At 61.1% G+C, this 48,330-nt stretch carries 39 protein-coding genes, 1 tRNA gene and 2 rRNA genes (2 of these 42 cut by a window edge); 25 read left to right on the top strand and 17 right to left on the bottom strand.

Annotation, left to right across the window (positions count from 1 at the left end; all coding sequences use genetic code 11):
• From KBW81_RS14065 to KBW81_RS14050, 4 genes are all read left to right on the top strand, one after another.
• Window positions 1-1,892: ribosomal RNA gene (locus tag KBW81_RS14065) — 23S ribosomal RNA — on the top strand; it begins 949 nt to the left of the window's first position.
• Between the two features lie 153 nt (window positions 1,893-2,045).
• Window positions 2,046-2,160: ribosomal RNA gene (rrf, locus tag KBW81_RS14060) — 5S ribosomal RNA — on the top strand.
• A gap of 84 nt (window positions 2,161-2,244) precedes the next feature.
• Window positions 2,245-2,321, top strand: a tRNA-Met gene (locus KBW81_RS14055).
• A 375-nt stretch (window positions 2,322-2,696) separates the two neighbouring features.
• The gene (locus KBW81_RS14050; RefSeq protein WP_090185399.1) at window positions 2,697-5,210 is read left to right on the top strand and encodes a cation:proton antiporter; all 2,514 of its coding nucleotides are present in this window, start codon (window positions 2,697-2,699) and stop codon (window positions 5,208-5,210) included.
• Window positions 5,211-5,259: 49 nt separating this feature from the next.
• Here the strand turns inward: KBW81_RS14050 and KBW81_RS14045 are convergent, their stop codons facing one another.
• The 3 genes from KBW81_RS14045 to KBW81_RS14035 form a co-directional block, all read right to left on the bottom strand.
• Window positions 5,260-6,030 carry an ATP-binding cassette domain-containing protein gene (locus tag KBW81_RS14045; RefSeq protein WP_090185402.1) on the bottom strand — a complete coding sequence of 257 codons (771 nt, stop codon included), beginning with the start codon at window positions 6,028-6,030 and terminating at the stop codon, window positions 5,260-5,262.
• Entirely contained in the window at window positions 6,030-7,097 is a 1,068-nt protein-coding gene (locus tag KBW81_RS14040; protein WP_090185405.1) for an ABC transporter permease, read from the bottom strand. The genes KBW81_RS14045 and KBW81_RS14040 overlap by 1 nt, the downstream gene beginning before the upstream one ends.
• Before the next feature lie 123 nt (window positions 7,098-7,220).
• The gene (locus tag KBW81_RS14035; RefSeq protein ID WP_254247600.1) at window positions 7,221-8,240 is read right to left on the bottom strand and encodes a substrate-binding domain-containing protein; all 1,020 of its coding nucleotides are present in this window, start codon (window positions 8,238-8,240) and stop codon (window positions 7,221-7,223) included.
• A 180-nt stretch (window positions 8,241-8,420) separates the two neighbouring features.
• On the opposite strand from KBW81_RS14035, the gene KBW81_RS14030 reads away from it, so the two are divergent.
• From KBW81_RS14030 to KBW81_RS14010, 5 genes are all read left to right on the top strand, one after another.
• Entirely contained in the window at window positions 8,421-9,620 is a 1,200-nt protein-coding gene (locus KBW81_RS14030; protein WP_254247599.1) for an ROK family transcriptional regulator, read from the top strand.
• A 138-nt stretch (window positions 9,621-9,758) separates the two neighbouring features.
• Entirely contained in the window at window positions 9,759-11,348 is a 1,590-nt protein-coding gene (locus KBW81_RS14025; protein ID WP_254247598.1) for an OpgD/OpgG family glucan biosynthesis protein, read from the top strand.
• Window positions 11,345-11,503, top strand: coding sequence for a hypothetical protein (locus KBW81_RS14020; RefSeq protein ID WP_175499139.1), 159 nt, complete (start codon window positions 11,345-11,347; stop codon window positions 11,501-11,503). The genes KBW81_RS14025 and KBW81_RS14020 overlap by 4 nt, the downstream gene beginning before the upstream one ends.
• A 1-nt stretch (window position 11,504) precedes the next feature.
• Entirely contained in the window at window positions 11,505-13,274 is a 1,770-nt protein-coding gene (gene mdoH, locus KBW81_RS14015) for a glucans biosynthesis glucosyltransferase MdoH (protein ID WP_090185416.1), read from the top strand.
• Window positions 13,249-14,466, top strand: a complete 1,218-nt coding sequence (locus KBW81_RS14010; protein ID WP_254247597.1) for an OpgC family protein — start codon at window positions 13,249-13,251, stop codon at window positions 14,464-14,466. Before mdoH ends, KBW81_RS14010 begins: the two co-directional genes overlap by 26 nt.
• Window positions 14,467-14,480: 14 nt before the next feature.
• On the opposite strand, the gene KBW81_RS14005 is transcribed toward KBW81_RS14010, so the two are convergent.
• The 3 genes from KBW81_RS14005 to KBW81_RS13995 are packed head-to-tail and all read right to left on the bottom strand — an operon-like array spanning window position 14,481 to window position 16,677.
• Window positions 14,481-14,912 carry an RbsD/FucU family protein gene (locus tag KBW81_RS14005; RefSeq protein ID WP_254247596.1) on the bottom strand — a complete coding sequence of 144 codons (432 nt, stop codon included), beginning with the start codon at window positions 14,910-14,912 and terminating at the stop codon, window positions 14,481-14,483.
• On the bottom strand, window positions 14,902-15,951 hold the full coding sequence (locus KBW81_RS14000; RefSeq protein ID WP_254249070.1) for an aldo/keto reductase: 1,050 nt from the start codon (window positions 15,949-15,951) through the stop codon (window positions 14,902-14,904). The genes KBW81_RS14005 and KBW81_RS14000 overlap by 11 nt, the downstream gene beginning before the upstream one ends.
• Window positions 15,952-15,963: 12 nt before the next feature.
• Window positions 15,964-16,677: a GntR family transcriptional regulator gene (locus tag KBW81_RS13995; RefSeq protein ID WP_254247595.1), complete on the bottom strand. Its 714-nt coding sequence runs from the start codon at window positions 16,675-16,677 to the stop codon at window positions 15,964-15,966.
• Between the two features lie 88 nt (window positions 16,678-16,765).
• Between KBW81_RS13995 and KBW81_RS13990 the strand changes: the two genes are divergently transcribed.
• The 14 genes from KBW81_RS13990 (at window position 16,766) to KBW81_RS13925 (ending at window position 31,905) form a co-directional block, all read left to right on the top strand.
• Window positions 16,766-18,289 carry a UxaA family hydrolase gene (locus KBW81_RS13990; RefSeq protein WP_254247594.1) on the top strand — a complete coding sequence of 508 codons (1,524 nt, stop codon included), beginning with the start codon at window positions 16,766-16,768 and terminating at the stop codon, window positions 18,287-18,289.
• 48 nt (window positions 18,290-18,337) lie between these two features.
• Window positions 18,338-19,861: a sugar ABC transporter ATP-binding protein gene (locus KBW81_RS13985; RefSeq protein ID WP_254247593.1), complete on the top strand. Its 1,524-nt coding sequence runs from the start codon at window positions 18,338-18,340 to the stop codon at window positions 19,859-19,861.
• Window positions 19,861-20,868, top strand: coding sequence for an ABC transporter permease (locus KBW81_RS13980; RefSeq protein WP_090185430.1), 1,008 nt, complete (start codon window positions 19,861-19,863; stop codon window positions 20,866-20,868). The genes KBW81_RS13985 and KBW81_RS13980 overlap by 1 nt, the downstream gene beginning before the upstream one ends.
• 68 nt (window positions 20,869-20,936) lie before the next feature.
• Window positions 20,937-21,881, top strand: a complete 945-nt coding sequence (locus KBW81_RS13975) for an ABC transporter substrate-binding protein (RefSeq protein WP_254247592.1) — start codon at window positions 20,937-20,939, stop codon at window positions 21,879-21,881.
• Window positions 21,882-21,953: 72 nt separating this feature from the next.
• Entirely contained in the window at window positions 21,954-22,811 is an 858-nt protein-coding gene (locus tag KBW81_RS13970; protein WP_254247591.1) for a fumarylacetoacetate hydrolase family protein, read from the top strand.
• 422 nt (window positions 22,812-23,233) lie between these two features.
• Window positions 23,234-24,526 carry an urea ABC transporter substrate-binding protein gene (urtA, locus tag KBW81_RS13965; protein ID WP_254247590.1) on the top strand — a complete coding sequence of 431 codons (1,293 nt, stop codon included), beginning with the start codon at window positions 23,234-23,236 and terminating at the stop codon, window positions 24,524-24,526.
• A 63-nt stretch (window positions 24,527-24,589) separates the two neighbouring features.
• Window positions 24,590-26,524 (top strand): urea ABC transporter permease subunit UrtB, encoded by a 1,935-nt coding sequence (gene urtB, locus KBW81_RS13960; protein WP_254247589.1) that lies wholly within the window; start codon window positions 24,590-24,592, stop codon window positions 26,522-26,524.
• A 112-nt stretch (window positions 26,525-26,636) separates the two neighbouring features.
• Window positions 26,637-27,803 (top strand): urea ABC transporter permease subunit UrtC, encoded by a 1,167-nt coding sequence (gene urtC, locus KBW81_RS13955; protein WP_254247588.1) that lies wholly within the window; start codon window positions 26,637-26,639, stop codon window positions 27,801-27,803.
• Window positions 27,800-28,549 carry an urea ABC transporter ATP-binding protein UrtD gene (urtD, locus tag KBW81_RS13950; RefSeq protein ID WP_090185444.1) on the top strand — a complete coding sequence of 250 codons (750 nt, stop codon included), beginning with the start codon at window positions 27,800-27,802 and terminating at the stop codon, window positions 28,547-28,549. Before urtC ends, urtD begins: the two co-directional genes overlap by 4 nt.
• Entirely contained in the window at window positions 28,542-29,237 is a 696-nt protein-coding gene (gene urtE, locus KBW81_RS13945; RefSeq protein ID WP_090185445.1) for an urea ABC transporter ATP-binding subunit UrtE, read from the top strand. Before urtD ends, urtE begins: the two co-directional genes overlap by 8 nt.
• Window positions 29,238-29,340: 103 nt before the next feature.
• On the top strand, window positions 29,341-30,090 hold the full coding sequence (locus tag KBW81_RS13940) for an energy-coupling factor ABC transporter ATP-binding protein (RefSeq protein ID WP_254247587.1): 750 nt from the start codon (window positions 29,341-29,343) through the stop codon (window positions 30,088-30,090).
• Complete coding sequence (locus KBW81_RS13935; RefSeq protein WP_254247586.1) at window positions 30,065-30,667, top strand: energy-coupling factor transporter transmembrane component T family protein; 603 nt, start codon at window positions 30,065-30,067, stop codon at window positions 30,665-30,667. Before KBW81_RS13940 ends, KBW81_RS13935 begins: the two co-directional genes overlap by 26 nt.
• A gap of 12 nt (window positions 30,668-30,679) precedes the next feature.
• Window positions 30,680-31,225 carry a biotin transporter BioY gene (locus KBW81_RS13930; RefSeq protein WP_090185452.1) on the top strand — a complete coding sequence of 182 codons (546 nt, stop codon included), beginning with the start codon at window positions 30,680-30,682 and terminating at the stop codon, window positions 31,223-31,225.
• Window positions 31,222-31,905, top strand: coding sequence for a nitroreductase (locus tag KBW81_RS13925; RefSeq protein WP_254247585.1), 684 nt, complete (start codon window positions 31,222-31,224; stop codon window positions 31,903-31,905). Before KBW81_RS13930 ends, KBW81_RS13925 begins: the two co-directional genes overlap by 4 nt.
• Here KBW81_RS13925 and KBW81_RS13920 read toward each other — a convergent pair.
• The 4 genes from KBW81_RS13920 to KBW81_RS13905 form a co-directional block, all read right to left on the bottom strand.
• Window positions 31,902-33,002 (bottom strand): thiolase family protein, encoded by a 1,101-nt coding sequence (locus KBW81_RS13920; protein ID WP_254247584.1) that lies wholly within the window; start codon window positions 33,000-33,002, stop codon window positions 31,902-31,904. The genes KBW81_RS13925 and KBW81_RS13920 overlap by 4 nt on opposite strands.
• Window positions 32,999-34,117, bottom strand: a complete 1,119-nt coding sequence (locus KBW81_RS13915; protein ID WP_254247583.1) for a class I adenylate-forming enzyme family protein — start codon at window positions 34,115-34,117, stop codon at window positions 32,999-33,001. The genes KBW81_RS13920 and KBW81_RS13915 overlap by 4 nt, the downstream gene beginning before the upstream one ends.
• Before the next feature lie 70 nt (window positions 34,118-34,187).
• Entirely contained in the window at window positions 34,188-34,985 is a 798-nt protein-coding gene (locus KBW81_RS13910; protein WP_254247582.1) for a metallophosphoesterase family protein, read from the bottom strand.
• The gene (locus tag KBW81_RS13905; RefSeq protein ID WP_254247581.1) at window positions 34,985-35,899 is read right to left on the bottom strand and encodes a diacylglycerol/lipid kinase family protein; all 915 of its coding nucleotides are present in this window, start codon (window positions 35,897-35,899) and stop codon (window positions 34,985-34,987) included. The genes KBW81_RS13910 and KBW81_RS13905 overlap by 1 nt, the downstream gene beginning before the upstream one ends.
• A gap of 201 nt (window positions 35,900-36,100) precedes the next feature.
• Here KBW81_RS13905 and KBW81_RS13900 point away from each other — a divergent pair, with 201 nt between their 5' ends.
• The gene (locus tag KBW81_RS13900; RefSeq protein ID WP_254247580.1) at window positions 36,101-36,658 is read left to right on the top strand and encodes a L,D-transpeptidase; all 558 of its coding nucleotides are present in this window, start codon (window positions 36,101-36,103) and stop codon (window positions 36,656-36,658) included.
• A 57-nt stretch (window positions 36,659-36,715) separates the two neighbouring features.
• Here KBW81_RS13900 and KBW81_RS13895 read toward each other — a convergent pair whose 3' ends face one another.
• From KBW81_RS13895 to KBW81_RS13885, 3 genes are read right to left on the bottom strand one after another with little or no spacing between them, the layout of a single operon-like run.
• Window positions 36,716-37,840 carry a C45 family autoproteolytic acyltransferase/hydolase gene (locus tag KBW81_RS13895; protein ID WP_254247579.1) on the bottom strand — a complete coding sequence of 375 codons (1,125 nt, stop codon included), beginning with the start codon at window positions 37,838-37,840 and terminating at the stop codon, window positions 36,716-36,718.
• Window positions 37,837-38,865, bottom strand: coding sequence for an extracellular catalytic domain type 1 short-chain-length polyhydroxyalkanoate depolymerase (locus tag KBW81_RS13890; protein ID WP_254247578.1), 1,029 nt, complete (start codon window positions 38,863-38,865; stop codon window positions 37,837-37,839). The genes KBW81_RS13895 and KBW81_RS13890 overlap by 4 nt, the downstream gene beginning before the upstream one ends.
• 39 nt (window positions 38,866-38,904) lie before the next feature.
• Entirely contained in the window at window positions 38,905-39,321 is a 417-nt protein-coding gene (locus KBW81_RS13885) for a CopG family transcriptional regulator (protein ID WP_254247577.1), read from the bottom strand.
• 163 nt (window positions 39,322-39,484) lie between these two features.
• Between KBW81_RS13885 and KBW81_RS13880 the strand changes: the two genes are divergently transcribed.
• Entirely contained in the window at window positions 39,485-40,774 is a 1,290-nt protein-coding gene (locus KBW81_RS13880) for a PQQ-dependent sugar dehydrogenase (RefSeq protein ID WP_254247576.1), read from the top strand.
• Between the two features lie 4 nt (window positions 40,775-40,778).
• Here the strand turns inward: KBW81_RS13880 and KBW81_RS13875 are convergent, their stop codons facing one another.
• From KBW81_RS13875 to KBW81_RS13860, 4 genes are all read right to left on the bottom strand, one after another.
• The gene (locus tag KBW81_RS13875; RefSeq protein ID WP_254247575.1) at window positions 40,779-41,663 is read right to left on the bottom strand and encodes a transglutaminase family protein; all 885 of its coding nucleotides are present in this window, start codon (window positions 41,661-41,663) and stop codon (window positions 40,779-40,781) included.
• Window positions 41,660-44,077, bottom strand: coding sequence for a circularly permuted type 2 ATP-grasp protein (locus tag KBW81_RS13870; RefSeq protein ID WP_254247574.1), 2,418 nt, complete (start codon window positions 44,075-44,077; stop codon window positions 41,660-41,662). Before KBW81_RS13870 ends, KBW81_RS13875 begins: the two co-directional genes overlap by 4 nt.
• On the bottom strand, window positions 44,035-47,364 hold the full coding sequence (locus KBW81_RS13865; RefSeq protein WP_254247573.1) for a transglutaminase family protein: 3,330 nt from the start codon (window positions 47,362-47,364) through the stop codon (window positions 44,035-44,037). The genes KBW81_RS13870 and KBW81_RS13865 overlap by 43 nt, the downstream gene beginning before the upstream one ends.
• Window positions 47,365-47,459: 95 nt before the next feature.
• On the bottom strand, window positions 47,460-48,330 hold the 3' portion of the coding sequence (locus KBW81_RS13860; RefSeq protein WP_254247572.1) for a zinc-binding metallopeptidase family protein. The gene runs 137 nt beyond the window's last position; only the last 871 of its 1,008 coding nucleotides appear in the window; its start codon lies beyond the right edge, outside the window; its stop codon occupies window positions 47,460-47,462.

Here is a 48,330-nt window from a genome sequence, read left to right as displayed (position 1 = left end):
TACCGAGGAGTACTAGACGGCAGACACACATCGGGTGCTAACGTCCGGTGTGAAAAGGGAAACAACCCTGACCTACGACTAAGGCCCCTAATTCATGGCTAAGTGGGAAAGCAGGTGGGACGACCAAAACAACCAGGAGGTTGGCTTAGAAGCAGCCATCCTTTAAAGATAGCGTAACAGCTCACTGGTCTAAATAAGTTGTCCTGCGGCGAAGATGTAACGGGGCTCAAGCCATGAGCCGAAGTCTAGGGTGTATAGCAATATACGCGGTAGCAGAGCGTAGTGTGACATAGTTCCTTGTCTCTTTAGCAGTTTAGGCTGCTTTGGAGACGTGGAGCTTTCTGTGAAGCCCCCCTGTGAGGGATGGGGTGGAGAGATCACTAGTGAGAATGATGACATGAGTAGCGACAAAGGGAGTGAGAGACTCCCTCGCCGAAAGTCCAAGGGTTCCTGCTTAAAGCTAATCTGAGCAGGGTAAGCCGACCCCTAAGGCGAGGCCGAAAGGCGTAGTCGATGGGAACCAGGTTAATATTCCTGGGCCGTGGAGTGGTGACGGATCTGAGACGTAGTTCATCCTTATCGGATTGAATGGGCTGCTAACAGGTTCCTGGAAATAGCCCTCCTTTAAGATCGTACCCTAAACCGACACAGGTGGACTGGTAGAGAATACCAAGGCGCTTGAGAGAACCACATTTAAGGAACTCGGCAAAATACCTCCGTAAGTTCGCGAGAAGGAGGCCCGTTCAGAACGCAAGTTTTGGGCGGGGGCACAAACCAGGGGGTGGCGACTGTTTACTAAAAACACAGGGCTCTGCGAAGTCGTAAGACGACGTATAGGGTCTGACGCCTGCCCGGTGCCTGAAGGTTAAAAGGAGGAGTGCAAGCTCCGAATTGAAGCCCAGGTAAACGGCGGCCGTAACTATAACGGTCCTAAGGTAGCGAAATTCCTTGTCGGGTAAGTTCCGACCTGCACGAATGGCGTAACGACTTCCCCGCTGTCTCAAATGTGGACTCAGCGAAATTGAATTGCCTGTCAAGATGCAGGCTACCCGCGGTTAGACGGAAAGACCCCATGCACCTTTACTACAACTTTACATTGGCATCAGGTACAGCATGCGCAGGATAGGTGGTAGGCTTTGAAGCCGGGACTCTGGTCTCGGTGGAGCCTCCCTTGAGATACCACCCTTGCTCTGCTTGATGTCTAACCGCGGTCCGTTATCCGGATCCGGGACCCTGTATGGTGGGTAGTTTGACTGGGGCGGTCGCCTCCCAAATTGTAACGGAGGCGCGCGAAGGTTGGCTCAGAGCGGTCGGAAATCGCTCGTTGAGTGCAATGGCAGAAGCCAGCCTGACTGCAAGACTGACAAGTCGAGCAGAGACGAAAGTCGGCCATAGTGATCCGGTGGTCCCGAGTGGAAGGGCCATCGCTCAACGGATAAAAGGTACGCTGGGGATAACAGGCTGATGGTGCCCAAGAGTCCATATCGACGGCACCGTTTGGCACCTCGATGTCGGCTCATCTCATCCTGGGGCTGGAGCAGGTCCCAAGGGTACGGCTGTTCGCCGTTTAAAGAGGTACGTGAGCTGGGTTTAGAACGTCGTGAGACAGTTCGGTCCCTATCTTCCGTGGGTGTAGGATACTTGAGAGGAGTTGCCCCTAGTACGAGAGGACCGGGGTGAACGATCCACTGGTGGACCTGTTGTCGTGCCAACGGCAGTGCAGGGTAGCTATGATCGGACAGGATAACCGCTGAAGGCATCTAAGCGGGAAGCCCCCCTCAAAACAAGGTATCCCTGAGGACCGAGGTAGACCACCTCGTCGATAGGCCAGAGATGTAAGCGCAGCAATGTGTTCAGTTGACTGGTACTAATGGTCCAATAGGCTTGATTTGATCCAGTAGAAGCAAGACTTCCACTGACCAAATCAAAATACATACACACCACAACATCAGTTGTGCTGACTTGAACGACGGTTTGCGTGAAAACGCAGGCCGCTGATGTGAAAACGCGGGGGATAAAATCCCCCGCGGTCTGTGTTTTTTTGGTGTGGTGATCATAGCGTGAGCAAAACACCCGATCCCATCCCGAACTCGGCAGTTAAGTGCCACCGCGCTGATGGTACTGCGTCTTAAGACGTGGGAGAGTAAGTCATTGCCACACCTAATAAACACAGACACGTATCTCTCAACGATATAAAACAAACAAATACAGCGACATATGGACAAAAATAACGTCCAATAATGGCGCGGGATGGAGCAGCCCGGTAGCTCGTCAGGCTCATAACCTGAAGGTCGTAGGTTCAAATCCTACTCCCGCAACCAAATATACCCAGCAGTAACAACAAGCTACACGCCACCTTCGGGTGGCCGTTTGCGTTCGCGTTTTGCGCGTGGAAGCGCATCCTGTGCTTCGTCGTCCGTTCATACCGCAATTGTGGCCAGCATCGCCTGCAGGGCTTAGTTCCCCTCAATCACAGCGCCCTGGTCGGACAGGAGCGACTAGGGCCGCGCGACGTGGAAAGAAGGCCTCTCACCGTCTTCCCCACGTCAGTCAAAAACAAAAAGCCATTCTTTTACCCGAAGGTTACCACGGCCAGCCCATGTGGCGGACCAAAACCCCATATCTCTAAGCCCTCATTAAGCACCAATATGCGCAAGAGGCGTTACAACAACTGCCGAACTTGCTATCGGCAGATCATGGATATTGTTCTGATCACCGCGGTCATCGCATCGCTTTTCCTTGTTATCGGCGCGGCAGAGCCATTGGCCGCCCGCCTGCGTCTGCCCTACAGCGTGATCCTTGCGCTGCTTGGCATTCTGATCGCATCAGGCGCGCTGTTTTTCCTGCGCACTGACCTGACCGATGCGCTGAACCCGGTGGCAGAGGCGATCCTTGGGCTGCCGATCCGGTCCAATGTCTTCCTATATGTCTTTTTGCCGACGCTTTTGTTTCAGGCGACGTTAGGCATGAACTTGCGCCGTATGGTCGATGACTGGGTTCCCATTCTTGTTATGGCTGTCGTGGCAGTGGTCGTGGCGACGTTGTCGGTCGGCTATGCGTTGTCGTGGGTCAGCACCTTGCCCTTGGCGGCCTGCCTGTTGATCGGTGCCATCGTCTCGACCACCGACCCGTCGGCGGTTGTCTCTATCTTTCGCTCTATCTCGGCCCCGCGGCGGTTGGCGCGCTTGATCGAAGGCGAAAGCCTGTTGAACGACGCCGCCGCTATTGCGCTGTTCGGCCTGTTCATGGGCTTCGTGATGCTGGGCGTGCCGGACCCCGAACTTGGCGATGCTTTGGCGCAGTTTCCCGTGTTGATCGGCGGTGGTGCGTTGACCGGTTGGCTGGCGGGGCGCGTGGCGGTTTGGATCATGGCGCTGTTCGGCCGGCACGAGCTTGCGCTGATCTCTGTCTCCGTTTCATTGCCTTATTTGGCCTATGTGGGGGCGGAACAGATGGTTGGTGCCTCCGGTGTGATTGCAGTGGTCGTCGCGGGACTAACGGTAAATTTGACGGGGCCAGGTCGTTTGCCGCCGCAAGCTTGGGCGAACCTGCGGGATGTCTGGGACCTGCTCGCGCATTGGGCTGGCGCGCTGATCTTTATTCTGGCCGCCTTGCTGATCCCGCGCCTGTTAGAGGGTGTCACGCTAAGTGATTTCGCCTTGATCGGCGTTGTTGTCGTTGCGGCCATTGCATCGCGTGCGGTTGTGTTGTTCGGCCTACTGCCCTTGCTGACGCTGCTGCGCCTGTCGCCGCGGGTTGATCGGCCGTATCGCACTGCGATCTTGTGGGGCGGGTTGCGCGGGGCCGTCACGCTGGCGCTGGCTCTGGCCGTCACCGAAAGCTTTCGCGTCCCCGTTGAGGTAAAGCGCCTTGTCGGTATCCTTGCCACCGGATTTACCCTGTTCACGTTGATCGTGCAGGGTACCACGCTGCGGTCTGTCATCGGTTGGCTGAAGCTCGACCGTTTGTCACCGATAGACGAAGCGCTTTCGCGGCAGGTCGTTGCCGTGGGACTTCAGACCGTCCGAGAGGAGCTGGCCCGCACGACCGAAGCCTATGCGCTGACCAAGGAAACCGTCCGGTCTGAGGCGAAGACCTTTGGCGAGCGGCTCGATGCAGCGGTCGATGCGGCAGAGGACGCTGACGACATTCTAGACCGGGACCGCATCACGCTGGGCTTGATCGCGCTTGCTGGCTTTGAGCGGGACACCATCCTTGCGCGGGTCAAAGAACGCACGATTTCGTCCCGGATGGCGGATCAAATCCTGTCTGACGCCGACCAGCTGATCGAGGCTGCGCGTGCAGGCGGTCGCAGCAGCTATCAAAAGGCGGCACGCCGCTCTATCGCTTATGGCCGCGCGTTTCGGACGGCTGTTGTGTTGCATAACCGGCTCGGGCTGTCGCGGTGGCTGGTGCGGATGACGGCTGATCGGTTTGAACGGCTATTGTCGCAGCAGCTGATCTTGCGCGATATTGACGCCTTTATTGACGGCCGTATCCGCCGCATTCATGGCCGCCGTGTTGCTGACCTGCTGCACGAGCTGATCGCCCGCCGCGCCGAAGGCGTCACCAAAGCGCTGGAGGGTCTGCGCCTGCAATATCCCGGCTACGCCGAAGAGCTAGAGCGCCGTTTCATCCGCCGCACAGCCTTGCGCTTGGAAGAGCGGGAATACGCGATCATGCGCGATGACGGGCTGATCGGGGCAGAGGTCTATGCCACCTTGATCGAAAAACTGTCAGGTCGCCGCGCAGAGGCAGAGGCGCGCCCGCGCCTTGATATCGCTGTGCAGCGGGTCGATCTGATCCGCCAATTTCCGATTTTCGCTGATCTTGATGATCGGGCGCTCAAGGCGCTTGGCCGCTCGCTCAAGACAATTTACGTCGATGCGGGCCGGATTGTGATGCGCAAGGACACCCCGGCGAAAAGCGTATTCTTTATCGCATCAGGCGCTGTGGAACTGGAAAGCGCCGGGCAAACGTGGCGGCTGGGCCGGGGGGATATGTTCGGTCAGATGGCCTTGCTGCTCAGCAAATCGCGCCGCGCCGAAGTGCGGGCGATTGCGCCGTCTACGCTGCTCGTGCTGGACGAGGCGCGGTTCCGGTCGCTGCTGTCGCGCAGCGCGGCATTGCAGGACGCGGTGCGTGCATCTGCTATTCAGCGCGGGATCAGCCTTGATCTGCTTCCGGTCGAAAACGACAGGGCTGAATAACGGGTTTCGGCAAGGCATCGATTAGGACGCCTTGCCGTTTTAGTCTGCCTTAGGCGGCCAGATCAGGCGCTTGCTTTGCCCCGGTCATGAACGCGACGGCGTCGGACATGGTGTAGTCCTTGGGATCAATCACGCAAAGTCGCTTGCCAAGCCGGTGAACGTGAATGCGGTCTGCAACCTCGAAGACATGGGGCATGTTGTGGCTGATCAGGATGATCGGAATGCCCCGCGCCCGCACGTCTTGGATCAATTCCAGCACCCGGCGGGATTCCTTGACGCCCAAGGCGGCTGTCGGCTCGTCCAGAATGATGACCTTGGACCCAAAAGCCGCCGCGCGGGCAACGGCGACGCCTTGGCGTTGGCCACCTGACAGCGTCTCGACCGCTTGGTTGATGTTCTGGATCGTCATCAGCCCCAGTTCTGTCAACTTGTCACGGGCGATCTGTTCCATCCGCGAACGATCAAGCTGGCGCAGGATTTTGCCGCGAAAGCCGGGTTTGCGCAGCTCTCGGCCCATGAACATATTGTCAGCGATCGACAGGGCAGGGGACATGGCAAGGGTTTGGTAAACCGTCTCGATCCCCTCTTTGCGCGCATCCGTGGGAGAGGTGAACTTGACCTTGCGGCCTTCCAAAAACACATCGCCCTCGTCCGGGATAACAGCGCCAGACACGGCCTTGATCAAGGATGACTTGCCTGCGCCGTTGTCGCCAATCACCGCAAGGATTTCACCGGGATACAGGTCGAAGTCACAGTTATCGAGCGCGGTGACCTTGCCGTAGCGTTTCACAAGGCCGCGGCCTTTAAGAATAGGTTCCATTATGCCGATACCTTTCTGATCCACTGGTCCACTGCCACAGCGCCAATAATCAGCGCGCCAATCAGCAGGAACGTCCATTGCGCGTCAGCCCCGGCCAAACGCAGGCCCAAGGTGAACACGCCCACAATCAGCGCCCCAAACAGCGCGCCCAAAATCGACCCGCGCCCGCCAAAGAGTGAGATGCCGCCGATCACCACAGCCGTGATGCTTTCGATATTCGCAAGCTGCCCAGAGGTCGGAGAGACCGAGCCGATGCGCCCGATTAAAGCCCAGCCTGCAAAGGCACAGATCAGACCGGAAATCACGTAGACGGAAATCAACACGCCCTTCACGTTGACACCCGACAGCTGCGCCGCCTCTGGGTCGTCGCCCACGGCATAGACGTGGCGGCCCCACGCGGTCTGTTTCAGCACGTAAGATAGGAACAGCATCAACACGACCATGAACACGACACCTACGGTAAACACCGCGCCGCCGACGTTGAACTTGGTGGCAAAGACTTGCAGCAGGGGGGCGTTCGCTTCGATGTCCTGCGCGCGGATCGTCTCGTTCGAGGAATACAAAAAGTTTGTCGCCAGTACGATTTGCCACATCCCAAGGGTCACGATGAACGGCGGCAGCTTCATGACGGCAATCAACCAGCCGTTAATATAGCCGCAGATCATACCGCACACGAGGCCAAGGGCGATCGCGACTTCGACGGGCAATCCGTAGCGAAAGGTAAACTGCCCCATCACGACGGACGACAGCACCATGATTGCGCCAACAGACAAATCGATACCTGCCGTCAGAACCACAAGACTTTGCGCGGCGGCGACGATGCCGACGATCTGGACCTGTTGCAGGATCAGCGTCAGGGCAAAGGGGGAAAAGAACTTCGACCCCAAAAGCAAGCCGAACACTGCAATGGACGCCAGCAGCACGAACAGCGGCACAAGCGCAGGGTTGACGTGCAGCGCATGCTGCAACTTGGACAGTGCGCCCTTTCGATGAGCGGCAAATTTAGCAACGTCTTCGGATTTGGTCGTCTTTATGACGGACTCATAATCATCGGCATGACCAGCCATTTTCAGTCTCCCCCCGTTCTGCAGGTAAATATCGGCCCGCACCGGGGCCGCGGCGAAAGGGGCAGGAAAATCCCGCCCCTTTCAAAGACACGCGGGCTTAAGCCGCGCGGGTCAAAGGGCGGCTTAGCCCCAGCACAGATCCGTGCCTTCAGCGACCGAGATGCTGTCGACGCCGTCAGCAGGTTCGTCCGTCACCAGCGCGACGCCGGTGTCAAAGAAATCCTTGCCTTCGGTGTTCTGCGGCTTGGTGCCGTCAGCAGCAAAAGCGGCAATCGCCTCGATCCCCTTGGACGCCATCAACAGTGGATACTGCTGCGCCGTTGCACCGATCACGCCGTCGGCGATGTTCTGCACGCCGGGGCAACCGCCGTCGACAGAGACGATCAGCACGTCGTTTTCACGGCCAAAGGACTTCAGCGCCTCATAAGCACCCGCAGCGGCAGGTTCGTTGATGGTATAGACCACATTGATCATCGGATCGACGGCCAGAAGGTTTTCCATCGCCTTGCGGCCACCTTCTTCGTTGCCGGCCGTGATGTCATTGCCGACGATGCGCGCGTCATCTTCGTCGCCGATGACGTTAGGATCGCCCAGATCAATGCCGAAGCCCTGCAAGAAACCTTGGTCGCGCAGCACGTCAACCGACGGCTGGCTGACTGCCAGATCAAGCATGGCAATTTTCGCATCAGCAGCGCCGTCGCCCAGCTTGGCGGCAGCCCACTTACCGATCAGTTCGCCCGCCAGAAAGTTATCTGTGGCAAAGGTCGCGTCAGCCGCGTCAATCGGGCTTAGCGGAGTGTCCAGCGCGATGACCAAAAGGCCAGCTTCGCGGGCTTGGGTCACAGCGCCAACGATGGACGATGTGTCGGATGCGGTCAGCAGGATACCCGATGCGCCATCGGCGATGCAGGTTTCAATAGCTGCGACTTGCGTTTCGTGATCGCCGTCCACCTTGCCAGCATAGGACCGCAGGGTCATGCCAGCTTCTGCGGCAGCCGCTTCAGCGCCTTCGCGCATTTTGACGAAAAACGGGTTGGTGTCTGTTTTGGTGATCAGGCATGCCGATGCGCCGTGGGCTTCGGCCGAAGCCATGCCAGCGGTCGTAATAGCAGCCAATGCGGTGCTGATAAGCAGTTTCTTCATGGTGTCCTCCCTAGGAATTCCTCTGACCGAAGCCTCCACTCCGGCAGTCAGGCGACTCGCTTTTGCGCTCGCCCTGACAGCTAGAAACGACATTCCAATCATCCTGTCAATTAATTAATTAGGTTACTTTATTAAATAGAGGGCGTATCCTAAGGCGTGGAAGGCGATTATGTAGCGCGTATGGAAACTGCTTTGATCCAGACTATCAGCACGGGCCTCAGCCAAAGCGGCGTGCGGGATCATAACTCGCGCCTGCTGTTGTCACTGGTGCAGCGCAACGTTGCGTTGCCGGGCACGGATATCGCGCGGTTGTCCGGTTTGTCGGCCCCCACGGTGTCCAGTATCCTGCGCAAACTGGAATCTGACGGGCTGGTTGAACGCGGCGACGCCGTGCGCGGCAAGGTCGGCAAGCCGTCGATTCCCATGCGCCTTGCGCCGACGGGGGCCTATGCTTTTGGGCTGAAAATCGGCCGGCGGTCAGCGAATCTGTTGCTGATGGACTTTGTCGGCAAAGTGCGGGCTGAGGTTCATCTGAGCTATGACTACCCCCTGCCATCAGAGATCTTTGCTTTCCTCGAAGAGGGGATCAGAGCGTTGACTGCCGATCTGCCCGCCGATCAGCGCACGCGGATTTGCGGCATCGGCGTCGCCGCCCCGTTCGAGTTGTGGAACTGGCACAATCTAAAAGGCCCGCGCGCTAAGTCGTTCCAGACATGGAAGGACGTCAGCATTGCAGGCGAAATTGCGCGGTTCAGCCCGCTACCCGTCATGGTCACGAATGATGCAACAGCGGCCTGCCAAGCCGAGCACATCTACGGCCGCGGTAAGGCGTTTCGGGACTACGCCTATTTCTTTATCGGGGCCTTTATCGGCGGCGGTGTCGTGTTGAACAATTCTGTGTTCGAGGGGCGGCAGGGCAACGCTGGCGCGCTGGGTTCGCTACGCAGCATCGGGTTGAACGGCGAAAGTATGCAGCTTGTGGATGCCGCGTCGTTGCACCTGCTAGAGGCGCGCTTGCAAGAAGTCGATCAGGATACCCGCCAACTGTGGACCGATCCGACCAGTTGGAAGCGTCTGTCGCGCTATGTCGATCCTTGGCTCAGCCAAACCGCGCAGGAACTCGCCAAGGCTAGCCTTTCCACCTGCGCCGTCATCGATTTCGAGGCGATCTTGATCGACGGTGCCTTCCCGGATCACATTAGGCACGAATTGGTGACGCGGGTGCGGCGCTACGTGGCGACGCAGGATACCCGCGGCCTTATTGTTCCGGCGATCGAGGCGGGGAGCATCGGCGCAAACGCCCGGGCCCTTGGGGCTGCTTGTGGTCCAATCCGCGCGAATTTCTTTCTCAATACCCACCAAGGCTTGTCTGCCGCCTGACCCAAACGACGGCACAACCCGTGGTTATACGGCCCGCGCGGATATTCCCGGCGTTTTGCCGCCAACGCGTTGGCGGCGTATTGAAAGTTCCTTGCAAAGCATCATATTCTGCACCGCAGCAAGAATCGGAATTCCCACATGACTTTATCGCGCAACAAAGCGCATCTTTCGCGACGGTCCTTTCTGTTGCGCGGTGCCTCATCCTTTGCAACCATCGCTGCGGTTGCACATATGGCCGCGCCTGCCTTTGCGCAGAACGCTGCTCAGCCGGTGCCATTTTCGTTTGAAATGCTGATCGAACGGGCCCGCCAGACGGCAGCTGCGGACTATGTTGCGCCAAACACTGTGGGCGCGCCGTTTACCGATTTGGACTACGACGACTATCGCAACGTCCAGTTTAACGAAGACAGCGCGCTTTGGGCTGGTCCGGATGCGACGGGCGTGCTGCACGCCTACCACCCCGGTTGGTTGTTCGACAGCACAGTGTCCCTGTTCGAAGTCGTCGGCAGCGTCGCGACGCCGCTGACGTTCACATCCGACGATTTCGTTTATTACGGCGATGCCGCAGGCAAGATAGGCGCAGGCACTCCGCTGCCAGGCGTCGCTGGCTTCCGCATCAACATGCCTCTGAATGCCCCTGACCGCTTTGACGAGGTCGTGTCGTTCCTTGGTGCCAGCTATTTCCGCGCCCTTGGCAAAGACAACCGCTACGGCCTCAGCGCACGTGGTCTGGCCGTCAATACGGCCACGTCAGAGGCCGAGGAGTTTCCCCGTTTCAGCGCGTTCTGGTTGGAACGTCCTGCTTTGGGTAGCACATCCGTGACGTTTTACGCCCTGCTGGAAAGCGAATCCGTCGCGGGTGCCTACCGTTTCGTGCTGACCCCCGGCGAGACGACGACCGTCGACGTGACAACCGAGCTGTTCTTCCGTCAAGACGTGGCCCAGCTTGGCATTGCGCCGCTGACGTCGATGTTCCTGTTCGGCTTGAACGATCGCGGCAGCTTTGATGACTATCGCACGCGCGTCCATGACAGCGAAGCGCTGATCATCAACAGCGAGAACGACACGCTGTTCCGGGTGCTACATAACCCTGAAAAGCTGGCCAATTCGTATTTCAGCGCGCAGTCGCCGAAGTCGTTTGGCCTGGTGCAGCGTCACCGTGCCTTTGACGACTACCTTGATGCGGGCGCGCACTACGAACTGCGCCCAAGCCTGATGGTCGAGCCGCAAGGCGATTGGGGCACCGGCATGATCCGCCTGATCGAAATCCCATCCGATCTAGAAGGGAACGACAATATCGTCGCCTTCTGGGTGCCGCAGGAAAGCTTTACCGCAGGCAGCAGCGCCAATGTGTCGTACCGTTTGCATTGGGGCATGGACCCCGTTGGGTCGCGGTCCGAACTTGCCCAAGTTTCGCGCACTTTGGCCGGTCACGGCGGCGTTGCTGGCGTAAAACCGCGCACGGATCAGCGAAAATTCGTCATCGACTACGAAGGCGGTCCTTTGGCGGAACCCTTTGGCGAGCAGGTGGTTGAGGCGCAGATAACGATCAGCGGCGGCAAAGTGCTTCAGCAAACGCTGCAGCGCATCGAAGGGCATGACGCAATGTGGCGTCTTGTGCTGGAGGTCGCGTCAGATGATGACGCCACAGTCGAGCTGCGCGCAAACCTTGCCGCCGGTGACCGGCAGCTGACAGAGACTTGGGTATACCAATGGCGAAAAGCATGACCTACGATTCCAGCGACGCTGTCGCTTTTCCATTCGACATGAAATCACTAGAGCCACCATTTGCCCCGCTCGATATGCCGCGGCAGGTGTTGGAACATGCTGAACGCCCGTCGATCATGAACCTCGTCAGCCGCCTCTTCTTGCGGAACGCCTGATTTGCAACCGCATTTAAGACCGCTGCGTACCCGCCTAAACCGCGTCGGTGCCTTGACGTTCGCAGCGCTGTGCACAGCGGCTGCCGCGGCGACGCTTGCACAGGCTGGTTTGAACACTGGCTTTGACGCGTGGGATGCGGCTGCGGTCTTTTTGATTGCGATCACAACGGGTTGGCTTGCATGGGGCGCAGCGCAGGCTTTTGTTGGTCTGCCGAGCCTTGCGCCATTGCCGCGTGTTGGGCTGAGCATGCAATCCTTTCCGCCGACGGCGATCCTTGTGCCAATCTGTAACGAAAACCCGGTAGAGGTTTGCGCCCGCGTGCAGGCCATGCGCCTGTCGCTGCAAAAGGCAGGCGTACCTGCGGATTTTGCCATCCTGTCCGACACCTCTGACCCTGATGCGCTGATCGCAGAGCGCAACGCGCTCGCGCCGCTTTTCTCTCTCGAAGACGGTCCGAACCGCGTTTATTACCGCGTACGCACCGACCGCTATGGCCGCAAGGCTGGCAACGTCGAGGATTTCATCCGCAAGGCGGGGGGCAATTATACCTACGTCGTGATGCTGGACGCCGACAGCCTGATGGAAGGCGAAACCATTCGCCACATGATCGCCCGGATGGAAGACAATCCCGGCATTGGTCTGCTGCAGTCGTTGCCCAAAATCGTCGGGGCCGGCTCTGCCTTTGGCCGGGCGATGCAGTTTTCGGCCAGCTTTCATTCGCCCGTTTTCGCGCGCGGCTTGGCGCGGATGCAGGGGCAGGCGGGTCCGTTCTGGGGCCACAATGCCATCGCCCGCGTGCGCGCCGTGTCGCAGTGCTGCGGTCTGCCGGAACTGTCTGGCCCGCCCCCCTTTGGCGGAACGATCCTGAGTCACGATTATGTCGAGGCTGCGCTTTTGGTGCGCGGCGGCTGGCAGGTCGAAATGGACCCCCGCATTGAGGGATCATTCGAGGAAGGCCCCGACAACCTGCTGGCCTTTGCCCGCCGCGACCGCCGCTGGTGCCAGGGCAACCTGCAGCACATCCGCTTGCTGAATGCCCCCGGTCTGCGCGGGTGGAGCCGGTTTGTCTTTGTGCAGGGCATCCTGTCTTATTTGGTGTCGCTGGCGTGGGGCGCGTTTTTGATCGTGTCGATGTTGTCAGCTGCAACTGCTGGCGCACCGAACTATTTCCCGGACGCCTACCAGCTGTTTCCCAAGTTTCCCGACGATAAGACATTCCAAGTCATCGCGCTGGCCGTGGGTGTCGGCGGTCTGCTTTTGCTGCCCAAACTAGCGATCTTTGCGGAATCCGTCGCCGCGCGGCGCACCTCTGGTTTCGGTGGCACAGCGCGGGCCTTCGCCTCTGTCTTGTCGGAAACCTTGCTGACTGCACTGATTGCGCCGCTGATGCTGATGTATCAATCCCGCGCCGTGGCAGAGGTGTTATCAGGCCGCGATGGTGGCTGGCCCGCAACCGCCCGCGGCGAAGGGCGGCTAAGCCTGCTGGACGGCTGGCGCGCCGGTCGCTGGATTACGTTGTTCGGTGTGGCTGTGACGATCTTTGTCCTGCAGGCCGCCCCGGCGTTGATCGTCTGGCTCTTGCCTGTCACCGTGCCGATGATTATTGCACCGCTTCTGATTACGGTCACATCGTGGCCTATTTTAACAAGTGTCTTCCGCGTTCCGCAGGAAATGACGCTGCCCCCCGTCGTCGCGGATTATCGCAGACGGATGGCGCAGGACGCCGGAACAGAAGGAATACCAGATGGCGCGATCACCCGCTCGGCCTAAGGCACAGCTTAGCCCGGCCCGGCAAGGTTTGATCGCTCCATCCCGCCCGCGTGATCCTCGGATCGACGCGTTTCGCGGGTTGGCGCTGATGATGATCTTGATCGATCACATGCCTGGCAATCCGTGGGAAGAGATCACTGTCCGCAATATCGGTTTTTCCGACGCGGCAGAGGCGTTCTTTATCATGTCCGGTATCGCGGCTGGCATCGCCTATTCCCCCGGCATCGCCCGCTGGCTGGCTGGCGAGTCGCGTTTGTGGGACGGCATGGCCCCGATGTGGCGCCGGTCTTGGACGCTTTATGTTGTGCAAATCGTGCTCAGCGTGATTGCCATCGGCCTATTCAGTTGGTCCGCTGGCGTGTTCTATCGGTCGGCATTCCGAGAGATGCATAACCTTGCAGCGATCTATGACAACACCGGCGGCGCGCTGATCGGCCTGCCGATACTGGGCTATCAGATCGGCTATGTGAACATTCTGCCGTCCTATATCGTGCTGCTGATCGCAGCGCCGTTTCTGCTGATCGCGGGGGTAAGGGCCCCATGGCTAACCCTCGCAGGGTCGGTCGCGCTGTGGTTTGTTGCTGGCGCGATGCGGTGGAATATTCCGATCTATCCGAGCAATGGTGGCTGGTTTTTGAACCCGCTGACATGGCAGCTGATTTTTACCATCGGTCTGTTGATTGGCATCCGTCACCGCCGCGATGAACGGCTTGTGCCTTATTCTAAAACGCTGTTTGCGCTGACCTTGGGCTTTTTGATCTTCGCTTTCGCATGGCGGCATGTGCCAGAGCTGGGCGCGATCATGAACCATAAGATGGCGCAGCTTGGCGGTTTGGGCGCGCCCGGCAACATCGTGTCCCACAACAAGACCATGCTGGCATTGCCGCGCCTGCTGCATATTTTGGCGCTGGCCTATGTGCTGTCTTGCCTGCCCTTTGTGACGCGCCTCTGCGCCCACCGATATGCTGCGCCCCTGCGGTTGATGGGCGGGCATGGGCTACTGGTGTTTGGGCTTGGTACGATCCTCGCGCTCGTCGGGCAAATCCTGATGATCGTAGAGCCGCGCGTGACTTGGCTGCCTTGGGTCTTGCCCGTGATCGGTGTGTTGATCTGCTATATCGCTGCCCGCATCGCCGACAGCGCCCGCAGCGCAAAGCCTGCGGCAAAGGCCAAAGTGCCTGCGCCGCAGTAGGGGCAACTAGATCGCTAGGTGCCGATCACACCCTTTTTCAGGATGATATTGCCGTAAAGCCGTGTCTCTCCGGTTTGGACGATCGCAAAGGCGGATTTGGCCCGTGTGTAAAACGCGAAGCGTTCTAGCTGGGCGATCTGCGCCGGGTTGTCGGCAGTTTGGGTGATGATGCTTTGAAATTCAGCGACGACAGGCGGGACCGCATCCGGATCATCGACAACTTGCATCACCAGTGCGGGGTCCGGCACGAAGCTGTCTAGCGGCAGCAGGCTTAGGATCGCCTGCAGCGCATCGGTTGCGCTAATCCCGTCCAGACGGTGACACCGTTGGCCAAGCGCCGTGCCGGGAAAGTTGGCGTCGGCGATCACAATCTCATCGCCGTGGCCCATGGCCCGCAAGCTATGTAGCAGATCTGGCGACAAAATCGGCGGGATATTATGCAGCATGGGGCGGCTCCTGTGGGACGGGGGCATCTGGGCGGATCAGACCTTGGGATTTTAAATCTGTCCAGAGGGCTGCGGGGATTGGCGTTTCAAAGATCTGAACGTTCTGGCGCACTTCGCTTGGATTGGCGGCACCGGGGATGACGGTTTTGACAGCCGGATGGCCCAGCGGAAATTGCAAGGCGGCGGCGATTAACGGCACCGCGTGATCTGCACACACAGCGCCCAGCTTGCGCACGCGGTCCATGATGTGATCCGGGGCAGGGGCGTAGTCATAGCGCGCGCCATCGATCGCGCCTGTCGCCAGAATGCCCGAATTATACGGCCCGCCCAGAATAATCCCAACGTCCCGCGCCACACACAGCGGTAAAAAGCTGTCCAGTGGGTCCTGTTCCAGCAGCGTGTAACGTCCCGCAAGCAGGAAGCCGTCAAAGTCAGCCTCGCCCAGCAGGCGTTCGCAAATCTGCCAAGTGTTCACGCCAGCGCCAATCGCAGCAATCTGGCCCGCGCTGCGCAATTCGGTCAGGGCGCGATAGCCGCCTTGGCTGAACAGCTCGCGCAGCTTTTCGTCCTCTCCGGCCGCGCCGTGGGTGCCGGCGTCGATATCGTGCAAAAACAGCATGTCGATCCGGTCCGTGCCGAGCCGGGCCACGCTGTCATGATAGCTGCGCATGATGCCGTCGTAGGTATAATCAAAAACGATCCGTTTCTGCGGCACATCGACAAAAGCCTCTGGCGTGACGTCTTGGGGTGCGCAGTCGTGCAGCACGCGGCCTACCTTGGTCGACAGGATCAGGGCGTCCTGGTCAAAGCGGGTCAAGGCATCGGCAAAGCGCAGTTCCGACCGGCCCAAGCCATACTGCGGGGCGGTGTCGAAATAGCGGATGCCCGCGTCCCAAGCCGCATCCAGCGTCGCCTGCGCATCCGCCTCTGATATGCGGCGATAAAGGTTGCCTAGTGGGGCACCGCCAAAGCCTAGCTGCGTTAACGGCAAAGGGCGCTGCGTGCGATTGTTCAGGAGGGTCGTATCAGACAGTCGCATCATGTCACCTTGCTAGCTGGGGCGGAAATAATCGGGGAATTGCTTCTCAAGCGGCTCAATCCGGCTAATCAGCTGACCCAGATGAAAGGCCATCGCGGTCTTGGCGGCCTCTGTGTCTTGATCTGCAATCGCGTCTAGAACGGCGCGGTGCTCTGCCACGGCCTGCGCTGGACGGCCCGGTTCAGGCAGCACAAGGACGCGTGCGCGTTGCAGTTGCAGCGACATCTGCCCTGCGACCGCGGCGACCTTTGGAAAGCCGGTAAAGCTAAGGATCAGGTCGTGGAATTGCAGGTCTGCCTCGAAAAATCCTTGAAAGTCGGCGTCTTCAACAAGCAAACCTTGCAGGCGCAGATTGCGTGACAGTTGGACCAGTTGGGCATCGGTGCGGCTCTCGGCCACGGCCCTGACCGCGGCAACCTCCACCGCGTCGCGCAGAAAGCTTTCCTCTTTCAGCGCGGCCATCGAAAAGCGGGACACGCGGGTGGCGGATTGGGGGATGATGTCAACCAAACCGTCCACGGACAGCCGGGCCAGCGCCTCGGCCACGGGGGACCGGGACACGCCTAACTGTTCGCACAGCGCGCCTTTGCGCAGAACCGCGCCGGGGGGCAGCGTCAGGTCAAGGATGCGATTCCGCAGCACAGTATAAACCCGCTGCCCCAAGGGGCCGTCCATGCCGTTGATATCAATTTCTTCGCTGACAAAGGTCATTGTCGTATTTTCCATAACTGACATGTTAGTTGACAGGTGCGCCAAGTCAATCTAGCCGTTGCTGTATTAAACCGCTTAATAGCCCGTCACAGGATTGCGCAACATGACGAAGCCACCCCGCATGCTAAAACTTCACCCAGACGACAACGTTGCAATCGCCTTCGGCGACATTGACGCGGGCGATGTGGGTTTTGCGGGCGGGCCGACGTTGCTGCAGGCGATCAAGCAGGGGCACAAATGCGCGCTTGCCCCGATTGCCGCAGGCCAGAACGTGATCCGCTATGGTCAGACCATCGGGCAGGCAACCACAGACATCGCGACGGGCGAACATGTGCATACGCAAAATTTGGGCATGGGCGCGCACACGCAGGACTACGCCCACGCCAGCGAGGCAAAGGCGCTTGCGCCCGCCGCCGAGGGGCGCACCTTTGACGGCTATCACCGCGCGGATGGGCGGGTCGGCACACGCAATTACCTTGGCATTCTGACCTCGGTGAACTGCTCTGGCTCGGTTGCTAAATTCATCGCAGAGGCGGCAGAGAAGTCGGGCCTTTTGGATGAATTCCCAAATATCGACGGCATCGTTCCGATCACCCACGGCACAGGCTGCGGCATGTCGGGCGATAACGAAGGTTACACCACGCTGTTCCGCACCTTGTCGGGCTACGCGCAGCACCCCAACTTTGGCGGCATCCTGCTCATCGGCCTCGGGTGCGAGGTGATGCAGATCGCCGACCTTATTGGCGGACGGCCCATACGGGCCGATGGCGCACTGCGCTATATGACGATCCAGCAAGAAGGCGGCACCCGCAAGACCATCGAAAAAGGGTTGAGCGAGCTGCGCGGCATCGCCGAACTGGCCAATACCGCCACCCGGCAGCCCGCACCGATTTCGCACCTGATGGTGGGGATGCAATGCGGCGGATCGGACGGCTATTCCGGCATCACCGCCAATCCCGCGCTGGGCATCGCGTCGGATCTGCTGGTCCAGCACGGCGGCACCACGATCCTGTCCGAGACGTCAGAGATTTACGGCGCCGAACACCTGCTGACACGCCGCGCGGTATCGGTCGAGGTTGGCCTAAAGCTGATCGACCGGGTGCGTTGGTGGGAAGATTACACCGCCCGCAACAAGGGCGAAATGGACAACAACCCCAGCCCCGGCAACAAGCGCGGCGGGTTGACCACGATCCTTGAAAAGTCCCTTGGCGCTGTTGCCAAAAGCGGCAGTGCGCCGCTGACCGATGTGTTTTTATTCGCAGAAAAGATCGAAACGCCCGGCTTTGTCTTTATGGACAGCCCCGGGTTCGACCCCTGCTCTGTCACCGGGCAGATCGCGTCGGGGGCGAACCTGATCGCATTCACCACCGGGCGCGGATCGGTGTCGGGCTATATGCCCACGCCGGGGATCAAGATCGCGACCAATTCGGAAATGTATCACCGGATGTCGGACGACATGGACGTGAACTGCGGCGATATCGTCAGCGAGGGTGTCAGCCTGACCGATAAGGGTCGCGATATCTTCGAATTGTTCATCCGCGTGGCATCGGGCGAGCCCACAAAAAGCGAAGAGCTTGGCTTTGGCGGCGTCGAATTCGTCCCCTGGCAGATTGGCGCAGTGATGTAGCGCCACGCCAAAACGGGACGGGACCAAGAGCTTGGGAGGGCTTTGTAGGTGAGTTATCTAGTCGAAATGCGGGGGATCGAAAAGCGTTTCCCCGGCGTTCATGCGCTCAAATCGGTGCAGTTCAATCTACGCCCCGGCGAAGTGCACGCCTTGATGGGCGAGAACGGCGCTGGCAAGTCGACCTTGATGAAGATCATGTCCGGCATCTATGCCCGCGACGGTGGAGAGATGTTTGTCGATGGCAACCCCGTCGCCCCTGACAGTCCCCGCGCGGCGCAAGATCTTGGCATTGGCATCATCCACCAAGAGCTGAGCCTGATGAACGATCTGACGGCCGCACAAAACGTGCTGATCGGGCGCGAGCCGCGGCGCAGTTTCGGGCGGCTGGACGAGCCTGAACTGAATCGCCGCGCGGCTGAAATCTTTGCCTCGCTTCGCCTAGCGATGGACCCGCGCACAAAGGTCAGCACGCAGACCATTGCCCGCCAGCAGCTGATCGAAATCGCAAAGGCGCTGTCCTATAACCCGCGCGTCTTGATCATGGACGAACCCACCGCCGCCCTGAACGATGCCGAAATCGCAGAGCTGTTTGCCGTGATCGCAAAGCTCAAGGCTGACGGCGTCGGGATCGTCTACATCAGTCACCGCATGGACGAAATTAAGCGCATCGCCGACCGCGTCACGATCCTGCGTGACGGTGCCTATATCGACACGCTGGACGCAGCGGACACGCCACTGTCCAAGATTATTCAGCTGATGGTCGGCCGCGAAGTCACGCAAAGCCGCGCCACCGTGCCGGACCTATCGCAAGCCCCTGTCGCGCTAGAAGTGCGCGGTCTGTCGCGCGGCAAAGACGTGCGCGACGTCAGCTTTTCCGTGCGCAAAGGGGAAATCCTTGGCTTTGCCGGGTTGATGGGTGCAGGGCGGACAGAGGTCGCGCGCATCATCTTTGGCGCCGACCCGCGTGACGCAGGCGAAATCCGTGTGGGCGGTTATGCCGTCGATATCCGCACGCCCCATGCCGCGGTGCAGGCCGGAATCGGTTACCTGTCAGAAGATCGTAAACACTTTGGTCTGGCCGTCGACATGACCGTCCGCGCCAACATCGCCATGGCGAATATGGCGCAATTCACGAGCCGTACCGGTGTGCTGGACGAAGGCGCGATGAAGCGCATTGCCGTTGATTACATCACCCGCCTTGGCATCCGCACCCCGTCCGATATGCAGGCCGTGCGCCTATTGTCGGGGGGCAATCAGCAAAAGGTCGTCATCGCCAAATGGCTGCTGCGCGATTGCGATGTGCTGATTTTCGACGAACCCACGCGCGGGATCGACGTCGGGGCGAAGTCCGAGATTTACGCCCTGCTCGAAGACCTTGCGGCCCAAGGGCGCGCGATCATCGTGATCTCGTCCGAACTGCCAGAGGTCATGCGATTGTCCCACCGCATCGCGGTGATGTGCGAGGGGCGCTTGACCGGCATCCTGCCCGGCGGCGCGCAAACCACCCAAGAACAGATCATGGAACTGGCAACACGGCGCGACAGCGCATTGACCGTTGCGGAGGACGCATAATGACCACGACGACTGCAAACACCCCACAAACCATGCTGTCTCGCATCATCGCGGCGGGCACGCATCAGCGGGTGCTGGCTTTTGCGTCCCTCGTCGTGCTGCTGATCGGCTTCTCGATCGCTTCGCCGAACTTTATGCAGACCAGCAATATGATCGCGATTCTGCAGGCGACGTCGGTGAACGGTGTGCTGGCGGTGGCGGTGACGCTGGTTATCATCACTGGCGGCATTGATTTGTCCGTCGGCACGATGATGACATTCTGCGCCGTGATCACCGGCGTCGTGCTAACCTATGCAGGCATGCCGTTGCTGCTGGGCGTTTTTGCAGCCATCGCGACGGGCGCGCTTTGCGGGTCTATGTCAGGCACTTTCGTCGCTAAGATGAAGATCCCGCCCTTTATTGCGACGCTTGGCATGATGCTGATCCTAAAGGGGCTGTCCCTTGTGATTTCGGGGACCCGGCCGATCTATTTCAACGACACGCCGGGGTTTAGCCTGATCTCTCGTGGCTCGATCATTGGCGATATCTTTCCCGCCATGCCGATCCCGAATGGCGTGCTAATCCTGTTCATCGTCGCTGGCGTCACCGCCTATATTCTGAACCGCACCGTGCTGGGGCGCTATTGCTTTGCACTGGGGTCGAACGAAGAATCCGTGCGTCTGTCGGGCGTGAACACCGACCGCTGGAAAATCGCAATCTATGCGCTGGCGGGGGGCATCGTCGGCATTGCCGGCTTGCTGATCGCCTCGCGCCTGAATTCGGCCCAGCCCGCATTGGGATTGGGGTACGAGCTTGAGGCGATTGCCGCTGTCGTCATCGGCGGCACGTCCCTGTCGGGCGGGCGCGGCTCGATCCTCGGCTCTTTGATTGGCGCGCTGATCATGGCGGTGCTGACCAACGGCTTGCGCGTGCTGTCGGTCGCGCAAGAATGGCAGACCGTCGTCACCGGCGCGATCATCATCCTCGCTGTCTATGCGGACATGATGCGTCGCAAAGGGGCCAGCTGACACAGCTTAGACCAAGACCCCGGCCTGCGAGGAGGCAGGCCGGGTCCATCAACCCAGGAGGAAACCACATGTTATCACGTCGTCTTTTGATTGGTGCATTGAGCGCCACACTCGCCCTCGGCTCTGCGCCTGCTGCCATGGCGCAGGATATTTATATCCCGCTGATTTCAAAAGGGTTTCAGCACCAGTTCTGGCAGGCTGTGAAATCCGGTGCCGATCAAGCCGCCGCAGAATTCGGCGTGCGGATCACGTTTGAAGGCCCAGACAATGAAACCATGGTCGATCGCCAGATCGACATGCTGGCCGCGGCGCTTGCCAACAACCCTTCTGCTATCGGCTTTGCCGCTCTCGACAGCCAAGCTGCCATTCCGCTGCTGCAACAGGCTGCCGATGCGGGCATCCCGGTCATCGCGTTTGACAGCGGAGTTGAGAGCGACATTCCCGCAACGACCGCCACCACAGACAACGTCGCTGCCGCCGCGCTGGCCGCTGACAAGATGGCTGAACTGATCGGCGGCGCTGGCAAAGTCGCCGTGGTCGCGCACGACCAAACCAGCCGCACCGGTATTGATCGCCGCGATGGTTTCCTGAACCAGATCGAAGCGAACTATCCCGATATCGAAGTTGTCAGCGTCCAGTATGGCGCGGGCGATCAGCTGCAATCGACCGAGGTTGCCAAGGCGATCCTGACCGCCAACCCTGATCTGGCGGGTATGTTCGGCACCAACGAAGGATCCGCCATCGGTATCGTCAACGCGATCCGAGAGATGGCCACCGAAGGTGTGACGATCATCGGCTACGATTCCGGCAAGGCCCAGACCGACGCAATCCGCGAGGGGTTGATGGCTGGCGCGATCACCCAGAATCCCGTCGGCATCGGCTATGAAACCGTCAAGGCCGCCGTCGCCGCCATGAACGGCGAGGAACTGCCTGCCATCATCGATACGGGCTTTTACTACTACGACCAGTCCAACATCGACGACGCTGAAATTCAGGCCGTTCTGTACGATTGATCCTTCTAATGTGTGGCCCGGCGACTGCTTGGGCCGCACAGCCATACGCAATTTCTGACACCCGAGGATACTATGAAACTTCTGCGCTACGGTCCCAAAGGCCAAGAAAAACCCGGCTGCCTTGATGCGCAAGGGCAGGTGCGTGACCTGTCGGACCATGTGGGCGATATCGCTGGCGCTGGGCTGTTGCCTGACGCGATTGCCCGGCTGCAAACGCTGGATATCAACGCGCTGCCCATCGTGCGCGGCACCCCGCAGGACGATCTGCGCCTTGGCCCCTGCGTCGGGCAGACGGGCAAATTCGTCTGCATCGGCCTGAACTATGCAGATCACGCCGCCGAAAGCGGCCTTGATGTGCCGCCAGAGCCGGTGATCTTTAACAAATGGACCTCTGCCATTGTTGGCCCTGATGATGACGTCCTGATCCCGCGCGGATCGCAAAAGACCGATTGGGAGGTCGAGCTGGGCATCGTGATCGGCAAAGGCGGCAGCTATATCGAAGAGGCTGACGCGCTGGATCATGTCGCAGGTTTCTGCGTCATCAACGACGTGTCTGAACGTGAATACCAGATCGAACGTGCTGGCACTTGGGACAAGGGCAAGGGGTGCGACACCTTCGGACCGACGGGCCCATGGCTGGTGACACCGGACGAGGTGGGCGATTTCAACGCGTTGGGCATGTGGCTAGAGGTTGACGGCAAACGCTATCAGAACGGATCGACCGCCACGATGGTCTACAAAGTGCCGCATCTGATTGCCTACTGCTCGCAATTCATGAGCCTTCAGCCGGGCGATATCATCTCGACCGGGACGCCGCCGGGTGTGGGTATGGGACTGAAGCCGCCGACCTATTTGAAAGGCGGCGAGGTTATCCGCCTTGGTATCGACGGCCTTGGTGTGCAGACGCAAAACGTGCGCCGCGCAAGCTAGGCGATCAGGCAATTTGCGCCCGTTAGGGCGCACGAAGAAGGGCGGGGGTCATTAAGGCCGCCGCCTTTTTGCGTTTCCGCCCCTCTGCATCCTGCATCAGTACAGAGTCGCTTTTTCAAAAGCGTTCCGATTAATCTGTGCGCGCTTAGCCCGATAAATGGGCGATAGGTCACGCAATCGCACACCAATTAGGCGAATTTGGCGGACGCCCTCGGTCAGACGGGAATTCTCTGGAATGTGATCGGACCCAAGGGACAGGGTTTGACCGTGCCGTAATGGCATCATCGCCGCGCGGCCCATCGGACTGACCCGTCCCAAACGCCGCTTGGTGAAGCAACAAAATTGCTGCGGTCCAGCAGATGCCGCGCGCAGGCCTAGGTCCGCGCGGCGCACCGGAACCCGGCAGACAACAGGGGATGACCATGACCACACCAATGAAAACCGCAGCCCTCACACTCGCCGCCCTCGCGGCGTCGACCACGCTTGCGTCCGCACAGGATTGCGCAGAGCCGATCAAGGTCGGCGTTTTGCACTCGCTCTCCGGCTCCATGGCGATTTCGGAAACCACGTTGAAAGACGTCATGCTGATGCTGGTCGAAGACCAGAACGCCAAAGGCGGCGTGCTGGGGTGCCAGTTGGAAGCTGTCGTCGTCGACCCTGCATCCGATTGGCCGCTGTTCGCTGAAAAAGCGCGAGAGTTGCTGACCGTGGACAACGTCGATGTGATCTTTGGCAACTGGACATCCGTGTCGCGCAAATCCGTCCTGCCGGTGATCGAAGAACTGAACGGCCTGCTGTTCTATCCCGTCCAGTACGAAGGCGAAGAATCCTCTAAGAACGTCTTCTACACCGGCGCTGCTCCGAACCAGCAGGCGATCCCTGCCGTTGATTACTTCCTCGAAGAGCTTGGCGTCGAAAAGTTCGCGCTGCTTGGCACCGACTACGTCTATCCGCGCACGACGAACAACATCCTGCAGGCTTATCTGATGAGCAAGGGCATCGCCGAGGAAGACATCTTCGTCAACTACACCCCCTTCGGCCAGTCCGACTGGGCGACCATCGTCGGTGACGTCGTGGCGCTGGGCGAAGACGGCAAGCAGGTCGGCGTGATCAGCACGATCAACGGCGACGCAAACATCGGCTTTTACAAAGAACTCGCCGCCGCTGACGTTAGCGCTGACGACATTCCCGTCGTTGCCTTCTCGGTGGGTGAAGAAGAGCTGTCCGGTCTGGATACGTCGAACCTTGTCGGCCACCTTGCGGCTTGGAACTACTTCATGTCCGCCGAAACGACTGAAAACGCTGACTTTATCGCAAAGTGGCACGCTTATATCGGTGACGATGCCCGTGTGACGAACGATCCGATGGAAGCGCATTACATCGGCTTCAACATGTGGGTCCAAGCGGTCGAAGCGGCTGGCACCACCGACGTTGACGCCGTGTCGGGCGCAATGATCGGCCAGACCTTCCCGAACCTGACCGGCACCATGGCGGAAATGCTGCCGAACCACCACCTGACCAAGCCGGTCCTGATCGGCGAGATCCGCGCCGACGGTCAGTTCGACATCATCAGCCAGACAGAGCCGGTTGCCGGCGATGCATGGACCGACTTCCTGCCTGAAAGCGCTGTACTGACCAGCGACTGGAAGGACCTGAAGTGCGGCATGTACAACACCGAAACGCAGACCTGCGTGCAGCTGACCTCTAACTACTAATCGCAACTTCTGGGCGCGGGGATCCTCCTCGCGCCCGGTCTACACTTTGACTGAAAGCCTATCATGTTGCGCATTCTGGCCGCTCTGATCCTCTCGCTCGGCTTTGCTTCCTTAGGGCAGGCGCAAGATCTGCAACCCGTCCTGCAATCCCACGCCAGCGAGATTGCAAAGCCGTCCCGCAGCAGCGTGTCGACCGCCCTTGATGCACTGGTCGCGTCTGGTCTGCCGCAGGTCACGCCGTTCCTAGAAGCGTGGACCGACAAAGGCATTTGGCAGCGCGACGCGGATGGTGTGTTCTTTTACGGCAGCGCCAAGGGCAGTGATCTGACCTTGCGCGACGTCGACACGGACGCCGAAACTGTTGTCACCACAAACGGTTACACTGAACTGCGCCCCAACGGCGGTGTGCGCCGCGTGATCGGCACGGCGCTGGTGCAATTTCAGCTATCTGACCCGGACATCACCCGCCGCCTGTCGGCCATCGACTCCATCGCGCGCCGCCCCGACGCCGACCAATTAGAGCCGCTTTTGGCGTCCATCGACGGCGAAGCTGACCCCGCTCTGAAGGCGCGTAAAATCCAGCTCGCGAACTTCCTCTCTGCCAGCTTTGCCCCCACTGTGGCGGACCGCATCACCGCCATCGACAGCCTGTCGCGCGACACCTCGATCGAGGCGCGGGCCGTCCTCAACCAGATTCTTTCCACCAAGTCCGCCGTGGCGACGGCCCTACCAGAGGCCAATATCGCCCGCACTCTGGCCCCGGGCGATGACCTGACCGTGGCAGAGGCCTACGACCGTTTGATTGCTGCTGACCTTGCGCCGCCCGTGATCCCGCCTGCTGCCATCCGCGATGCGCTGGCCGCTAATATCATCGACGGCCGCGTCGGCGGCCTGCCCACCGCGCAGCTTGGGACCGACGATGCCCGCGCGCAGGCCTATGCCGCATTGGCTGCCGCTGGCACCGTGCCGCCACTGGTCACCGCGCAAGATCAAGCTGCCGCCGCCGCGCAACACGTCTTCTACGACGTCTATGACCAAGACGACGCCGCCATTACGGATGCCGCCCGCGCCGCGCTGACGTCGGTCGAAACCCGCGTCGCCGCCGCGCGCTTTGCCGACCTCGCGCTCGACGCGCTATCGCTTGCGTCCATCTACTTTCTTGCGGCCATCGGCCTTGCGATCACCTTTGGCGTGATGGGCGTCATCAACATGGCCCATGGCGAATTCATCATGATGGGGGCCTATACGGGATATGTCGTGCAGCAGTTCGTGCCCAATTACACGCTGTCGATCATCATTGCCCTGCCGCTAGCCTTTGCCGTGACCTTTGCTGCTGGCGTGACGATGGAACGCCTTGTGATCCGCCACCTTTACCATCGCCCGCTGGAAACGCTGCTGGCGACCTTCGGCATCTCTATCGCGCTGCAACAGTTGGCCAAGAATATCTTCGGCACGCAGGCCCGCCCTCTGACATCTCCGGGGTGGCTCGACGGCGCTTGGGTGCTGTCTGACGTGATCCAGATCAGCTATATCCGGATCGCGATCTTCGTTTTAGCACTGCTATTCCTTGGACTGATCATCCTGATCCTGAACCGCACACGGCTGGGGCTAGAGGTCCGCGCCGTCACCCAGAACCCCGGCATGGCGGCCTCTATGGGGATCGATCCCGACCGCATCAATATGATGACCTTCGGTCTTGGTTCTGGCATCGCGGGCATCGCCGGGGTCGCCATCGGCCTCTACGCCAAGGTCACCTCTGAAATGGGTGCCGACTATATCGTGCAAAGCTTTATGACCGTTGTCGTCGGCGGCGTCGGGAACGTTTGGGGCACCCTCGCTGGGGCCTCTATGATCGGGTTTTTGCAAAAGGGGATCGAGTTCCTGAACCCCTCCAACACCTTAGCCGCGCAAACCTACATGGTCCTGTTTATCATCCTCTTCATCCAATTCCGCCCAAAGGGCATCGTCGCCCAAAAGGGCCGCGCGGCGGCCGACTGATGCGCTGCTTCTCCCTTCTTCTGGTCAAAAATACCTCGGGGGTGCGGGGGCTGGCCCCCGCCTCCGCGGCACGCACCGCGCGGCGCAACTTCCGGATCCAAAGGCACACAACATGACCCAAGGCTTCCTCGTCACCAACCGCTCTGTCCGCTGGTTCCTGATGGCACTCGCCCTGTTCACTGCCGTCGTGGCTTTCGGGTCAGAGGCTTCGGGCGCAGGCCTTGTCTCGACCTCGCTCGTCAAAACGCTCGGCAAGACCCTGTGCCTATGCCTGATCGCCGTCGCGATGGATGTTGTCTGGGGCTATTGCGGCATTCTAAGCCTCGGCCACTTCGCCTTCTTCGGCATTGGCGGCTACGCCGTCGGCATGTGGCTGATGTACGCCCGCACCGAGGGCATCGTGATGTCCAGCCTGCAGGCGCAAACAATCCCGCCCACCCCGGCAGAGGTGTCGGACGCCATCGGCAGCCAGATCTTTGGCGTCGTGGGCAGTTCCGACTTTCCGATGATCTGGGCCTTCGCCCACAGCCTGCCGCTGCAGTTGCTGATGGTCGTCCTCGTGCCGGGTCTTCTGGCGCTGGTTTTCGGCTGGCTGGCCTTTCGCAGCCGGGTCACGGGCGTGTACCTGTCGATCCTGACCCAAGCGATGACCCTCGCGCTCTCGCTCTACCTGTTCCAGAACGACTCCGGCCTGCGCGGCAACAATGGCTTGTCCGGCCTACAAAACATCCCCGGGTTCGAGCAGACCTCGCAAGCCACGATCAGCCTCGTGTTCTTCCTCGCCTCCGCGCTCGCCCTTGGCCTTGGATATGTCCTGTTCGCTTGGGTCGTGGCCGGCAAAATGGGCAGCGTCGTCAAAGGTATCCGCGATAACGAAGCGCGCGTGCGCTTTCTGGGCTACCGTGTCGAAGGCTACAAACTGTTTGTCTTCACGCTGACCGCCGTCGTCTCGGGCATCGCCGGGGCGCTTTATTACCCGCAGGCGGGCATCATCAACCCGGCAGAAATCGCGCCGATTGCCTCGATCTACTTGGCCGTCTGGGTGGCCATCGGCGGGCGCGGGCGGCTTTACGGCGCGGTCATCGGGGCGGCGTTGGTGTCGCTCTTGTCCAGCTGGTTCACAGGTGGCGGCGCGCCGGATGTGAACCTTGGTTTCTACCGCATCCAGTGGACCGACTGGTGGTTGGTGCTGCTTGGCCTGTCCTTTGTCTGCGTCACGTTGTTCTTTCCCAAGGGCATCGGCGGGCTGTTCGACTATATCGTCAGGAAACCATCATGAGCAGCCTTCTTGAAGTCTCTGGCGTCAGCAAAACCTTCGACGGTTTCCGCGCGATCAACGACCTGTCGATCCAGATCAACGAGCCGGAGTTGCGCGCCATCATTGGCCCCAATGGCGCGGGCAAGACCACCTTTATGGACATCGTGACCGGAAAAACGAAACCCGACGTCGGCCGCGTCGTCTGGGGAGAGCGGAACGAGTCCCTGCTTGGCCTGTCAGAGGCCGAGATCGCGAATAAAGGCATTGGCCGCAAGTTCCAGAAACCCACCGTGTTCGAGGATCAAACCGTCCGCCAAAACCTTGCCATGGCGCTGAAAAATCCGCGTGGGCCATTTGCGGTGCTATTCCACCGCAAGACCGAGGAAGGGGCGGCAAGGATCGAAGAGATCGCGGCAGAGATTGGTCTATCGGACCAACTGACCCGCACCGCAGGAGAGTTAAGCCACGGACAAAAGCAGTGGCTGGAAATCGGGATGCTGCTTGCGCAAGACCCGCGCCTGCTGCTGGTGGATGAACCTGCCGCTGGCATGACGGCGGAAGAGCGGGAAAAGACCACCGATATCCTGCGCCGTGCGGCCCAGACCCGCGCCGTGGTCGTGGTTGAACACGATATGGAGTTCGTCCGCCGCCTTGATTGCAAAGTCACCGTCCTGCACGAGGGGCATGTGCTGGCCGAAGGCTCGCTGGACCACGTCACTGCCGACCCCATGGTGATCGACGTTTATCTGGGGCGGTCTGATGCTTGAAGTCACTGATCTTTCGCTGAAATACGGGCAAAGCCAGATCTTGTATGACGTGTCCATGACCGCCCCCGTCGGGCAGGTCACGACCGTTATGGGCACGAATGGCGTTGGCAAAACCAGCCTGCTGCGCGCATTGTCGGGGCGGCACGGCTACAGCGCTGGCACCATCACGCTGAACGGCGACGTGCTAAACCACCCCACCGCCGCGCAGGCCGCAAAGGCGGGAATCGCTTATGTGCCGCAAGGGCGCGAAGTCTTTCCGATGATGAGCGTGGCCGAGAATTTGGAAACCGGCTTTGCCTGCCTGCCCAAGGGCGAACGGCATGTGCCCGATTGGATTTTCGATCTGTTCCCTGTGCTGGCGGAAATGCAGCATCGCCGCGGCGGCGATCTGTCCGGCGGGCAGCAGCAGCAACTGGCGATTGCCCGCGCCTTGATCACCAAACCCCGCGTTTTGCTGCTGGATGAACCCACTGAAGGTATCCAGCCCAATGTGATCCAGCAAATCGGCCGCGCCATCGCCCAGCTGCGGGAGCGTGGTGATATGGCGATCATCCTTGTGGAACAGAATGTCGACTTCGCGTGGCGTGCGGCGGACAGCTTTGTCATGATGAAACGCGGCGCGGTCTGGCGCAGCATGGCCAAGTCGGACTGCACCCGCGAAGACGTCGTCGCGGCATTGGCGCTATAACTGCGTCCAAGCGTCGTGCCTTAACCTCTCGCGCCCCTGCGTCGCGCCTTGAACTCACGCCCCTACGGGGCGATACCCCTCGGACGGCGGCAGGGGGCTTGGCATGACGGATGCGGACAACAGCGAACAGGGCGGCGCGGTTCTTGCGCTGGACGCTGTCTGCCTGACGCGGGGCGACCGGCAGGTTCTGCGCGATGTGACCCTGCACAGCCGCGCCCGGCGGATCGGGATCGTGGGGCGCAACGGATCAGGCAAAACGACCCTCGCGCGGGTGATCAGCGGCCTTGTCCCGGTGGACAGCGGCACGCTGAAGGTCTGCGGCGTTGATGTAGTCCGCGATCGCAAAGCAGCGTTGCGCACCGTTGGCATCCTGTTCCAAAACCCCGACCACCAGATCATTTTTCCCACCGTGCATGAGGAGCTATCCTTTGGCCTGACGCAAATGGGTCAGTCGAAAACCGAAGCTGCGCGCCGCGTTGCCGCGATCCTATCCGATTTCGGCAAGTCCCATTGGGCCGATGCCGCCACCCACAGCCTGTCCCACGGGCAAAAGCAGCTTGTCTGCCTGATGGCCGTCATCGCCATGGCCCCCCGTGTGGTCGTGCTGGACGAGCCTTTCTCTGGCCTTGATATCGTCACGCGGATGCAGCTGGGCCGCTATCTGTCGCAGATCGCGGCGGCGGTCGTGCATGTGTCGCATGATCCGGCAAGCCTGCAGGACTATGACCATGTCGTGTGGCTCGACGCGGGCCAAATCGTGCAGCAGGGACCGGCGCAGGATGTGCTGGCAGCCTATGTTACGCAAATGAAAGCATTGGGGGCGGGCGATGATCTCTCTGACCTCGCCGGTTAAGACGCGGGCGCACCGCTGGCCTGCCGGGGTTAAGCTGGGGCTGCTGTGCGCCGCGACAGTCATCCTTTTCATGCAGCATAATATCGCGTTCCAGGCGGCCGCTTTTGCCGGAACTGCCGCCATCTATTGCTTGCCCGGCACCGCCTTTGCCCGCGCAGGCGCGCGCGCGGTGTGGCGGCTTTGGCCGTTCGTCGTATTGGTCGCGGTCTGGCACCTGATCGTCGGTGCGGGCGAACAAGGGGCGATCATCGTCCTGCGGATGCTGACGGCGGTGGCGCTGGCCAACCTTGTCACAATGACCACCAGCCTCAGCCAGATGATCGCAGCCGTCATGTGGCTGGCCGCCCCGCTGGCAAAGATCGGCCTCAACACCCGCGCATTGGCCCTTGGCATCGCCCTCGTCGTGCGCTTTACACCAGCTCTGGCGGACAAGGGAACGGCGCTGACCCAAGCATGGGCTGCGCGGTCACCGCGCCGGGCCAGCTGGCGGATCATCGTGCCATTCGCCGTGCTGGCCATAGACGACGCTGAATACGTGGCCGAGGCGTTGCGCGCCCGCGGCGGAACAAACCCCTGAAAGGGCTAACCCATGGAACGAAATCTAACATTGATCGCGCTATTCGCCGCGCTGATCGCGGCGCTGGGCCTGATCCCGCAACTGACGCTGGCATTCGGCGTGCCGATCACAGCGCAAAGCCTTGGCGTCATGCTGTGCGGCACTGTTCTGGGTGCAAAGCGCGGCGCGCTGGCGGTGCTGCTCTTCGTGCTGCTGGTGGCGATTGGCCTTCCACTGCTTGCTGGTGGTCGCGGCGGCCTTGGCGTCTTTGTCTCGCCCACCGCTGGCTTTTTGATCGGCTTTCCGTTTGCTGCGTTCATCACCGGCTTGATCGTTGAAAACTGGCGCAATGGCCCGCTGGCCTTGGTGGCCGGTGCTGCATCTGTCGTAGGCGGCATCTTGGTGCTTTACGCGTTCGGCATTTCTGGTCTGGCATGGGCATTGCAAAAGCCGCTGGCCGAAGCCGCATTGTTGGTCACCGCGTTCATCCCGGGCGATCTGATCAAAGCCGTCTTGGCTGGCGTGATCACCGCTGCACTGGCGCGTGCGCGTCCCGACAGCGTGCTGTCGCGCGCATGACCCAGACGGATGTCGACAGGTTACTGGCGCAGCGCCAATCGGTGCGCGCCTTCCTGACGGCACCTGTCACAGCCGCCGATGTCAGTGCGATCCTGACATCGGCGCGCCTTGCCCCCAGTGGCGGTAACTTGCAGCCGGGGCACTTTACGGCGCTGACCGGCGCACCGCTGAACGGCCTAAAGGGCAACTTGGCGGATGCCATCGCGGACGGTCGTCCGCAGATCGACGGCTATTCCTATTTCCCCGACCCGATGCCGCCTCAGTTCAAGGCGCGCCAACGCGGCGCGGGCTATGCGCTGTATGAAGCGTTGGGTATCGCGCGGCGCGATCTGCCGGGGCGGCGGGCGCAGTTCGCCCGCAACTATACGTTTTTCGATGCGCCCGTCGGCATTGTCGTGACGATTGAGCAGGGCATGGGCAAGGGCTGCTACATGGATCTTGGCATGGCGCTGATGGCGCTGTTCATGGCCGCGCAGGGGCGCGGTTTGGCCGCGACGGGCATCGGCGCGCTGGCAAGTTACGGCGATCTTGTTCGGTCCCACCTTAGTCTGCCAGACGATCACACCGTCGTTTGCGGGATCGCGCTGGGCTATGCTGATCCGGCTGCCCCAGTGAACCAGTTCCGCACCGACCGGGCGGAATTCGACGAATACGCGCAACTGCGCGGTTTCGAGGATTAGACCTGCAACAGCAGCGCCGTCCCGATCCCGCCTGCCGCAGCGATGGCGGCAAGGCCGTGGCCGCCGGTCTTTTGCAACGTATGAAAAAGCCTCACTGCGTTGATCGCGCCAGAGGCACCGATGGGGTGCCCCCGCGCCAAGGCTCCGCCGCCGATATTGACGCGTGCGGGATCAAGGCCAATGCCTTGGACGCAGGCGATGGCTTGGACGGCATAAGCCTCCATGATCTCTGCTGTATTGATATTCGTAGATTTAAGGCCCGCCATTTGCATCGTTTCTTGCGCAGCCGCAATCGGTGCCGTCCCCGGCATATCTGGCCTGCCACCAATCGTTCGCCCCCCGACGACACGTGCTTTTGCCGCCGTAAACCCTGCGGCGATCCTGTCCGAGACGAAGACAACAAAGCCCGCCGCATCGGCCGAAACGGCGGCATTGGCCGCGGTAATCGTCCCTGCCACAGGCTGCGCGCGTGCGCAGGTTCTTAAGGATAATGACCGGGTAAATGCATCCTGCGTCACACCCGCAAGCGTGACGATTTCACGCTGCAAGACTGCTTGCGCCGACCGTGCCTTGGCGTGACTTTCTACAGCCCATGCGTCCTGCGCCGCGCGGTCGATGCCCAGCATCCGGCCCAAGTCATCCGCCGCCTGCGCCATGTCGGGATCGCGGTCTGGCCAAGGGGTGAAGGCTGCCTGATCATAGGGCACCGGCGTCCGTCCGTCGGCAAAGGTCTGCATGCGGAGCGGGCGGCGCGACGTGCTCTCGGCCCCGCCAGCGATAATGACATCAGCGCGGCCCGCAGTGATCAAGGCATCCGCTAGCAGGATTGCATCCATACCGCTGACGCATTGCCGATCTATGCTGAGTCCCGCAACCCGCGTCGGCAACCCCGCCGCCAAGGCGCAAAGCCGCGCTGGATTGCCGCCAGCGCCAAGCGCGTTGCCGACGATGACCTCGTCCACTTGGGCGGCGTCCAGTCCTGCGTCCGCCAAACAGGCCTGTATCACCGGGGCGGCGAGGTCATAAAAAGATAGCGCGGCAAATGCACCGCCAGTAGGCACGACGGCGGTGCGGCGGGCGGCGAGGATAACGCTCATGTTAGGTCCTGCGCCAAAGCAGTGATCGCGGCGTAGTCCGGTTTGCCTGCGGGCAGCAGCGGCAGGGCTGGCACGGTATGGATGCGCTGCGGCGCGGCAAGGGGGCCAAGCTGCTTGCGGCAGGCGCGTAGCACGTCCGCTTTGGCCATATCGCAGTCGCCGCCCAAGACCGCGACCAGCCGCGCGCCGCGCCGCGCATCTGGCAGGGCGACAACGGCGGCCTGCGCCCCCGGTACAAGTGCCGCCAAAAACGCCTCTACCGCTTCTGGAAAGACGTTGTGGTCGGACACGGTAACCATGCGACTGCTGCGGCCCAGCACAAAAAGGTTGCCATCCGCGTCCAAGCGTCCGACCTCTCCGACGGTCAGGAAGCCGCCCTTCCACTCTGTATCGCTGCTGCTGCCCTGCGCGTAACTGTGGAGCAAGTAGGGGCTGCGCACCCAGATCATGCCTTTAGGATCAAGGCGCAGGGTCACGCCGGGATAGGGTTTGCCGACTGACCCGGACGGCGTGTTTGCGTCGGTCCACGTGATAAAGCTTGTCTCTGCCGCGCCGTAGAACTGGATCAGCCGCGCGTTGGGGCAGGTTCTTGCGCTTGCCGTGATTGTTTGCGCAGACAACCGCCCGCCGCCGACCATGATGTGCTGCACGGCGGGCAGGGGGATGCCCGCCGCGCAGATCAGATCCAGTTGGACCGGCGTCAGGTAAAGCACCGTAGCGCCCTGCGCCGCCAATGTCGCAGCCCAGCGATCCGGGCGCACCTGCGCAAGGCTGACGATGGCTGCCCCATGATGCGCGGCCTCTAACGCGGCATAAAGCGCGAGGGACGCACCGAAGCCTGAAAAGTACGCGACACAAGATTGCGGACCAAGGTCCAGTGCCGCTGCGTTCACCGCAAAGCTGGCCTGCCATGATGCCGGTGTCCTGCGGATCACCTTGGGCGCACCAGAAGAGCCTGACGTCTCACACAGCAAATCCGCGCCGGAATGCCCCGCGACGCCGCCTTGGCCCGCGCGCAGGCCTGTCCCCGCGCGGACCAATGCGGCCAGCGCGGTCAGATCAGGGGGCGGCGCGATCAGGCGCGTATCGGGGTGCCAATGGAACGAGGCGGTCATTTACGGCGACTTTCAAAGGCTTTCAGCCCTGATGACAAATCGCATTTGCCCGCCTCATGCAATCGCGCCTTTAAAGCAATTCGTGCCAGCCCGTTGTCGTTTGCCGATAGCTGTGGCGGCTTTCAGGCACAAAGCGCAGTGTGTCAGCCGTTGCGGTCATACGCTGGGCGGTGATCTGATCGCCGTCCAGATCGATGATCGCGTATTCATTCGCCTCGCCGCGCAGGCGGGTCGACAGGCCGGTACCGCAATGGATTTGCAGCGTCATAGCATCGCTTTTCTGCGCGACGAACGGCTCTACCGTCCACGTGTGCAGGTGCCCGGACAGGATGACGTGCGGACCGCAGGCGGCCCAATAGGTCAAGGCGTCAGCCGCCCCTTTCATCACCTTCTTTTCGACCTCTGGTCGATGGTGGAACGGGTGGTGCGCCATGATGATGACCGGCTTGTCCTGCGCCGTACGTATAACCTTGCCAACCCGGTCAATCTGGCCTTGGCGGATCAGACCGCGCTGATGGCTCCAGCGATGTGTCGTATCAAGGCCGACGATGACGGCATCAGCGGTTTCGATCATTGGTTCTGGATCAGGCGCGATCCAACGGCGATAGGCGGCGCGGGGGGCAAGGGCGCGGGCGATCACGTTAAACAGCGGAATATCATGATTGCCCGGCACGGCGATCCACGGGTGCTGCAACCGGTCGACAAACGCGCGGGCGTCGCGGAATTGGCTGGCGCGGGCGCGTTGCACAAAGTCGCCAGCGATGACGATCAGGTCGGGGCTCGCGGCGGTAATTGAATCCAGCAGCGGCGGCACCAGATCAGGTTGCGCGCGGCCAAAGTGTAGATCGGTAAGCAAAGCAAGGCGCATCAGGTGACCTTTTCCGCTGCCGCGTCTGGCACGCGAACGTGCAACGCGCCGGGGCGTATTTTGAAATGGTAAGGTCCCATCATCAGGGCATTTTCACCGTCCCGCGCGACAAGGCGACGCTTTTTGCGGGCAGAGATCGTGATCTCATGTCCGGTGTACATCAGATAATCCTCTCCGCGATGGATGCCCCCGAATAGGATCTTGGCCGCCCGCCACAGCAGTTGAATGCGGTTGTTATCAGGCGCGAGGATCAGCGCCAATTTGCCCTGCCGCACCGCATCAGCGCCATCGAAATCGTACTGCTCAAGCTGGTAGGCACTGCTAGCCACAAACGCCATAGGAGAGCGGACATGCATCGTTTTGCCGTCCACGGTGACGGTCAGTTTCAGTGAATTATACAGTGTCAGCATCGCCTTAATCACCGACCAATAGGCTGCGATCCGGCTGCGGCCCCATTGTTTGTAGACCCCCTCGCGCACGTCCAGCACCGTGGCATAGGCCCCTAGGCTAGCGTTGTTCAGAAACACTTTGCCGTTCACCTCGCCGACCGGGGCGGGCACGATATGTCCGCTCAGCGCTGTTTCCAGCGCCTCGGCCGGGTCTTCGGGGATACCAAGGCCGCGGGCGAAAAAGTTGAAGGTGCCCATTGGCAGAACGCCCAGTGCAACGCCTGTGTCGACCAATCTGGCGCTGACGCCGCAGACTGTACCGTCGCCGCCTGCCGCCACAATCGTTGTGTATCCGGCCGCGATGGCGTCCTGCACGGCGCGGTCCAGTTCGCTGGGATGATCTAGCAACTTTAGGTCTGCGCGCGGATCATTTCGGATGCTTTCAATCAGGGCGGCCGTGGCTGGCGCGTCCTTCTTTTTGCCAGAGGCTGCGTTGAGGATGACGCATATTTCGGGTTTCGTCATCGCTCTTCCCTTCGGTCCACCGCGGTTCAAATGCGCGAGATGGGCAAGTTGTTCCACGGGGTGTGTGTTTCACATCTATCGCAGCCAGTCGCACGAACGTGAGAAGATTTCCCCTGCCGCGGCCCTAAATTTCATGGTAACTTAATGATGGGCAAAGCGCCGCGCGTGCGCCAAACCCCGGGCAGAGAACAGGAATCAGATATGAAACAGACATTCTCGCGCCGGACGGCGCTTGGCATTGCAATCGGCAGTCTTGCCGCGCCGACATTGCTGCGGGCGCAAACGCTGCCCGGCGGCGTGACCCGCAACGTCGCGGCGTTCCGTACCTATGATTGGCAAGAACATTTTGACACTCTGTCCGGCATGCCGATGCTGGTCGCCGATACGCAAGCCCGCGCGATACATTACTGGGATGCGCAAGGCGGCGATTACCGCGTTTACCCGACCTCTGTCCCGAAAACGGACGAACTGACAAAGCGTGGCTTTACCGAGATCGTGCGCAAAAAGGTCGGCCCGGACTGGACCCCGACTCAGTCGCAAAAGGAACGCTTTGGCTGGGAATATATCCCGCCCGGTCCCGAAAGCCCGATGGGCACGCACGCCATGTACCTTAGCTGGCCTGCCTATGCGGTTCACGGCACCCATGACACCCGCAAGATCGGCCGCCCGTCGTCCGACGGCTGCATCGGCCTTTATAACGAGAAGATCGCAGAGCTGTTCGAGCTTTGCCCGCTTGGGACCAAAGTCCGCATCCTTTAAGGCGCGATTGCGCTGCACGTTAAGGCCGCCGGGGATGACCCGGCGGCCTTTCGCGTTTTACGGCAAATAGGTTTCAATCGCGCGCCCTTGGCCGCTGGCGTAGTCGCGGCCGACTTGCATCCAATCAATGCGCCCTGCCGCGCTCCAATCTGGCTGACCCGTCGTGGCGGGGATCGTCGTGATATCGTTTGGCACAGGCTGGGTCGCCGTGCCGCTGCGGTAGGTCACGATGCGCTGGCCTTCGGTGAAGTCATCCATCGTCTGCGCCCAAACCCCCTCTGGCAGGATCAGATCCAAGGCCCGCGCCTTTGGGTCATAGGCGGCGGTGAAAAGCGTGCCAAAGCCTTCGGTATAGCGGTCCTGCAGCAATGGTGCGCGGCGGAACTGGTGCGACAAAGACCGGGGCGCGCCGCGCAATGTGCGCAAATGGGCATGGCGTTCATGGGTGCGAGTAAAGGCAGGGCGATCCGCTTGGCTGCCGTCGCTTTGGTGGTTCGTGGCAATCGCCTGCGGCATCTGCCGCGCCCCGCCGCCGGGATATAGCTCTACACTGGCCGTCCGGCCCGCCGCATCGGCGATGACAACGTTATAGGCCATATGCGACGGCACGCAGTCCAATACGGCCAGTGCCTGATCCACCGTTTCGCAGGTTTCCAGCACATAGCGCAGGATCGTGGTGATGCCGAACCCTTTGCCCGTCTGGGTCCGTCCGCCATAGGCCAAGGCAATCGACAGGCCTGCGTCGTTGATCCCGTCCGACAGCCCCCACAGGAATTCGACCATGCCCATCACGCGCCGCCCGGTCCAAGCCGTATGCAGCATCAACCCTTCGTTCAGGTTGGGCGACAGGTCATAATTGCGCACCAACCGCACGTCGTTCTCGTCGGACACCGCAGCAAGCGAGCAGCCGCCAAGGTATTGCGGCGGGCACCACGTCGACAAGAATCGCGCAGCCCGATCCCCGCCGCCAGCGAGTGTGACAAGGCGGTCGTAGGTGGGGATCAGTTCGGGCATGTGCCGTTCCAGCGCCGCACGGCAAACAGCCCGGCTGGGGCCATTGTCGCCGCCGCGGGCAACGAACCACGGCTCATACTCAGGCCATGACCGCGCCCAGCGGGCAGCCCATTTCCGGCCGGGGGACGCCTCTGATACAGCGTCAAAGGTCAGGGACATATCGGTCATTTCGGTGCCTTTCCGGCAAGATCAAAGAAGAAACGCACCATCTCGGCGCTCGCATCTGGTCCTTTGGCGTCGGTATAGCTGCCACCGGGCCGGCCGCCGGACCACGCATGACCCAGGCCCGCGATTTCCCAATGTTCCAGCAAAGCGCGACCATCGTTTCCGCGCGATGTGCGCAGAGTCCAGTCGCGCCCGTTGGTGGTGCCGTTCGTGTCCGCCTCTATCGTTCGGGCGGCGTGGTTGATCGCATGGGCCGCGATACGTGTGCCATTGATGGGGGCGACGGTGCTGTCGCTGCCGCCGTGAAACACAATTGTTGGCGGCATCGGGCCGGGGGCCGCAGGCTCTGCCGCTTGGCCGTTCATCGCGGCAAAGGCTGTGGGTACATCGCGCGCGGCCGAATAGGGCAGGCCGGAATGCGCGCCGACAGCGGCAAAGACGTCGCCATAGGTCTGGCCAAGGATCACTGCCATGGCCGCCCCGGCGGACAGGCCAGCCACAAAGGTGCGATCTGCCGTGATGCCGTAATCTGCCGCGATTTTCTGGGTCATGGCCGCGATGATGGCAGGCTCTCCGCGACCGCGCAGCTGATCGCCCCGGCTGAACCAGTTCCAGCACGACTGCGCATTGTCGCCCCGCGATTGCTGGGGATACAGCACGATGAAACCGTTCCGGTCGGCATGGGCGTTCATCCCCGTGCCAGCGGCAAAATCAGCCGCGTTCTGCGTGCAGCCATGCAGCATCACGACCAATCCGGTCGCGCCGTCTTTGGCGGATTCTGGCACATGCAGCAGGTAATCGCGCGATCCTGCGTCACAGGTAAACTGGTTCATGCCCAGTGCAGTAGCACCGGGAGCTGTGCCAAAACTGGGCATCTGCGGCATAGTCCAGTTGGCCATGGGGCTGGCCGCATCGCCGCCGGGCATCAGCCCATGTTGCGACAGGGTGCGGCGGACAAGGTCATTGGCTGCGGTCAGGCGTGCGTCGTCATTCGCCCGGCGCGGTGCGCCAGCGTGAAAGGGAAACATGATATCGGTCCTTGTGATGGGGCGCATCGCCCCGAAAAATCAGAAAATACGATCAGACAGAGCGGTTTTGACCTCTTTACTGGCCTGAAGCGCGCCCAGAACGGTGATTGAACCGATCGTGGCTAGCGCCAGATCCGGGCTCACATCAGGGGCAATGCGGGCCAGACCTACGACCTTGACGTGCAAGACTTCGCCGGCGCGTTGCAGGCTTTCCAGATCGGCGCGAGTATAGTCGCGCAGGCCCAGTTCCATTGTGTGGCGTTCAATCGACTTACTGACCGCCTCTGTATGAGTGCCAAGCTGATTGCGGATCGCGGTGCGGATAAAATCGGTGCGGTTGGAATAGAACCCCTCCTGCACCAGCAAATCGATCCGGCCCAGATCAACATAGCCAAGGTTAATCGTGATCTTTTCGCTGTCCGGCGTTTTGTCACGCAGCTGTCTGATGTTGCTCATGGCGTTTCTCCATCTGTGTGGATGGTATATGGATGTATTATTCCCTTGCGCAAGTCCGCTGCGATGAATCGCCAAAGTATCAGGCGAAGTCTTGCGGTCGCGCAGCTTTATCGGTTTTATCGCTGAGCGCCGAACTGGCGTATTGATGCAAGGAATGGGCGACATGGACTTTTTGGCACGCGTAACGGCGATGGTTGGCGGCACGATGGTGCTGCTGCGGCGCATGTCGGCCCCGACACTGCAAGCGGTCGGAGCCGCGCCCAGCATCCCCCAAGCGAAAAAGCAGGGCTTGATGACGCTGAAAATGCCGACAGCGCAGGGCTGGTCGGACGGCCACGTACCCACGACCGCGCCGGGGCTGAAGGTCAACGCCTTTGCCAGCGACTTGCTGCACCCCCGCTGGATCGAAGTGCTGCCAAACGGTGACGTTTTGGTCGCCGAGGCGCTGCAAGAAGCCAGCAAACCCAAAGGTTTGATCGACCGCGCCGCACAGGCCACCATGCGCCGCGCCCGCGCGCTGGGCGTCAGTGCGAACCGCATTACCCTGTGGCGCGACGTCGATGGCGACGGCATCGCAGAAGAGCGGCACGTCTTTTTGGAAAACCAGCGCCAGCCGTTCGGCATGGCCTTGGTGGACGGTAAATTCTACGTCGGCAACACCGACGGCATCGTGGTCTTTGACTATACCGAAGGCGCGACCAAGCTCGAAGGTCCGGGTCGCAAGCTGGTCGATTTCAAGCCCGGCGGCCACTGGACGCGCAGCTTGATCGTCTCGCCTGATAAAACGAAAATCTACGCCGGTGTCGGATCGCTGACCAATATCGCGGACGAGGGGATGGAGGCCGAAGAAGGCCGCGCCTGTATCTGGGAACTGGACCTTGCGACCGAAAAGGCCCGCATCTTTGCCAGCGGGTTGCGCAATGCTGTCGGCACCGCGTGGGAGCCTGTGACAGGCAAGCTGTGGACCGTGGTCAACGAACGCGACGGGTTGGGGGACGAGACGCCGCCCGATTACCTGACCAGCGTGCAGGACGGTGGCTTTTACGGTTGGCCGTTTTGCTATTGGGACCGCATCGTCGACGACCGCGTGCCGCAGGACGCGGCCAAAGTGGCCAGCGCGATCACGCCGGATTACGCGCTGGGCGGGCATACCGCGTCGCTGGGCCTGTGCTGGGTGCCTGACGGCACGCTGCCGGGCTTTGGCGCAGGCATGGCGATTGGCCAGCACGGATCGTGGAACCGCTCAACCCTGTCCGGCTATCGTCTGATCCACGTGCCCTTTACGGATGGCAAACCATCGGGGCCGCCCCGCGATATCCTGTCAGGCTTCCTCGCGCCGGATGAAAAGGTGTCTTACGGTCGCCCCGTGGGCGTCACTGTCGGGGCCGATGGCAAGTCGCTGCTGATGGCAGATGACGTGGGCGATATCATCTGGCGTGTGACCGCGGCGTAATCGCCTAGGTTTCACCCAGCGGGATCACATCAACGGACTGGCGGCTTTTCTGGCCGCCACTACCGCGCAAAATCCCCCGGATCGGCGAAACATCCGCATAGTCGCGGCCGTGCGCCACAATGATATGCGACTGATCCGCGACACGGTCATTGGTTGGATCAAACGCGAGCCAGCCGGCATTCGGGCCGCACCACGCCCGCACCCAAGCATGCATCGCATCCGCGCCCTCTAGCCGCGGCATGCCTTGCGGTGGCTGGGTGCGCAGATAGCCGCTGACATAGCCCGCGGGGATACCGATGCCGCGCAGGCAGGCGATCATAATGTGGGAAAAGTCCTGGCAGACGCCGTGCCGTTTCGCGAAAGCCTCGCTCGCGGGGGTGTCGACGGTCGTGGCCGCGGCGTCAAAGCGCATCGTTTCATGCAGCGCGCGGCCGACGGCAATGATCGCCTGCGCCGTCGTCATGTCGGACGTGATATGCGCCGCCGCAAAGCGCGTCATGCTCGCATCAAGCGGAACACGGGGCGAGGCGGCCGTAAAGTGAACGGGGCTGTCCGGCCCCATATCGCGGCACCGCGCCACAGCGTTGGCCAGTGCGGACAGCGGCAATGACGGCGCGGGCGCGGCGGATGGCGCTGTTTTCTCGATCCGTGCTTGCACCGACACCTCGACCCCTTGGTGCGGGGCATCAATGGCAAACTCGACGACGGCATTGCCAAAGAAATCCACGCGGTCATGGCGATGTGCCGGGGCGGGGTGCAGGTTCAAAAGACCCGCAATCAAGCGCTGTTCGCCTCCCAAATCGCGCGGCATCACACAGACCAGATGTCGCCCGGCAGAGGCGAAGCCAGCGTAGTCCGTCGCAATCGTCAGGCGGATGTCGTAGATCATTGCAAGAATGCGCTGTTCAGCGTGATGGACAGGGCCAGCACCTCTGATAGGGCCGCATTCAGGGCTTTGGTGTCCAATGTTTCGACCCGGTGCACGGCAAAGCTGGTCTGCAATGTGCGTACGCCGCGTTCGAAATCGGTCATGTAGCCTTGCGGCGAGGTCGCGGTCAGCCCGGTGACCCGGTCCAGCAGCACGTCCAGTTGAAACCGCACCGCCCGCGGGTTCGCCGGGTCCAGCGCCAGCAGGTCGATCACAGAGTCGCGGCTGGCGATGGTGGCATAGCGCTGGCGATGCACGATCATGCTGTCGCCAATTTCCAATGCAAGGTCTAGCGCCCCGTCAGGCGCTGCGGGATCGGCCCAGCGCGCCAGCAGGCTTGTCGTCATCGCAGCCCGTTCCAGCGCACGGCCCATCGTCAGAAAATGCCAACCCGCCGTGCGATACATGTTGTCTTGCGTCAGGCCCGCAAACCCGACCGCTTTGCGGAGCAGCACGCCCGTCGCCAAGGCCGCGTCATCACCAAAGCGCGCGGTCTTTTGCATCTGCTTTAGCGTCATTTCCATATCGGTCAGGGCCGCCCAGCCATCAACGCTGAACCGGTCGCGGATCTGGCTTGCGGCATTGACCGCGCCGGACAGGGTCTGGCACAGCCCTTGGGGTAGGGGGGGGTCGATCTTGACCCCATGAACCGAAAGCTGCCCCGCGATCGTACCCAGCAGCACGCCAGATGCACCCTCTGACCGGCGACCATGATAGGCGCGCAGCAGGCGCAGCTGACCTTCGGTGCGTTCGATATAGCGGCCCAGCCAGAACAGGTTATCTGCCGCGCGGCTTGGCAGCGCTTCGGTGCTTGCGCGTTGAAATGGTGTGCTGGACGGGGCAGGCAACAGGGTTGGCGTCGCGACGGGGGTGTCGGCGACAACCCAGACGTCGGCCACCGCACCGCCGCGTCGCATTGATACGGCAGAGGCATCCTGCCCCGCGCCAACCCGCGCGAAACCGCCGGGCATGACGTCCCACCCATTTGGGCCGCGCGCCAAAAAGACGCGCAGCGTCATCGGACGCGGCACCAAGGCACCGTTCTCAAAGACGGGTGTCGTCGAAAGAGTGACCAGCTCTTTGGCCATTAAGCTTGGCGCATTCGCGGCCAACCACGTGCTGACTTGGCTGTTTTCGCTGTGAAATAGCGTGCCGCCAATCGCATGGGGCGCGGTGCCCTCGTGCGGCATCCGGGTCGCCTGCGCCGGCCCGATCATCATGCGCGACGCGTGGCGTTGGACGTGGGCCAACTGCTTTTCCCCGCCGCACCACCATGTGGCGACGTTAGGCAATTTCAGGTCAGCCCCGGTCAACGCCCGGCTGATAGCAGGCAGAAACGCCATCAGAGCCTGCGTTTCCAGCACACCCGCGCCCAGCGCATTGACCATGGTCACATGGCCATGCCGGATCGCAGACATCAGCCCCGGCGTGCCAAGTTGGCTGTCGCTGCGCAGCTCTAGCGGGTCGGACCACACGCTATCCATGCGGCGCCAAAGCACCTCGACCGGAAGGGGGCCTTTGACGGTGCGGGCATTCAGCCGTCCGTCCTGCACCGTCAGATCGCCGCCTTCCAGCAGGGGCAGACCCAGATAGCGGGCGATATAAGCCTGTTCATAATAGGTATCGGTCAGTGGGCCGGGCGTCAGGATCGCGGCAGCGCTATTGGCGTCGGATTTCAGCCCTGACAGGGTGGTGCGGAAGGTGTCGAAAAATCCCGCAAGCCTCCGCACGTTCGCGTCCGCGTAAAGTTCGGGAAAGACATGCGTCGTCGCGATCCGGTTTTCCAGCGCAAACCCCGCGCCAGAGGGCGCATCGGTCAGATCCTGCAGCACCCACCAGCGCCCATCAGGGCCGCGTCCCAGTTCGAACGCGCAAAAGTGCAAATAGGGCGTGTCCTCGGGTTGCGCACCAACCATCGGACGCAGCCATTCGGGATTGGCGGCGATCAATTCGGCGGGCAGGTGCCCCTGCGCAATCAGATCGTTGTCGCCGTAAAGATCAGCGGCAATCTGCTCAAGCAAATCGGCGCGCTGCATCAACCCTTCGGTGATGGTGTCCCAGTCCGATTGGGCCAGCACCACAGGCACGGGGCTATAGGGCCAGTCGCGCGTGGCGGCATTGGTGTCGCCATACTTGCGGAAAAACACGCCCGCATCCGCCAGATGCTGCTCGCCTCGGCCAAAGGCCTCTGCCACCTCTTGGTTCGACATCGCCGACAAATGGTCGATCAGCGGGGCCCAGACCGGGCGCATGTGGCCCGCGGCGTCACACAATTCGTCCGGAACACCCGGCAGGGGGCGGTAGCTGTCGAACAGCGACCGCCCAGCGGACGTCACAGGCCGGGTTTGCGGCGCAGATCCAAAGTCATCGGACATGAGGGGTGGGGTGTTTCTGAAACTGGTTCATAATTCCCCGCACTATGACCATGCGGTTCGAACCGGGCAAGGCGGCGTGCTTCTGCCTCGTTCCCATTGACGGGGAATGTATCATAATTGCGCCCGCCCGGATGTGCGACATGATAGGTACAGCCGCCAATCGCGCGGCCCGTCCACGTGTCATAGATGTCGAACCTTAGGGGCGCGTTAACAGGCAACTTCGGATGTAGCGCAAGCGGAGGTTGCCACGCCTTGAACCGCACAGCAGCAACAGTTTCGCCATTCCGGCCGGTTGGTTGCATCGGCATCATCCGCTGGTTGCAGGTCACCGTATAGCGGCCCGGATCGGTCGCCGTCAGCTTGGCCTGCAAGCGTTCGACCGAACTGTCGGTGTAGCGCACAGTGCCGCCAATCGCGCCAGTTTCGCCCATGACGTGCCACGGCTCTAGCGCTTGGCGAATTTCCAGATTGACGCCTTCCACATTGACTTCGCCGCAGAAGGGGAAACGGAACTCTGCCTGCGCTTTGAACCATTCGGGGTCCAGATCAAAGCGGTGCTGTTTCAGGTCTGCCAGCACCTCTAGGAAGTCCTGCCAAACCATTTCCGGCAGCATGAAACGATCAAGCAAGGTCGTGCCCCAGCGTGTCAGATTGCCTTTGATCGGGGCCTTCCACATGCGGGCAATCAGAGCGCGGATCAGCAGTTGCTGGGCCAGCGACATGCGCGGGTTTGGCGGCATCTCGAACCCGCGGAATTCCACGAGGCCAAGGCGGCCAGTGGGGCCATCTGGGGAATACAGCTTGTCGATGCAAATCTCGGCGCGGTGCGTATTGCCGGTGACGTCCACCAGCAAGTTGCGCAGCAGGCGGTCCGTCAGCCAAGGGGCGGGCACATCGCCTTCTTCTGGTGTCTTGATCTGATCAAGGGCGATTTCCAGTTCGTACAGGCTGTCCATCCGCGCCTCGTCGATGCGCGGGGCTTGCGACGTGGGGCCGATGAACATGCCCGAAAACAAGTAGGACAGCGACGGATGCCGCTGCCAATGCAGGATGATTGACCGCATCAAATCGGGGCGGCGCAGGAAGGGGCTGTCACCGGGCGTGACGCCGCCGACAACAACATGGTTGCCACCGCCGGTCCCGGTGTGACGGCCGTCGATCATAAATTTGTCGGCCCCAAGACGTAGCTGCCGCGCCTCTTCGTATACCACTTCAGTCGTGTTCACGACGTCGTCCCAAGTGTGGGCAGGGTGGATGTTCACCTCGATCACGCCGGGGTCGGGGGCGACGCGAATCACGTTCAGGCGGGGATCGGATGGCGGGCCGTAACCTTCGATATGCACCGGCACGCCCAGCTTTTTCGCGGCGGCCTCGGCTGCACCGACGAGTTCGAGGTAGTCTTCGACCTCTTCCACGGGCGGCATAAAGATGCACAGGCGGCCATCACGCGGCTCTACGCTGACAGCGGTGCGGACTTTGCCCTTCAGATCGCTGATGACCTGTTCGGTGCGGTCCTGAACCGGCTCTGACGCGGTAAAGCTGGCGCGCGCCTGCCGCGATTCCTCGTCCGCCTCTTCGGCCTTGTCCACGCGGTAGGTCGGCAGCGGGCCGCGGTCTTGCATTGGATCGCCGACGATAACGTGAGGATAGGACGCCTCTGGGATATGCTCTAGCGAACCTAGCGGCAGGCGGTAGCCGACAGGGCTGTCGCCGGGAACAAGGAACAGGTGCCCGCGCCGCATTTCCCAAACTTCGGACAACCATTCGGACTTGGCCTTGGCCTGCCATTTTTGGACGGGGAGGACATATCCAGAGGGTTCATTCAACCCGCGGGCAAAGACGCGGGCCATGCGGTTGCGCGCCTCGGCGTCAGCGAGTTCGTTGTTTTCTGGCGTGACGTTGACGGGCAGATTGCCCTCTTTCAGAACCCAGTCGGCAGGGTCTTCAAACGCAGGAATCACGTTCGCGGGCGGCACGCCGAGCGTTTCCGCCATGCTTTGCAACACGGCCTGCGCCTGCTCTTTGGTCGCGCCCGTCGCATCCTCTGCCGCGATCAGGTCGGGGTCGGTCCAGATCGGTTCACCATCGCGGCGCCAGTAAAGCGAGAAGGTCCAGCGGGGCAGGGTTTCGCCGGGATACCATTTGCCTTGGCCATAGTGCAAAAATCCGCCGGGGGCGAAACGCGCCTGCAAGCGGCGGATCAATTGGTCGGCAAAGATGCGTTTGGTCGGACCGACCGCGCCGGTGTTCCACTCTTCTGCTTCGAAGTCGTCGATGGACACAAACGTCGGTTCGCCGCCCATGGTCAGGCGCACGTCGCCATCATTCAGTGCCTGATCGACCGTGTGGCCCAGCGCATTCAACTTGTCCCAAGCAGCGTCGGAAAACGGCTTGGTGATGCGCGGATGTTCAGCAACGCGGGTGACGGTCATGTCGAAATCAAACGTGACCTCGGCATAGCTGGCCATGCCAGAAATCGGCGCGGCGTTGCTGTAATGCGGTGTCGCCGCCAGCGGGATGTGGCTTTCGCCTGTCAGCAGGCCCGATGTCGGATCAAGGCCGACCCAGCCGGCGCCGGGCAAATAAACCTCGCACCAGGCATGCAGGTCCGTAAAGTCGTTTTCCGTTCCCTGCGGGCCACTAACGGCCTTCAGGTCGGGTTTGAGCTGGATCAGATAGCCGGACACAAACCGCGCGGCCAGCCCTAGATTCCGCAGCAGATTTACCAGCAGCCAAGATGTGTCGCGGCACGATCCCTTGGCCAGTTGCAGGGTTTCCTCTGGCGTTTGCACGCCGGGTTCCATGCGGACAATATAGCCGATGTCGCGGGCCAGCCGCGCATTCAGCCCGACGACAAAGTCGATGGTGCGCTGCGTGTCGCGGGAAATGCTGGCTAGGTAGCTGGCGAACAGCGGCCCCTCGTCAGTGGTGCGCATATAGATCGACAGGTCGTCGACGATGGCTTCGGGGTAGGTAAAGGGGAAGTCCTGCGCGCTATCCTCAACAAAGAAATCGAAGGGATTATAGACGCTCATATCAGCGACGACATCGACCTCGATCTTGAATTCGGTCACCGGGTCCGGAAAAACATATCGGGCCTGCCAGTTGCCGTAGGCGTCCTGCTGATAGTTCACAAAGTGGTTCGCAGGCGTGATCTTTAGACTATGCGACAGCACCGGCGTGCGGCTGTGCGGCGCGGGGCGCAGGCGAATAATCTGCGGCCCCAACGTGACAGGGCGGTCATATTTATAGTGGGTCAGGTGGCGGATCGCGGCAAGGATGGACATGGTCAACCTTTCGATAGAGTTGCCCGACTGTCCCACGATGCAGGCGACACCTCCACCCGCATTCGGGTTTTGGGCGGGTCCGGCCTAGCGGGTGCCTATTTATTGGGCGAAGTTGCTGCGTGGATCAGATCATTGATGAACTGCAGCTTGGCCATAACGCTTTTATTCAGCACAAACGGATACAGATCCGGCTGGCCCATGGCGCGGTTCATATTATTCAGCGCGACAGTGACAGGCACCCAAGCCTCGATCACGGGGGCGATGTCGCGGGCCTTGTAGCCATCAAGCCGGACCTGACAGCCATCCAGCGACAGGGCATAAGACGTCGCCGTTTCAACCCCGTCGGCAATATGCATCCAGTGGGCCCAAGTCTCGGCAAAATCCTCCCACGGGTGGGCGGTGGCATAGGCGCTGATATGCGTCTGCCGCCAGTTCTGCGGCGCGCCGTTGTCATAGTGCCGCTGCAAGGCGACGCTGTAGTCGGCGCGTTCATCACCGAAAAGCGCGCGGTAGCGTTCAATCTGCGGGCTGCCGTCCACCAGCATCGCCCAGTAATAATGGCCAATTTCGTGCCGCATGTGACCGATCAGGGTGCGATAAGGCTCGTCCATCGCGGTGCGGCGCGCGACGCGAACATCGTCATCGCTTTCGGCAATGTTGATGGTAATCAGCCCTGAATCGTGACCCGTCATCACAGGGGTGACGCCATTTGGCCCCTCGGCGTCAGCCAGAAAGTCAAAGGCCAGCCCCATGCCCGGGTCCTGCGCGCGGGTTGGGCGGGGCAGGGACCAGCGGATCAGGGCATAGATCAGTTGACGCTTTGCCAATTCCACGTCGCGCCAGCGCGACAGGTTTCCCTTGGTGCGGGCGTCGGGGACGATGCGGTTGTGTTGGCAAGCGAGGCAAAAGCTGCCCGGCACCGATTTGACCGCCATCCAGTTGCAACCCGCCGCCTGCGCATTGGCA

Source organism: Loktanella salsilacus, from assembly GCF_024206795.1.
GTDB lineage: Bacteria > Pseudomonadota > Alphaproteobacteria > Rhodobacterales > Rhodobacteraceae > Loktanella > Loktanella salsilacus.
The sequence above is the reverse complement of the archived record's forward strand: the minus strand, read 5'-3'. Positions and strand labels throughout refer to the sequence as shown.

Coding starts and splice junctions, on each gene's coding strand:
- KBW81_RS14050 (WP_090185399.1), top strand. CDS start 2,697: ATGGATATTGTTCTGATCACCGCGGTCATCGCATCGCTTTTCCTTGTT.
- KBW81_RS14045 (WP_090185402.1), bottom strand. CDS start 6,030: ATGGAACCTATTCTTAAAGGCCGCGGCCTTGTGAAACGCTACGGCAAG.
- KBW81_RS14040 (WP_090185405.1), bottom strand. CDS start 7,097: ATGGCTGGTCATGCCGATGATTATGAGTCCGTCATAAAGACGACCAAA.
- KBW81_RS14035 (WP_254247600.1), bottom strand. CDS start 8,240: ATGAAGAAACTGCTTATCAGCACCGCATTGGCTGCTATTACGACCGCT.
- KBW81_RS14030 (WP_254247599.1), top strand. CDS start 8,421: ATGGAAACTGCTTTGATCCAGACTATCAGCACGGGCCTCAGCCAAAGC.
- KBW81_RS14025 (WP_254247598.1), top strand. CDS start 9,759: ATGACTTTATCGCGCAACAAAGCGCATCTTTCGCGACGGTCCTTTCTG.
- KBW81_RS14020 (WP_175499139.1), top strand. CDS start 11,345: ATGACCTACGATTCCAGCGACGCTGTCGCTTTTCCATTCGACATGAAA.
- KBW81_RS14010 (WP_254247597.1), top strand. CDS start 13,249: ATGGCGCGATCACCCGCTCGGCCTAAGGCACAGCTTAGCCCGGCCCGG.
- KBW81_RS14005 (WP_254247596.1), bottom strand. CDS start 14,912: ATGCTGCATAATATCCCGCCGATTTTGTCGCCAGATCTGCTACATAGC.
- KBW81_RS14000 (WP_254249070.1), bottom strand. CDS start 15,951: ATGCGACTGTCTGATACGACCCTCCTGAACAATCGCACGCAGCGCCCT.
- KBW81_RS13995 (WP_254247595.1), bottom strand. CDS start 16,677: ATGGAAAATACGACAATGACCTTTGTCAGCGAAGAAATTGATATCAAC.
- KBW81_RS13990 (WP_254247594.1), top strand. CDS start 16,766: ATGACGAAGCCACCCCGCATGCTAAAACTTCACCCAGACGACAACGTT.
- KBW81_RS13980 (WP_090185430.1), top strand. CDS start 19,861: ATGACCACGACGACTGCAAACACCCCACAAACCATGCTGTCTCGCATC.
- KBW81_RS13975 (WP_254247592.1), top strand. CDS start 20,937: ATGTTATCACGTCGTCTTTTGATTGGTGCATTGAGCGCCACACTCGCC.
- KBW81_RS13970 (WP_254247591.1), top strand. CDS start 21,954: ATGAAACTTCTGCGCTACGGTCCCAAAGGCCAAGAAAAACCCGGCTGC.
- urtA (WP_254247590.1), top strand. CDS start 23,234: ATGACCACACCAATGAAAACCGCAGCCCTCACACTCGCCGCCCTCGCG.
- urtB (WP_254247589.1), top strand. CDS start 24,590: ATGTTGCGCATTCTGGCCGCTCTGATCCTCTCGCTCGGCTTTGCTTCC.
- urtC (WP_254247588.1), top strand. CDS start 26,637: ATGACCCAAGGCTTCCTCGTCACCAACCGCTCTGTCCGCTGGTTCCTG.
- urtD (WP_090185444.1), top strand. CDS start 27,800: ATGAGCAGCCTTCTTGAAGTCTCTGGCGTCAGCAAAACCTTCGACGGT.
- urtE (WP_090185445.1), top strand. CDS start 28,542: ATGCTTGAAGTCACTGATCTTTCGCTGAAATACGGGCAAAGCCAGATC.
- KBW81_RS13940 (WP_254247587.1), top strand. CDS start 29,341: ATGACGGATGCGGACAACAGCGAACAGGGCGGCGCGGTTCTTGCGCTG.
- KBW81_RS13935 (WP_254247586.1), top strand. CDS start 30,065: ATGATCTCTCTGACCTCGCCGGTTAAGACGCGGGCGCACCGCTGGCCT.
- KBW81_RS13930 (WP_090185452.1), top strand. CDS start 30,680: ATGGAACGAAATCTAACATTGATCGCGCTATTCGCCGCGCTGATCGCG.
- KBW81_RS13925 (WP_254247585.1), top strand. CDS start 31,222: ATGACCCAGACGGATGTCGACAGGTTACTGGCGCAGCGCCAATCGGTG.
- KBW81_RS13920 (WP_254247584.1), bottom strand. CDS start 33,002: ATGAGCGTTATCCTCGCCGCCCGCCGCACCGCCGTCGTGCCTACTGGC.
- KBW81_RS13915 (WP_254247583.1), bottom strand. CDS start 34,117: ATGACCGCCTCGTTCCATTGGCACCCCGATACGCGCCTGATCGCGCCG.
- KBW81_RS13910 (WP_254247582.1), bottom strand. CDS start 34,985: ATGCGCCTTGCTTTGCTTACCGATCTACACTTTGGCCGCGCGCAACCT.
- KBW81_RS13905 (WP_254247581.1), bottom strand. CDS start 35,899: ATGACGAAACCCGAAATATGCGTCATCCTCAACGCAGCCTCTGGCAAA.
- KBW81_RS13900 (WP_254247580.1), top strand. CDS start 36,101: ATGAAACAGACATTCTCGCGCCGGACGGCGCTTGGCATTGCAATCGGC.
- KBW81_RS13895 (WP_254247579.1), bottom strand. CDS start 37,840: ATGACCGATATGTCCCTGACCTTTGACGCTGTATCAGAGGCGTCCCCC.
- KBW81_RS13890 (WP_254247578.1), bottom strand. CDS start 38,865: ATGTTTCCCTTTCACGCTGGCGCACCGCGCCGGGCGAATGACGACGCA.
- KBW81_RS13885 (WP_254247577.1), bottom strand. CDS start 39,321: ATGAGCAACATCAGACAGCTGCGTGACAAAACGCCGGACAGCGAAAAG.
- KBW81_RS13880 (WP_254247576.1), top strand. CDS start 39,485: ATGGACTTTTTGGCACGCGTAACGGCGATGGTTGGCGGCACGATGGTG.
- KBW81_RS13875 (WP_254247575.1), bottom strand. CDS start 41,663: ATGATCTACGACATCCGCCTGACGATTGCGACGGACTACGCTGGCTTC.
- KBW81_RS13870 (WP_254247574.1), bottom strand. CDS start 44,077: ATGTCCGATGACTTTGGATCTGCGCCGCAAACCCGGCCTGTGACGTCC.
- KBW81_RS13865 (WP_254247573.1), bottom strand. CDS start 47,364: ATGTCCATCCTTGCCGCGATCCGCCACCTGACCCACTATAAATATGAC.